Consider the following 57,671-nt stretch of genomic DNA (forward strand, 5'->3'; position numbering starts at 1 on the left):
GAATACAACGATGAACGTCCCCACGATTCATTGGAAGACCTGACGCCATGGGAATATCTGGCGAAATACCAACAGGCGGAAAGCTCTAATCAGCGGTGCAACTAAAACAGGGATGTTTACAATGGGAGCGGCGTTCCTCATATTGAGGTGGCCAAATCGCCCGATTTGTGGTGGGTCTTTAGGGCTGATTATTGGCTCATGTCCAAAGGTAATGCCGTGGGGTCAAAATGAACTTTAAACGCTTAGAAACATTTATTTGGGTCGCAACCCTTGGCAGCTTTCGGAAAACCGCCGAGCGTCAACATACCACTCAGCCCGCCATTTCAAATCGTATAGCGGCTTTAGAGGAAGAGTTAGGCGTGCGCCTGTTCGAGCGAGAGTCAGGGCATGTCTATCTCACCCGAAAGGGATACGAGCTCATCCCATACGCAGAAAAAATAGTTGGCATTGCTCAACAACTGAAGGAAAGGGCCGATCACTCGGCCTCGCTTTCGGGCCTGCTCCGTTTAGGAGTCTCCGAAACAATCGTCCATTCCTGGATCCCGAGTTTCTTCTGTGAGCTCCACGACAAGGCGCCTAACCTGGATGTGGAAATCACCGTCGATGCATCGGGAAGCTTGCGTGAAGGCTTGTTAAACCGCTCTCTGGACGTCGCATTTTTGATGGGGCCGGTCCCGGAACCTCATATTGAAAACACTAACCTTTGCAGCTTCCCGCTCATTTGGGTCGCCAGTCCATCATTGGGGCTGCCTGATCGAGCTCTTACTCTGGAAGAGTTGGCTGTTTGGCCGATCATCACTTATGCCAGAAATACCAAGCCTTTTTCAGAAATTAGTCGAAAGTTCAGAGAATTGGATGATTCGCCGGTCCGCTTCTATTCATCCAGTTCGCTTTCAGCATGTCGTCAGCTCACTCTTGACGGCATCGGCATTTCAACGCTTCCTGAAGGTGTCGTGGACCAGGAATTAAACTCTGGATGCCTCGTTCGACTGCAAACATCATGGACGCCCTCCGAATTAGCTTTCACTGCTTCGTTCCCCAAACATCCCCGAAATCCGGTCGCGAACATGGCTTCAAATCTTGCTGTCCAGGTTTCCAGCCTGTTTGAAGAGCGAAGACATCATGGAAAGTTATCGAAAGAGGTAAAAAACGATAATTCGACATTTTTTCTTAAAAACTTAACCTCGGACTGAATGATTTGTGATTGTCTAGTCAGGAATTCCCGTAATGAAACGTCAGGACTACTCTTCTGCTAAACGGCAGCTGCTCGAAGACAGTTTAGCGTTGCGCTCCCAGATTCGCGCAGGCGAATTCACTGGACCTACCAGTGGACTGGCCAGGAGTTTTGTTCAGGGCAACGTCGTTATCTTGCCCGTCGAGTGGTCACACCAATTTCTCGAGTACTGCCAGCGCAATCCAGTTGCCTGCCCCCTTATCAGCGTATCTGCACCTGAAGATCCAACGCTTCCGAACTTGGGTAGTGCCCTCGACGTTCGTACCGACGGCCCTGAGTATCAAGTCTTTCGCAACGGGCAGCGAGCCGAAAAAACGCATCACTTAAAAGACCTGTGGCGAGACGACCTTGTTACTTTCGTGCTCGGCTGTTTCTTCTCTTCTAAGGATGCGCTCGCTAGAGCTGGGCTTTCAATTCGCTATCTCGCGTGTTCCAGGAAAGATGCTGCTTACGGAGCGGCTAAACGAAGAACTGTCGGTGCAGTGAGTATCGGGGTTCAAAATACCAAGCAAAAACGCACAAATGGGAGTTACATCATGCTCAAAAAACTAGCTTGCGCTCTGGCGATTGGAGCCTTCACAACCCCTGCAGTTATGGCCGAACAATGGCACATGCCAACGCCCTACGGCGATGCAAATCTACCGACCCAGATTGCCTATGATTTTGCCGAAGATATAAAACAGGGAACAGATGGTGACATTGATATCACAGTTCATTCCGGCGCCTCGCTCGTTAAACATCCGGAAATTCCGAGGGCAGTTAGGACTGGCCAGGTCCAACTTGGAGAAATTTTTATCGGTATCATGGGCAACACTCATCCGGTTTTTAAGCACGACAACATCCCCTTCTTGGCAACAAGTTACGAGCAAGCTCGCGAACTTTGGGAGGCAGCAAAGCCCGAAGTTGAAAAACAACTTAAGAAAGAGGGAATGGCGCTTCTTTATACCGTTCCATGGCCTGCTCAAAGTCTTTACACAAAAACCCCGGTGAACTCGCTTAAGGATCTCGAAGGGCTAAAAATGAGAGCCTACAGCCCGTCCACTTCTCGCCTCGCCGACCTCATGAACACCACTCCGACAACAGTCCAGGTTCCGGAGATCCCACAAGCCTTCAGCACGGGGATTATCGATGCAATGATCACGTCCCCCTCCACTGGCGCAAATGGTCAAGCGTGGGACTACCTGTCTCATTACACGGATATCAAAGCCTGGATTCCCAAAAACGTCGTTGTCATTAACGACCGGGCTTTACGTCGCCTGACGGACGACCAGAGACAGGTCATTTTCGATGCCGCCGCTAAGGCTGAGGCTAAAGGCTGGAAAGGCGTTCGAGCGACTGCGGAGAAAGATACTGCAAAGCTTGCCCAAAATGGCATCGAAGTCAGTCAACCCTCAGAAGAGCTCATGAATGACTTACAGAAGATCGGCGACATCATGATCAAAGAATGGGAGCAAGAAGCGCCCAACGAGGTCGGCAAGATTCTATCTAACTACCGTTAATACACCACTGCGACGAAGCCCTCCGTGTAAACGGAGGGTGATTTTGCACGAGACTTCCTATGAACACTCTCCGCGAGAAGTTTTATCAACTGTCTGGCTACTCGGCCGGCGTTTGTGTCGTAATGATCATGATAATCATCCTGGCCCAGGTAATTGGTCGCCTCCTCGGGTTTATCATTCCTTCGGCTGAAGATGTTTCGGGTTATGCGCTGGCCGCATCTACCTTCTTTGGCCTCGCCTACACCTTGCACAACGGGGGGCACGTAAGAGTGACCCTCGTTATTCAGAAATTGTCGGGCAGAGCACGACAGATTCAAGAATTGATCGTTCTGATTTTCAGTTTTGGCCTCGCGTGCTTTATGACTTTTTACTGTTTCCAAATGGTATGGGAATCCTACGTTTTCGAGGAGGTTTCCCACGGATACATCCCTATCCCAATCTGGATTCCGCAGAGCTCCGTGGCGATCGGTTTGCTGGCACTGAACATTGCCCTCCTGGACAGCCTAATTGCCGTTATTCGTAAGCAAAAGCCGGCCTATCAGCATCAGGAAGACGAATCCAGTCTGGAGGAACTCTAATGGAATTAACTGTTCTCTCATTAGTATTGGCAGCGTCCATGATACTGATGCTGTCACTGGGCGTCTGGGTGGCATTAACTCTGGTGGGCGTAGGCGCACTGGGACTTTTAATATCCGGAAACGATCAGATCGGCTTGCTATTTGGTACCTCTAGCTGGGGGGCAAGCACCAGTTGGTCGCTTACCGCGCTGCCCATGTTCATCTGGATGGGTGAGATTCTTTTTAAGACCAGGCTCTCTGAGGACTTGTTTAAAGGTTTGGCTCCATGGATGGAAGGAATGCCTGGCAAGCTACTTCATGTAAATATTCTAAGCTGCGGGATCTTTGCAGCTGTCTCCGGCTCGTCTGCTGCAACCGCAGCCACAATAGGCCGCATGACGCTACCGGAACTCAAGGCACAGGGCTACAGCGAGCGCATGTCAGTGGGCACACTTGCCGGGTCCGGCACACTTGGCCTTCTCATACCACCATCAATCATTCTGATCGTCTATGGCGTGGCAGCCGAGGTTTCCATTGCAAGGTTGTTCATTGCGGGTGCTCTGCCGGGCTTGTTGTTGGTTGCCATGTTCATGGGCTACACCATGGTGTGGGCGACAATATTCAAAGACGAACTCCCCAAGACGCGAGAGCAGAATCTAGGCTTGCTGGTAAAATTGAAAGCGCTGAAACTATTGCTCCCGATTGTTGGTCTTATCATTTTCGTTCTCGGGTCCATTTACACCGGTTTCGCGACGCCAACTGAAGCAGCCGCGCTTGGCGTTTTTGGCGCTCTTGTCCTGGCGGCTGCTACCGGGTCTCTCAGCCTGAGTAGCTTTAAAGAAAGCTTGTTGGGCGCTGTAAAAAGCTCATGCATGATCGGCTTAATCCTGGTGGGAGCCCATTTTTTGACCCTGTCCATGGGATTCCTGGGTATACCGAGGGAACTGGCCGCATGGATCGGTGGGATGTCTTTATCACCCTTCGAACTATTAATTGGGCTTACCGCCCTGTTCGTCATTCTGGGCTGCTTCCTTGACGGGATTTCGGTCGTGGTGCTGACGGTTGCGGTTGTAATGCCCGTGGTCCAACAGGCGGGAATAGACCTGCTTTGGTTTGGAATCTTTATTGTGCTTGTGGTTGAAATGGCACAGATCACCCCACCGGTTGGCTTTAACTTATTCGTTATTCAAGCATTGACTGGTAAAAATATCCTATACGTAGCTAAAGCTGCACTGCCTTTCTTCCTTCTGATAACAGCGGCTTTGATCACAATTAGCTGGTTCCCCCAGATTGTCACCTTCCTACCAAGAACGATGAGCCAGTGAGCACCTGAAGTAATTTATCACGAGGAGATTTTGATGATGGATCGGACTGTCCGGCAAGCAACTGCCCGTATGATTTCAGTTGGCGCTCATCCAGCTTACCCCGATCTCCTTGGTTTCGGACGAAGACAAATGGAATTACGAAGGCCTTCGGCTTTGAATACCATCTATGTTCAGGATTTCTGCACGGCTATTCATAATATACAGATGGACGCTGCAGCAGACGCGCTTTAACTTAGCTAAACCAAATCATTGTTCGGTTTTAACAAATGATACCCGTCTACAAACGCTTGAGGCACCCGTCTGAAATCGCAATCCAGGAGTCGGGGTATGTTCCCCCCGTCTCTGAGAACGCTGACAGAAATCAGGCTCTGTTTTGCTGAATCATAGGGACACCGCGCTGGCACTGGTCGTGGTGAGCGTTTGGGGGGCCAATTTTACGGTCATTAAGCTTGGCCTGGATGGCGTGCCACCAATGTTATTGGTTGCGATGCGTTACGCTCTTGCCGCGCTTCCCGCAGTATTCTTTCTTCGCCTACCCATAGTCAGAGTGCGTTATTTATTTTGGTATGGAATTGCGGTCGGTGTTGGGCAGTTTGGTTGCCTTTTTTACGCGATGCACATTGGGATGCCGGCAGGATTGGCTTCCGTGTTACTCCAATCTCAAGTGTTTTTCACGCTTATCTTTGCCGCGATCACATTGCGAGAGCGAGTGTCGGGAGCACAGCTAGCAGGACTATGGCTTGCGGTTAGCGGTTTGCTTCTCATCGGCTATCGGTCCGTCGGAACAGGTCTGGTACCCATTCCATTGCCTGCTTTCCTATTCACACTTGCCGGTGCCGCTTCATGGGGTCTATCGAATATCATTGTTCGCAAAGCATCCGCAGAGGCTGCTCAAAAGGGAGACCGATTAGATATGTTCAGTTTCGTCGTCTGGTCGAGCCTGGTTCCTCCAATTCCTCTCTTTTTGTTTGCTTCGGTACTGAACCCACAAGAATCCATGGTAGAAGTTGTCACGAACTTGGACGGAATATCAGTATTCGCCATTGCCTATCTCGCATTTGCGGCAACACTCTTTGGCTTCGGCGTATGGAGTAGTTTGCTTTCAAGATATCCGGCGAGTCAGGTCGCGCCGCTCTCTCTACTGGTTCCTGTAACAGGCCTCCTAACAGCGAGCGTGGCTCTCAGTGAAGAGCTTTCGATGTCACAGTGGATTGGTTCGTTTTTGATATTGTGCGGACTAGCAGTTTCCACTTTCGGTTTCCCAAAAGTGCTTAGTTATGGGCCCACAAAGTAAATGGGGTCACCGTGTGCTTTTGAACCTTCCTAGACTAAAGCAGAGGACAACTCGATTGCCTCCAAGGTATCCCTCTTAAAAATATCGCATCGACTTCGCTTGTAAAATTAGCTTCTACACAGCCGGACGCTTTGCTAGCAATGCCCACACACCGGCCGTTAAAAGTAGGGCTCCACCAGTAAAGTTAAACCTTCGCTGCGCCTTGGCTGACTTGAGCATACGACGAGCAGACGATGCGAAAATTGTGTAAAGCGTGGCATTAACAGCGGCCAAGGCAACAAAGGTGACTGATAGCAACCACATTTGGAAAACGACATTCTCACCCGGTGTAATGAATTGGGGTAGAAATGCCACAAAGAAAACGATGCCCTTGGGATTGAGCGCTGTCACCAAATAGGTGTTGGTGAATAATCTCAACTTTGAAGCTTCTGGCATGGTTTCCGACGTTCCAGAAGGCACGATGCCTGCTCGAAACAGCTTAATGCCGAGATAAAGCAAGTACACTCCGCCGACTACCTTGACGGCTGTGAACCAAAAAGTAGATACCGCAAGTAACGCTCCCAAGCCGACCAGTGAAGCAACCAGAGCGCTGCAGTCGCCGAGCGTAACGGCAACCACTAAAGGAACATTAGCTTGACGACCGTGAGTAACTGAATAGCTAATGACGGCGAAAATCGTGGGACCGGGTATTACGAGTAGAACCGTCGATGCGACGACGAATGCCAACCAGGATTCTAATGACATAGGGCAGTCTCTAAAAAGCTAGCCTTGCGCGCGGCAGGGCAACGGTTAGATCCAAACATCATTTTCGGCTGTTTGACCGCTGGTCACATCACCAGTATTCACGACCCCTTTCGGCTCGATAATCAGAATTTTTGCTTCCTTTTTCGCATAGGGTTTGTGCTCTACGCCTTTGGGCACAACGAACATTTCTCCCTCAGAGAGCTTCACGTGCCCGTCTCTGAAATCAATTGTTAAGCTGCCCTCTAGCACAATGAACGTTTCATCTGTGTCTTTGTGGTCGTGCCACACAAACTGCCCCTGGATTTTCACGACTTTGAACTGGTAGTCATTCATTTCAGCAATCACCTTAGGGGACCACTGTTCATCGAAAAGGCCCAGTTTGTTTTTAAAGTTAACTGCCTGGTAATTCATTAGATTTCCTTACCCTATACAGGTCGCTATTGAAACACCGTTTGATTCGGATGAAGAGGTCAGTTACGTCCGCAAAGGTCGGTTGCTCCGTCGAGAAGCGCAGTTTTTTTGACGCAATCCCACTGGCCAGGCTCGTGGCCATAAATGATTTGTATAGACTCAGCCTGATCGTCAAGCGACGCGATTTTTTTAAGGCTCATGATCGCTGCTTCCTCGGAGCTCACTGCCCCTGATGGAATCCCGAGATGAAGGTTAGCCGCCAAATGCGATGCATCGAAGGTAAAAAGGATATCCCCCTCGGTACCTCTAGCGAGCGCCGAAATGTGCCCTTCGGTGTGCCCGGGAGTGGGGAACAGTCTTAAAGATCCGTCGCCGAATACATCGTAGACGTCGATACCAAGCCGACTTCTCCTGAAGCCTTCATCAATGATTCGGACACGAAGGTTCGAAGACAGCATTGAAGTCGGTATACCTTTGGCGACTCGTCCAGGCGACTTTAAACTCCGGAGGGTTGCATGTGTCATGAGGACGGGAGCATTTGTGTAGTCGAGCAAGCTGTCCATTCCACTGATGTGGTCTCCATGCAAATGAGAGGGCACAACAAAGCGGATTTCTTCCGGCTCCACTCCGTCCGACTTCAGCTGCGACACAAGATCTGCTCCCCGCTCATTACGACATGGCACCCAGTAAAAAGGCTGAAATCCATAATCACATTGACCGGCGCGTAATCCAGTATCGAGAACAGCGACTCCTGACTTGGGGTGTTTAACGACATAAGCGAGGGAGGGCACCCAAATCGGTCGGGTTATCTCCTCAGGTGTTCTAGGATCTCTTTGATCAATCAGGATATTGGCCGGCGCTTTGACCCACCCTGTCAGATAGGCTCTAACTTCAACCGGAATATCAGCCGCGATATCGCCTTCTTCTGAGGACAAAACACCGCCATGGCCCTCGAGAACGATAACCCCAATCGGGCGCCAGATTGGATAAGAGATAACTGCCACCACAGCCAAGACAAGGGCGGGAGCGATAAGCCAAATGCTGGATTTTTTTAACAATGCCGCCTCTTATCAGCAATTGCCTCGCCGGGAGGCGGATAGGCTTTTTTGAAAGTAAATGCGTTTGGAGATGGGCCTTGCTGTCGAAACGCGTTCAGTTTTTCTGCGGCCTCATACAGCGAAGGCATGTGACCGGCGGGCACCCACCACAGCACCATGTGGGCTTCGTTCATTGAATGAAACCACTCCTTCTTACGGCTCATAATCTCAACGTGAGCAGTCCGATACACAAACCTGTGCAAAGCCTCAACGGAGTCCCAGACAGACAGATTCATGATCGTATCTGAACCAAAGTAATCAATATCGGTCGCGTTACCCTCTTCGGTCTGTAATCGCCAGACAAAACCAGGTGAATCGTCTGCCAACGCGTTGATCCTGTCTAGATTGTTGACGAAATCTGAGAGCTGCGGCGAGTCTATCGGCGCTTTCAGCTGTGCGATGTTGAGTTGGGCGATGTAGTAGCGACTCATAGATTCCTCCCAGAGGTCATTTTTCGCTCCAAATTCTTCCATCAATCGCTGAAAGGCCTGCAGCAATCACCGCCACCTCCAAGATAACGAAAAGCTTAAATTCTAAAGAGTTTATCAGCGCTATCCATGACGCTCGATCTGCGATATATCTTCGCGATCCACTGCTCGGTCGAGGATTTCTTTGTATTGGATCAAATCCTCCGCTCTCATGACCGGGACTGTCACTCCCAGAACATTGATCTTCCTGACCCGCGAGAAATCGATGACTAGCTCTTTCCACTCATTGGAGCCGGAGTCGAGGACCTCCGCTCGGTTTGCGTTGCCCACTTCCACCTTGGTTCCGTCATAGATGAACTGGACATATTCCAGGTGCCAACCTTCTTCACGACCGCGTTTGGCCGGTTTTGAAATATGCTCTTTTCCAGCATCAATGACCGACTGAAAATGCTGGGAAGGAACCAGCAGGTCAATGTCGTTGAGCGCGCGAGTCGAACCATAAGCGATCGCTGCAAGACCGCCGCAAATGACGAAGGGGATGTCTCTCTCATTAAGAAGGTCTGAAATCCACTTAAGCGCGGTATTAGCCACTTTAGCTCCATCTTTACATTGTGAATGTATGCAGTGTTGTGCCTTTGATTTAAGGGGTCGGTCAAGCTGGGACTCGCTCTCAACCCCGGGGCTTGCTAATGATTTTCCTTCAAAACGGACCTAATCAAGCTATCGACTCTCGGCTTTGTTTGATGTGGATTCACAGAGGAATCAACATTGCTCCAGCTGACTTTTTCGTCCACAAAAAGATTGGCCACTGTAACCATCGTCGAATCATCAAGTAATCCAACGGGTATCCAGTACAAGCCGCTATCTCTGAATTGATTCGGTACAGAAGACCCACACCGCTTGCAGAAATGAGAGCTGAAGCCAGATTCTTTTTCCCATTTACCGATGCGTGATTCGCCGCTTAGCCAGTGAAAGTCACATGTCTCGACAATCGCGCCGCAACTGGACGCTGTTCCAGCTTGTTTCCGGCACAGTTGACAGTGGCATTGAAACATCCCGAGTCTTTCAAGGCTCACCTCAAAACGTACATCACCACACAAACATGACCCTTTCATTCTGATTCAACTCCTGACGCTCTCCGGGACCGGCAAAGACTGGGCTAATCAGAGCCGGCGGGTTAATTCGGCACAACGCCACCATCAGTGACAGACCAGTTGTAAGTATCGGTCAATACATCACGGGCATCTTGAGCACTGCTCGAATATTGGCTATCACCTGCATCAAACGTCACACCGGTCGTTAGTGTTTGAGAACTCCAGCCATTCAATAAGCCATCGTAGTTGCCGACTGAGAGCGCGACGCCGTCGAACATTGCTTGCATTCCACTCACGGAAGATACATCCCAGTCGCCAAGGTTCTGATCAAAAGCCATGGTTCCACCGGATCTATAGAACATATATTCCATATTCCTCACGGACGACACATCCCAAGCACTTATATCTCGATTAAAATTATTAGCACCCGAAAACATGTACCCCATATCGGCAACTGAAGACACATCCCAGGTGCCGATATTCTGATTAAATGATTCAGCTCCACGGAACATGCTATTCATTCCCCTTACGGAAGAAACGTTCCAGCCACCAATATTTTGGTTAAACGATCTCGCATAAGAGAACATTCGGGCGGTGCCAATTACCGAACCAAGATCCCATGTAGTGATATCGCTGTTAAACGCAGATGCGGATGAGAACATCGCACTCATTAGAGTTACACTAGACACATCCCATCGATTCAACGACCTATCAAACGCCTCAGCGTTTTGAAACATTCCTGACATCGAAGTAACAGAAGAAACATTCCAATTATTAAGCGGTTGGTTGAATAGCCTTGCACCGGAAAACATAAAGGACATATCAATAACAGAACTGACATCCCAAGCATCTATATTATGATTAAACGAACGAGCTCCCGCAAACATAAAAGACATATTGGTAACAGACCTGACATCCCAAGAATTTATATTCTGATTAAACGAACGTGCACCCGAAAACATAGAATTCATCATCTCGACTGCAGACACATCCCAAGAACTTATGTCTTGATCAAAACTTAAAGCATTCGAAAATGTGGCATTCATACTTCGGACAGAAGAAACGTCCCATGCACTGATATCCTGATTAAACGAAACTGCGTTAGTGAATGTTGAATTCATCGTTTCAACAGAAGAAACATTCCAGGAACTAATATCGCCGTTAAATATTCTCGCATCAAGAAATGTCTCATCCATATTTTTCAGTTGTGACAGGTTCGGAGAATCGGTGGCGTTCAACGTAAAGTTCCGTGAACCGTAAAACATGCGATACATCGACCGCCATTGTGTATCGCCCCATTGTTCGACAGAAATCAACTTGAGAGAGTCTGTCTCTGACCCAACCGTGGCCGTGGCGATGGAAGTTGCGTCAAACAACATTTGTGGAAATTTTCCGGTGATCTCAACGGTATAGGTACCAGGCGTTGCGTAGGTATGAGTGACGTCGCCTGTAATTCCCGCTTGGACCTCGCCATCGCCCCAATCAACCGAGTACTCGTAACCCGGCCCCTTAGTATGAATGGTGATCTGATTATCCTCACTAATTCCTGTGTTATCAGTTTTCCAGATGGTAATAAAAGGAACTGTTGCGTCCGGAGTAGGAACAAACTGGCCTTGATCCCGAATTGTCCAGCCAAAGGCATCAGTCAGCACATCTCTTTGAGATTGGGCGCTGGCTAAGTAATAACTTTCACCGCCATCAAATACGACGTTGTTTTGGACGCTCTGCGCCGCCCATCCCTGGAGCGTGCTGGAATAGTTCTCCAACGAAAGAAACGCGTTTTCAAACATCCCACCCATACTGGTGACTTGAGCAATGTTCCAGAGACCAAGATCTTGATCAAACGCCTGGGATGAGGCGAACATTTGATCCATATTCGTCACCGAGGACACATCCCAGGCGCTGAGATCCTGGTTGAAACGATCTGCTCCCGCAAACATCAAATTCATTATTGAAACATCAGAAACGTCCCATGGACCGATATCTCGATTAAAGCCATCCGCGTTCAAAAACATGCTTCTCATTATTAAAACAGAGGACACGTCCCAATTTGAAATATTCCCATTAAAAGAACCTGCCTGGGCAAACATGCCCCCCATGTTAGTTACAGACGAAACATCCCATGCGTTTAGATTTTGATTAAAAGAATCTGCACCGGAGAACATACGCTCCATGTTCACGACAGATGAAACATTCCAGCCTCCTATGTCTTGATTAAACGAAGAAGCGCTTGAAAACATATACTCCATATTGGTGACAGAGGACGTATTCCAGTTTCCAATATCAGAATTAAACACCTCACAACTGTCGAATAGTGCATACATATTAGTGACAGACGACACATCCCAAGCGCCGAGGTCGCTATTGAACCGTGTTGCGTCGGTGAACATCAGGCCCATGTCGGTTACATTACTTACGTCCCACCTACTGAGATCTCCGGTGAGATTAGTTGCGCCAAAAAACATCCGGCTTGTCGAGGTTACCTCGCTCAAATCAGGTGCATCGGTAGCATTTATGACCAAGTTGTTGCTGTCTTGGAATGCCCCTTCCATTGACCGCCAGCGGATATTTCCCCACTGCTCTATGGACAGTAGCTTACTATTTTCCTCATCACCTGAACCGGCGATGTCATACGTAGTGATTTGCGGAAAATCCCCTGTTATCGCGACAGTGTACGTTCCGGCAACTGCATAGGTATGAGTAATGCCTCCGGTTACATTTGCATCAACATTTCCATCACCCCAATCCACGGTATAGTCATACCCATTTCCAACCGTTTGAATGACAATTTGATTGTTGTCACCAAGACCCGGGTTGTCTGTTTTCCAGACGGTGATAAAGGGCACTGTACCCACTGGCGCTGAATTGCGAGCGCTAGATGAATCACCACCACCCCCGCCACCACAAGCCTGGAGAAATAATAGGATTACAAGACAGATAAACGGTTTAAAGCGAGATAAATACGTGGGATGCATATAATACCTAATACGACTGAGAGTAAGTTGGGTCTAATCTGATGAATAGGTGGTGTTAATGATTTTCCGTGCCGCTCTCATTTATCGATCCCTCCCCATTGGGTTCCCAGGTTTTGAAAACACTTTCACCAACCAAGTGCTTTTGCTTTTGGCCAGGAGGATTTTAAAAATCCGAACGGTTATTCTATAGAAAGGACGTTATAGACCGTCTAACCCGGCGTCTATCTGAAATTCCTGAACAGGTATTCGGAAAAAATGAACATTAAGCTTGATCAATTGAAGTCGTTCTTACTCGTGGCTGAGGAATCAAACCTCACTCGTGCCGCTGCCCGACGTCATTCGACGCCTTCCGCTGTGAGTGAACACATTCGGAATCTGGAAGCAGAATTAGGACTCGCACTTTTCGAGAGAAGCAAACAGGGCATGGCACTTACAGGGGCTGGCGAACGGCTACTAATTCCGGTCAGCCGCGTCTTCTCTTCCGTTGAGGGTGTTCGAAATACGGCGCTTTCAATTCTCGAAACGCCTAAAGCTGATTTGAGCATAGGCCTGAATTCACCACCGGAATATCTGCGGATGGACCGCATCTTGAAACAAAAAGCCGCTGACCTTCCCTACGTTAATCTGGAAATGCGGACTCGCTCATCACCGCTAGTCGTTGAGGAGGTGCTATCCGGTAAGCTTGATTTGGGCTATGTATTCGGCGAGTGGGATGACCCAAGGCTTCACATTGTGCCCCTATCACCGATAAAAGTTTCTGTGATTGGCCCCAATGACTACTCACTAGACTCTTTGCCTGAGTCATTTGAAGACAGGCAACAGCTGCCCTGGGTCTGGCCTAACCCCCAATGCCCCTTCGCCAGTTTTATGAAGGAAATTCTTGGCCCAGAGTCACAGGCATCGGATGCCGTCATTACCTCCGATGACGAATACTCCACAGTGGTCATGGTGAAGACCGGGCTAGGTTTTGGGCTCGTCGAACACAATTATGGCGTTGACTTGAGGGGGAACGATGCGTTCCGCATGTTCGATGAGCCTCACTTGAGCACTAACGTCAGCCTTATCTGCGGCTCTGAAGCCTATAGAAACGGCAGTGTTACCGCCCTGTTCGATCTGATTGTCCAGCAGTGGCAGTGCCCTTCTGATTGAACCTTACGCCGCGAATCACTTCAATTGGATCGTTTCGGACAGTTCTTTCATTAACTGTTTGATGCGACTCACTCGCTTTGAGTCCATGTGGGTGAGCAGCCAGAGTCCGGTTTCCAATTCTACGATCGGCGGTGTCAGCCGTCGGAGGCGTTCATCATTGTCCCCGATATAGCACGGTAAGATCGCAAGGCCATTGCCTCGACTAACCGCCGTCTGCATTGCCAGAACCGAATCGATTCGGTATCGGCAGCTGCTTTCCGGCACATTCCTGGCCAGCCAGTTTTCCATCGGCGTGTCACCCATCTGAGCATCAGGCGTTATCCATTGGTCATTGATTATGTCTGAAATTGCCACCTCCCCTTTTATGTGGCCCCACTGCGTTTGCTCACCATAGACAGCCTGTTTAATCGTGCCAATGCAGCGCCCAACCAATGTCTCGGGGGGAGAATTGGTTGGGCGCACTGCTATATCCGCCTCGCGCTTTGACAGGCTCTGCTGCTGATTTGAAATGACAACTTCGAGCTGTATTGCAGGATGTCGTTGGCGAAAACTCGCCAGAATGTCGGCTAGAAGGCCTGAAAATAGGGTATCAGTGGTCGTCAATCGGATAGTGCCGGCCAATTGTAGGTCGTTTCCGGCAACGCGCCGTTCAGCACCTAGAATTTCACCTTCCACTTTCTCAGCGGACCCCGCCAGGTCCTCTCCGAGGGGCGTCGCTTCATATCCATTCCGTCCTCGGTGAAACAACGTCACCCCCAGGTCTCGCTCCATGTCGTTGAGACGCCTGAACACAGTGGCGTGGCTGACGCCCAACGTGCGGCTGGCTCCCGACAGCGAGCCGGTTCTCGCGATTGCCAGCACGATTTGAAGGTCGTCCCAACGGATCTTCTGTTTGTTCATGCAAATGCCGTTTTCAAATTTTAGGGATGTTTTATCAAATACGCACAGGCTAGGCTAGAAAACAATCTCTCTTTAAGAGGACGACATGAATATTCTTATCGTTTTGGCCCACCCAGAAAGGAAGTCATTTAATGGCGCCTTGGTCGATACAGCCAAAGGGACTCTGGAACGAGCAGGCCACGAGGTTCAGATCGACGATCTCTATGCTGAAAATTTCGACCCAGTCGAACGTGCTGAGTGGTACGCGAACCACAACAACAATGAATATTTCGCTGCTTTGACGGAACAGTCGAATCACTTCAAGGCCAAACAGCTTCCCGAAGACGTGAACCGGGAGATTTCCCGGCTGGACTGGGCGGATCTTGTGATTTTTCAATTTCCGCTGTGGTGGCATGCGCAGCCCGCCATTTTAAAAGGCTGGTTTGATCGCGTATTGGTTTACGGAGGGCTCTATAGCGGCCGCATGCGTTATGACCATGGCTACTTCAGAGGCAAGAAGGCCATGTGCTCTGTCACCACCGGTTCGCCGGCACAGACGTTCATGCCCTTTGGACGCGCGGGCAACATGGTTGAGTGGCTCTGGCCTTTTCACTCCTCCCTGAATTACATCGGCTTTAACGTTTTACCACCTAACGTCAGTTACGGCGTTCAGGCGGGCGGTATTCAATACCAAGAGAAAGCCGCATTCGAGGCACATCTGGAAACACAGAAAACAGACTGGGCATCTCGACTTCGAGACATTGAACAAGAGACACCGATTCCATTCACCGGCTGGTCTGATTGGAATGAGGATGGCGTGTTAAGGCACGACCATCCGATGCGCTGGAGACCATAATTGACTCTGGCTCGTCATTTCCCAGGGTGCCATCAGGAAGCGATTTGATGTTTTACACCTCATTGCCAGAACTGAGAAAACTCGAGCGACAGAACCTCAACCATCGCAGAAAGGCTTTTCGCGGGCTGGTTTCATTGTTCCGCGGAAAGGGCAGGAACCAAAATTCAAAAGCATCTGAAACATCTTCAACAGCGACCAGGGGTTTAGCAATGCACGAGTCCGCTGAAGAAGAAACTCTGATTCTGGACAAGCATTTCGAATTCGATGACCGGCGCGTGGCCTGGGGTTGCATGGGGGAAGGCCCCCCGATTGTTCTGGTTCACGGGTTTCCCTGGTCGTCTCAAGCCTGGCGGCGAATTGCTCCGTGGCTCTCACGCACTTACACCGTTTACTACTTTGACATGCTGGGGTGCGGCGAATCCGAAAAACGCAAAACCTCATCGGTGCAGCCGGACATTCAGAACAAGTTGCTCGCCGCCTTGATTGATCATTGGCAACTAAATTGCCCTCATGTTGTTGGCCACGATTTCGGCGGGCTGGCCTCGTTGCGCGCCCATTTAATCGACGGATGCGACTACTCCCAGCTGACGCTTGTCGACAGCGTCGCCATGCTTCCGTCGGGTTCTCCATTTTTCGCCCACGCTCAGAAGCATGCAGAGGCCATGCGCGGTCTTCCTGAGTTCGTACACGAAGCCGTTTTCCACGCTTTTATCAATTATGGATCTCTCAGAGGGCTGCCGACCTCGGTCTGCAACCTGTATTTTGACCCTTGGTCTGGTCAGGAGGGTAAGAACGCGTTTTACGACCAAATCGAGCAGTCAACCGTTGCAGAGCTCGAAGAAATTCAAGATTTGTTGCAACCACTGCCGTTTCCCGTCGATATCATTTGGGGCGAGCATGACCGCAATATTCCCATGGCAAAAGGGAAAGAGCTTGCCGAGAAGCTCAAAGCTCGAAGTTTCACCCCGGTCCCTAATGCCGCCCACGCCGTTCATGAGGATGCGCCCGAGGCAATTCTTAGCGTTTTGTCCAGTGGTTAAACCAAGCATAGACTTAAAAGTTGGATGTCCAGTTTGGCCACATATTTCAAGGCTAGGGCGTGGCACGCTCGTCAGGTAGGAACATGCTCGCGACAACTACAGTGAATATCGGAGTCGCCGCGTTAAGGATCGATGCCAGTCCAGACGCAATTTGAGTTTGCCCCCAAACAATGAAGACAAAGGGGATAACATTATTCAACAACCCCATTCCCAGAAATGCCGTCCAAACCCCCAAGCTCTTTGGCGGGCCCCACCCCGCGACCAACGCGAAGCTCCATAACGCTATGGCAGCGACTCCTACCCTGAGCGTAACAATTGTGAGTGGCGGCAGGTCTGCAACAGCTACACCGACGAAGAAAAATGATCCTCCCCACAGGACGGACAGAACGATTAACATGACCCATTCACGAGGGCCCATAGCGGTATTTATTGAAGATGTCATAGTGAGGCCGGTCCAAGTTAATACATGTTGTAACCAGCTTAGGGTGTGATCAAAACTCAAAACATCCGATTATTGCGTTCTAATTCACTTGCGCTGCTCTGTCTTGCTCAGTGAGACCTAACGCAATAAATCGCTCGATTTGAAATTACTCAGCAATAATCGGATAGATACGCCTCGCAAAGTCAGTTCTACTGCATATTGTCAAATTCGAGCAAAAGGTTACGTCATGTCGATGCCATCCGAACAGCTAATGCGAGTAGCAATACAGGTAAGGGATAAATCCTTCGATGGACAGTTTTTCTATGGCGTTATCACGACGGGCGTATTCTGCCAACCATCCTGCTCCGCTCGCCCAGCAAAGCCCGAAAACCTGAGATTTTTCCCATCTATTGCAAGCGCCGTGCTGGCTGGTTTCAGGCCTTGCAAGCGTTGCCAAGCGACGGAAGGCACTCCACGAGTAGCTCGATTGGTGGCGGTAGCCCGTCACATTGAGGAATATGCCGACGAGCGGCTAACACTGGTTAACTTGGCTGAGATAGCAGGGCTGTCTCCTTCAAGGCTACAAAGAATATTCAAAGAAGCCTTTGGCGTCTCACCTAAAGCCTATCAAGATGCGGTTCGCATGCGGCATTTCAAGCAATCCTTGAAAGAAGCCGACAGCATAACCGATGCAATTTTTTCTTCGGGATTTGGCTCCATTAGCCGCGTCTACGGTGAAGCGACACGCAATATCGGGATGACGCCCAAAGCCTACCGAGCAGGCGGTGCTGGTGAAGTCATCACCTTCGCTTGCCGAAACACCGCTCTTGGCCTGATGGCCATGGCAGCGACGGATAAGGGAGTTTGTTTTGTCCAATTCGGTGACAATGAAGCGTCACTGGTCGCCAACCTGAAAGGGGAATTCCCTAGTGCTGAACTGAGCATTTCACCTGCGCAAGACGCGCCCGAACTTGATGCCTGGATGGAAGCCTTGGATCAGCACATCAGCAAAGGTGCCCCAAGGCCTGACTTACCGCTTGATATGCGGGGAACCGCGTTTCAAATGACGGTATGGCAATTCCTGTTGAGCATCCGAGAAGGTGACGTTCTCAGCTATAGCGAGGTGGCTCAGCAAATCGACAAGCCAAAAGCGGTCAGGGCAGTTGCTTCGGCGTGTGCAAAAAACCGTATAGGCGTGCTCATTCCTTGCCACCGGGTCTTAAGGGGTGACGGCAGTCTTGGCGGATACCGCTGGGGATTGGAGCGAAAACGGGCATTACTAGGCGCGGAAAGAGAACAACGGCCTGAATAATACTTAAGGTCTATGTAAGGGGCCCGTTACTGGCAACCACCATGTTTCTTAGCTTGTTAAACGTCTGGTCCCTCTCAGGTAACCCTTCAAGCTGAAAACGGTTACGCTGGATAGGAGCACTATCAGGCTCTCGTAGGCCAAATATCCATTGTCTCTCAAGATAACACGTCACCTATTGATACGAGAGGCCACCAACTATGAGCGCACCAAGACCATAGACTGGAAACTGATTCCATCTTTGCTAGTAGCCTCTTCCGATTCTTTAAATCCGAACCGCCTGTACACAGGCACAGCGAAAATGGATGAGCGAACCGTATAGATATCAATGCCTGAGTCAGAGGTGGCGTAATTCCATAGTTCTTTTGCTATTCCTTTGCCCTGGTAATTCTCAGCGACAAACAAGTGATATAAATGACTACTTTCCTTGATCGAAATATATCCGACGATTACGTCGTTTATGGAATAGACAAAACTAGAAAAATCTTCACTCGACAACCGCAACTCAAATTCGGATAGCTCCAGTGTTTTTGAAAACCATTCCGGCAACAAAGAATTCTCATCTTTTAAATAAAAGTGAGAAAGAGAGGATACTAGCTCTTTAATTTCACTCGCATCCTCCACTGAAGCCTTCCGAATATTCACAAAAGTCTCACTCCTCTGGTACCGACCGTTTTAAAACTGCGGACAGCTTTCTCTGCTGATTTGCAGATCAACTCCGAAGAAAAAATGAGTTGGATACACGGAAATGCCGCCCAATCGAAGATCAAACAATAGCAGCTTTTGCGGCTGTCATAGCATTCATCGAGGCCGGAATGCCTGCGTACACCGAGACCTGTAACACTATCTCAACCAGTTCCTCTGGAGAGACTCCTGTATTCAGAGCCGCTCGCATGTGAAATTCGAGCTGAGATTGGGCCGTTCCCATTGCGGCCAGCATGGCCACTGTAAGCATCTCGCGTGTTCGCAGGTCGATTCCATCTCTGGATACCACATCGTGGAATGCAAAACCGAGCAGTATCTCCAACGCTTCAGGGTGGAACTCATCAATGTTCTGGGAAACACGGGCTGACGCGCCGGATTCCAATGATTCCAAAAGCTGAAGAGCTTTCTTCCGACGATCCAGATTTTGGCTTTTCATGCGTTGACCCCTTTCATTCCCTCAGCCGTGTATCTTTCACCAATGACTGATAGCCGAGCAGTCGATGCTTCAAGCTCTTGCTGTTCTCCCGAAGTAAGTTTGATGGCTACAGCAGCCGCGTTCTCTTCAAGATATCGAAGTTGCTTTGTGCCAGGTATCGGTACGATGTCCGGCCCTTTTGACAAGAGCCACGCCAGGCAGAGCTGAGCAGAGGTACAGCCTTTTCTATCGGCCATTTCTGCAATGACCTCCGCGATGCGACCATTCGTTCTAATGGCCTCTGACTCGAACCTGGGTAAGTTGCTTCTCATATCTTCAGCACCGAAGTCTTGCGCACTTTGGAAACGCCCCGTCAGGAATCCACGGCCAAGCGGTGCATACGGTACAAAACCAATACCCAGCTCGCGGCAGGTCGGAAGCACATCTCTCTCTACATCGCGGGTCCAAAGGGAGTACTCGGTCTGAACCGCTGTGATTGGGTGCACTGCATGAGCCCGTCGCAGTGTCTCGGCGCTGACTTCACACAATCCGATGCGGGCAACTTTTCCATCCTTAACAAGCCTGGACATGCCTTCGATGGTTTCCTCTATCGGCTGATCAGGATTGATCCGATGGGCGTAATATAGATCGATCTGTTCAACACCAAGCCGGCGCAAAGACGCCTCGCAAGCCTCTCGGGCATAAGCGGCGGAGTTGTTTAGGCTGCGAGAGTATTCGCCAGGGTTGCGAACAATGCCGAACTTTGTAGCTATCTTTAGGTCTGGCTTTTGGTCCGCGAGAAAACGGCCGATCAGCTCCTCATTATGATGCGGTCCATACATATCCGCAGTGTCGAGAAAGTTGATGCCAAGCTCGACAGCACGCGATAGAACCCGCAATGACTCAGAATCTTCTCTAGGGCCATAGAACTCGCTCATCCCCATGCACCCCAGTCCGATAGCTGAAGTAAGAAAGTCTGCGCCTAGTGTTCTCTGTTGCATCCGATGTCTCCTTGCTTTCAAAGAAGACACAGTGTCACTATCCATTTATGGAAAATAGAGCCGATATTGATAACCGGGTTTCCGAAAACGGATATTCGGCCGAACACCAACAATGGGTTTGGGATGATACTCGCGCCTTTCTGGCCATTGCGCGTCGAGGAACGCTGAGCGGCGCTGCTTCAGACCTTAAAGTCGGCATTGCAACACTTTCACGCAGAATTGAGCGGCTTGAGAAAGCGCTGGGCTTACCTCTGTTTATCCGGCAGCAATCGGGCTATCTTTTGACCGAAGAAGGCTCTGCTATGGTGGATAGAGCCGAGGCGATGGAAGCAGCGGCAACTGCATTCTCATCCGGAATTTCAGGCCAGGCGCAACCCACTGGCAAAGTAAGACTAGCCACGGCGGAAAACCTGGCGAACGAACTTATTGTGCCAGCGCTGCCAGCTTTTCGTGAGCAATATCCCGGTATCACGATTGAATTGATCACCGATATACATACCGTTAACTTGCACCGGCGTGATGCGGATCTTGCATTAAGGATGGTCAGGCCAGAACGCGGCAACGTAACGCTTCGCCGTCTCGGAAATTTAGGATATGGCCTTTACCGCAGCTCAACCTACTCGCCCGAGACGAGCGCTAGTCCTGACTCCAGCCTCTTTGATTGGGCTGATTTCATCACCTGGAATGAAAGGCAGGCTGACCTTCCTGCGGCACAATGGATTGAAAGAGTTCTGAGAGGCCGCGAACCTGCACTAACTACGACCTCTCTTGCTTCACAGGTAGCAGCCACCAAAGCAGGTTTAGGATTAGCGGTTCTGCCCCATTTTGTGGCTGCCAATGCTGGCTTGATCTGCGAGCAAGCAGACCTTGGAATCGACCAGCCAATTTATCTCGTTATACAGTCAGATCTAGCCAAGTCGCGAAGAATACGGGCAGTCGCAGACTTTCTTGTCGAGTTGGTAGAACAGAGTGCCCAGCCTTTGAGCCATGGTCAGATCTCATAGCCGGCAACAGGCAACTCCCTATGACACGCGTTAAGCGCCTTGAGATAAACAGCAAACATTTTCAACCCGCCCGACTTGCTTGGTTAGACGGATGACAAACAATGACCAGCGATTCCGCCATCAGGAACCGAGTTTCGGGACCCGAATACTCGCTTCTGCCGTACCTGATGGCCAAATCCACTCCGCCCCCCCCCTTGGAAATCGACCAGATGAAATCCCGGCATCACTTATCTTCAGATTCGGATACTGGCTCTGAAACTGGCCGATTTTTGGGCATCACCCAGCGGTTCGCAAAGCACGGCAAGGCTGCCACTTTCAGGTTTGTCGGATCTGAATTCGATGCAAACACCGCCATACCGCGGTAAAGCTCCTGAAAAGCCTGCAGACCTCTGAGCGGCCGTAGTGCTTGCATCCTGACTATCCATGGTTAAGTTTTACTAAATTATTGCACGCTTTAACCCGTTTGTTGATAGAGCTACCAGACAAGAGAATTAGCTTGAACTTAACAGAAACGGAGAAAAGCGATGTCGGCACTATCGATCTTCAGGACCCGGGCTAATGTTTCAGCCCTGGCAAACACTCCAAAGGAAAGTTGGATTCAGCGACTCAACCGTTGGTACGCCAACTATCGGACAAGACAGCAACTTGCCCGTTTGCCGGATTTCATGCTGAAAGATATCGGTGTGTCGCGCATTGACGCGGAACACGAAGCGAGCAAAGCCTTTTGGAAGGACTAGCGCTTAAGAGAGCGTTTGCGGATGAAATCGACCGGAAGCGGGCTTAGCGGATGCATCATTTACGAGGTCAAAGGCCCACGGCCCTCTTAAGACGGCCTCAGAATCATACAAGTGCAAGTCGCATGTGCGTATAACTTCCCAGAATCATCCACGATACGTCCTTGTGAAATTGCGACCGACCTCGATAAGTTCATCAGTTTGCCCTCTCCCCTTAATCTCACGCCGGTGGGTATTGGTCGAACCAACTTAACTGACAGATCGACCGTTCCATAGCTCTCCCCGGGCATGAGCGCGATGGAAGGTGGCGGAACCTTCCCTGCAGCAAGAAGTGACATCTGTTCAAGGCCGCTCATTGAGGATCTCTTCATGTGACTCGCTCCATTTAAACCTGCTGTGCGATAACGCAATTGGTTCCATAATAGAACCAAAAGTGGTAAGGTTCCACAATGGAACTCATTAATTTACGGGCGAACCCTTCTTTGCACAGCGGAGCTCACGCGATATGAAGTGGGAAGAGATCAATACACAGATTTGCTCGATTGCTCGAACTCTATCCATCGTTGGCGATCGTTGGACCTTACTGATCATTCGGGACATTTTTATGGGCTTACGGCGATTTTCAGAGATCCAATCTTCTCTGGAAATTACCAAACACCGACTCTCTGACCGTCTGCACAAATTGCAGCAGGGCGGGATTATTGAAAAACGAACCGTTGACCCATCAGGTAAACGATTTGAGTATTTTTTGACTGAGAAAGGTCTGGATCTCTACCCCGTGCTGATTGGCCTTGTCCAATGGGGCGATCGCTGGGAAAGCGGCCAATATGGAGAGCCCGTGCGCTACCGACACAAAGTTTGCGGTGAGCTGATGCGCCCGCATTACTGTTGTGACCAGTGTGGAGTTCCGTTGCATCCGTCGGAAATTGAGAACTGCCCAGGACCCGCAGTTAAAAAACTGGCTGATGAAACCCAGTTCGCGAATCTGCCCCTGAGGGTGAAGAAGTTGCTTGGATCCACAGATTCGCGCTGATTTGCCCCCCCCCAAAGCTTTAATCCGCGATAAAACTGAAACAGGGAAGCTTCCAAAACATTAAGCCATAGCATGCGAAATCGTTGCTTACTGAATTTTATTTCGCCCTATCAGGAGAACCAAATGGAACTGAAAATCGTTTTTGTGGACGCTTTTACGGACACTATTTTCGGCGGAAACCCTGCAGCCGTGGTCATCACCGACGAATGGCTTTCCGAAGATTTAATGCAATCAATAGCGACAGAAAACAACCTGTCGGAAACGGCATTTTTAGTGAAAGTTGATGCGGCAACTTACCATATTCGTTGGTTCTCGCCGCTAACAGAGATTGCATTTTGTGGGCACGCAACGCTGGCGTCCGCTTTCGTCTTGTTTGATAGAGATCCGGGCGAGACCACCATTAAGTTCTGGGCAAAAGCAGTTGGTCTACTATCAGTGGAAAAGACCGAATCCGGTAGGATCCAAATGGATTTCCCGAATACCAAGCCAGATAAAGTCGAAAAAATACCGGACGAGTTGGTATCGGGCCTGTCGATACCGCCAGTAGACGTTTATCGCAATTCTCAGGCCTATTTCGTGATTTACCAATCCGAATCTGAGGTGTTAAGCGTGCAGCGTAACAACGAACTTTTGAAACAGCTCAAACCCCTTGACGTTGTTGTTACATGCCGATCAGAAACTGAGAAATACGACTTCATCTCAAGGTATTTTTGGCCTGCGAACGGCGGCGATGAGGACCCCGTGACTGGCTCCATTCACACCGGTCTCGCTCCTCTTTGGGCCGAGTGGCTTGGCAAAACGAGCCTTGTTGCTCATCAAGCGTCAAAGCGAGGCGGTGTGCTTTATTGCTCAGTATCGGATACCAGGGTAACGATTTCTGGTGATGCGGTTAGATATTTAAGCGGAACGATCAGAGTGCAGTAGAACTGCCTGGATGGTGTGACTTTCCTCCCAGGCTATCCCAAAGCCTTGAGCAGCGGCGTGACGGGGAAATGAAACAGCAAGCTCTCGATGCGATACGCGACGTGCGGTTCTGAGTCTTTGATATGCCCCCTCGTCTTCACCAAGCGTCAGAATAACGGAGAAACGTTCAGTACCTTCGAGCCACGGGTAGCTGATTCCGCATGGGTTGTTGCTCCACTTTTGGGCCCGCTTTGCGGGCCCCTTTTTATGTCAGACAGTCGTTAACCCTGCCGGTTGATCAACACCCGGCCATCACGAACCGAGGCCATGACCGGCAACTGCCCCAATAACACTTCGTAGGGGGACTGGCCCTGAAGAACCACACAGCGGGCCGGCAACCCTTCCTCAATGCCATACGCTTTCAGATCAAGTGCCGCAGCGCCGTTATCGGTAATCAATTCCAGTGACCGTTCTATCCAGCCCATGCCCAGCATATGGCAGGCATGCAAGCCCACGTCCAGGGTGCGTAGCAGGTTGCCATTACCCAGGGGATACCAGGGATCACGAATGGAGTCCTGGCCAAACGCCACCTTCAAACCAGCGTCGAGAAGTTCAGGCACCCGGGTCAGGCCACGGCGTTTAGGAAAACCGTCGAACCGGCCCTGTAAATGAAGGCTCTCCGTAGGCATGGAGAGAAACCGCAGACCTGATTTCTTCAACAGCCGGAATAGCCGGCTGCAATAATGGTCGTTGTATGACCCCATGGCGCAGGTATGACTGGCGGTTACCCGCGAACCATAATCGAGCTTCAGTGCTTCGGCGGCCAGAACTTCCAGAAAGCGGGACTCGGGATCATCAATCTCGTCACAATGCACATCAACCAGAAGGTCGTGCTTGTGGGCCAGAGCCAAGGCGCACGGACTCCTCCATCAGTTCCTTGCCCTGCGGGAATGACCATAAACCCTCCTGCGGGAAGGCCACAATCTGCAGGTCCACGGTGGCCGCAACGCGCTCACGTACTTCCAGCATGGCTTTAAGCCCGGTCAGTGTCGGGTCGGTCACGTCGACATGGGTCCTTACGTGCTGGATGCCGTTGTCTGCAAAGAGACTCAGTGTCTGCTCGGCCCTCTTGATCACGTCGTCCCGGGTAAGGCTCGCTTTGCGCTCAGACCAACACTCAATCCCCTCAAACAGCGTTCCGCTCTGGTTCCAGCGCGGTTCACCCGCGGTCATGGCGGCGTCCAGGTGAATGTGTGGCTCCACAAAAGGCGGCACAACAAGGTTGCCCGCTGCATCGAGATCACCGGCGCCAGATTCTACTTGACCATGCTGGAGCGAAATCCTGTTGAACCGTCCATCCACAATGGCGATGCTCTGGAGCCCCTCGACTCCGTGGAGCCTGGCGTTAACAATGGTATTGATCGTTTGAGTCATACACACTCCGCTGTTCGATTTGATGGCCAGTAGAAAAGGCCGGAAGCCTTTCCAAGTATGCGCGCAGACAGGTAAGTTTCACTCGGCTTTTCAGCCAGCCCATAACACACGTGCAACGGCAACAGGTGCTCTTCCCGCGGGTGACAGAACCTCGCGTGCGGAGCCTGCGCCCAATGGACCAGGCGATCAGCGCGCTGAGGTTCCGATAGCTGCGGGTCGGTGCAGGTCTGGAAAAGCCATTCTTGAAAAGCCTGATTACGGGCGTCCGCCGCCTGCGGCGAACCTGCTCTGAAAAATTCCGGCATGTTATGAAAGGAAAATCCGGAGCCAATCACCAGCAAGCCGTCATAATCCAACGCTTGTAACGCCCGGCCTATCGCTATGTGCTCATGGGCATCCAGACTCCTTTTCAGTGATAACTGCACGCAGGGAATACCGGCATCCGGATACATCAGTTTCAATGGGACGAACAGGCCGTGATCAAATCCACGTTGATCGTCAAGTTGTGCCGGGATCCCGGCCTGCTCCAGAGCCCGAACCATCTGGCCGGCGAGCACTGGTTCCCCGGGACAGGAATAGTCGATCCGGTACGCCTCTGCCGGAAATCCCGAATAGTCGTAGATCAGCGATGGGGTGGGATGGGCCGTCACCATCGGAACCGATGTTTCCCAGTGCGCGCTGATCACCAGAATCGCAGACGGTCTGCTGATTCTGGCCGCTATTGCGGTGAGTTGGTCAACCATGTCGCGGTGACCCGGATCGCCAAGTAGAGGTAAAGGTCCACCACCGTGGGACAGAAACAGAGCATCAATATCCTTATTCATAATCGCGCCTCGTTTCATGCCTTCTCCGATGGAGAAGGCATGTTTCCGTTTCACGTTGGAACAAATGTGAAGTTCAGGCAACCACCCGCTGGCCAGCAGCACCGCCGCTGAGGTAACGGAGCAGCGCATTATCCAGGGCAAAACGCCCGCCACCCTGAATCACAAACGCCACGTTGATGACAAACAGAGTCAGTGCGTATTCGTAGCCGTTGTTGGCCATAAAAAGACCGTTCCCGATATGAACTGCGAAAATGGCCACCAGCATGGCAATGGCGTTGACGAAGGCTGCCGGTCGGGTCATGAGACCCAGTGCCAGCGCCAGCCCGCCAAAAAACTCGGCGCCGCCAGCAAGCAATGCCATCAGATAACCCGGCTCAAGCCCGATACTGGCCATCCACTGGCCGGTGCCGTCCAACCCATAACCGCCAAACCAGCCAAACAGTTTCTGGGCGCCGTGCGCTGCCAGGATCAGGCCGACCGGAACCCGAAGGATCAGGGCAGCAACCCCAGCGCTTGAAGAAAGCAGTGTGTTCGCAATGTTCGTGTTCATGATAGTCACCTTAAATGATTGGTCTGTGGATGACCGAGGCGGGTGCCCGGCGTATGAACCCACTGTACTATCACCAAATCGTTGGATTAAGATGGAAATTATTGTTTTACTATCAACATATTTTTGATAATTGCCAGGAACGAAAAGAGGTCAACAAACCGTGGATCGAATCAGTGCAATGCGCGCATTTGTTCACGTGGTGCAGGATGGATCCTTTACCAGGGCCGCCGAGCGTCTGGACACTTCCCCGCAACTCGTCAGTAAGCACGTCTCCCAGCTGGAACAGCATCTCGGGGTTCGTTTGATGAACCGCACCACTCGACGGGTCAACCTGACCGAGGCCGGCTCTCGCTACTTCGAGAGCGCCCGGCAAGTGCTGGCCGACATTGAGGACCTTGAAAATCAGATTGGGGATCTACAGCCGGAGGCCTCGGGCCTGCTTCGAATCAGCGCGCCTGTGTCCTTTGCCATCCATCACATGGAGCCGTTGCTCAGAGGCTTCCGGCAAGCCCATCCGGGCGTAGAGGTCGATTTACAGCTGAACGACCGTAAGGTGGATATTATTGAAGAGGGGTTTGACATTGCCCTGCGGATTGGTCGGCTGAGAAGTTCGTCGCTAATCGCCAGACGAATTGCGCCGGTTCGGCTGGCGTTCTGCGCCTCGCCCGATTACCTGGACCGACACGGAGAACCACATCGCCCCGAAGACCTCCAACACCATCACTACCTGCACTACAGCTATCTGGATTCGAACGCGATCCCGGAACTGCAGAAATGGTTTACCGGCGCCAACGGCGCCAGGCGTGTAATGATGAGCAATAATGGCGACGTGCTTGTATCGGCAGCCCTATCCGGCGCCGGCATTGCACTGCAGCCGACCTTCCTGACAGGCCCGGCGATTCGGCAAGGCAGACTGAAAGTCATTCTGCAGGATTACGAACCAGAGCCCATGGCGCTTTACGCCGTGTACGCCCATCGCCAGCTGGTGGCAAGCAAAGTGCGCGCGTTCATCGAGTTCATGGACAGCTTCTTTGATCAGTTACCCGATTGGGACCCCGATCATTAGCGTTTCATCCATGTCAGGGTATGCCCTCCGGAGGCAGAGGTCGGAGGTTCAAGCGACGCCCGTCAGACAGCCCTCAGCTCCCCCGAAATCCCTTGGCCACCAGATACACTTCCCGGGACCTTGCTCTCGATGAATCCGGCTTCCGGACCGCCACCTTGTCGAAAGACTCTCGCACAGCTTTGACAAACTCGTCATGGCCCTCCCCCTGGAAAACCTTGGCCACAAAACTGCCTTTTGGCTTGAGAACCTGGCACGCCATGTCCAGTGCCAGTTCAACCAGATACATAGAGGCCGCCTGGTCAGCCACATTCACACCACTGATGTTGGGGGACATGTCGGAGATGACAACGTCTGCGAGGGCGCCATCCAGAGTGGCCATGATCTGGTCAAACACCTCCTGCTCGGTGAAATCCCCCTGAATGAACTCAACGCCCGCGATGGCATCCATCGCGAGGATATCTGAGGCCACAACACGCCCCCTGTGACCCACCAGTTTCGAGGCCACCTGGGACCAGCCCCCGGGTGCAGAGCCCAGATCCACCACCAGCGCATTGGGTTGGATCAGGCGATCCTTGTTGTTGATCTCCAGCAATTTGTAACTGGCGCGGGAGCGGTAGCCGTCCTGCTGTGCCTGTTTCACGAAGGGATCATTGACGTGCTCTTCGAGCCAGCGGTTACTGCTTTTAGAACGGGCCATGGGGTGTCTTCTGTTTACTGCGGGAAAGGCCATAGTCTACGCCGCTGCAGGTTCTACCGCAAAAGCCGCTCCGCTCCTCCGCTGACAAGGCCGCCGCCCGGCAGTACAATGGCGTCACTTTTCCAGAATCAACCCGCCGGGACATTGTCTGGCAGTCAGGAAATATCATGATTCGCATTACCGAGTTGGCACTACCCCTTGATCACCCAGAGGACGCTCTGCGAGCCGCAATCTTGCAGCGCCTGCAACTCCGGGATGCTGACCTGCTGCACTTCACTGTTTTCAAACGCAGCTACGACGCCCGAAAAAAGAACAGCGAGATCAAATTCGTCTATATCGTCGACCTGACCGCACAGGACGAAGCTGCGGTGCTCGGCCGGTTTGTCAACGATACCCATGTTCGCCCGGCGCCGGATACCGCCTACTACCCGGTGGCACAAGCGCCTGCACACCTGCGTGAGCGCCCGATTGTGGTCGGACTCGGACCCTGCGGGTTGTTCGCCACTTTACTGCTGGCCCAGATGGGGTTCCGGCCTATTGTGCTGGAACGGGGCAAGGACGTGCGACGCCGTACCAAGGACACCTGGGCGCTGTGGCGTAACAAACGGCTGTCGCCGGAGTCCAATGTGCAGTTCGGTGAGGGCGGTGCGGGGCTGTTCTCAGACGGCAAACTCTGGAGTCAGATCAAGGACCCAAAGTTCTATGGCCGCAAGGTCATGGCCGAGTTTGTCAAAGCCGGTGCCCCGGAAGAGATCCTGTTTGTCAGCAAACCCCACATCGGCACCTTTCGGCTGACCGGCATAGTGTCCAGCATGCGGGAAGAAATTATCAGGCTGGGCGGCGAAATCCGTTTTGAACAGAAGGTCACCGACCTGCTGCGGGAAGACGGTCAGGTCCGGGGCGTGGAACTGGCCAGTGGCGAACAGCTGATGAGCCGCCACGTGGTGATGGCACTTGGTCACAGCGCCCGGGACAGCTTCCGCATGCTGCACCGGCGCGGCGTGTTCCTGGAAGCCAAGCCCTTTGCCATCGGCTTTCGGATCGAGCACCCGCAAGGCCTGATCGACCACGCCCGACTGGGCAAATACGCCGGCCACCCGGCCCTGGGCGCCGCTGATTACAAACTGGTGCATCACGCCAGCAACGGCCGGGCGGTGTACAGTTTCTGCATGTGCCCGGGCGGCACCGTGGTGGCCGCGACGTCTGAACCCGAGCGGGTCGTGACCAATGGCATGAGCCAGTACTCCCGCAACGAGCGCAATGCCAACTCCGGTATTGTGGTGAATATTGAGCCGGAGCAAGACTTCCCCGGCGACCCATTGGCCGGCATGGAGCTTCAGGAAAAACTGGAATCCCATGCCTACGTTCTGGGGGGCAGCGACTACTGCGCACCGGCGCAACTGGTGGGGGACTTTATTGCGGGTAAACCGTCAGACAAACTGGGCGAGGTGGAGCCGTCTTACCAGCCCGGCATCCGCCTGGGCGACCTGGCCTCCACCCTGCCCGCTTACGCCATCGACGCTATCCGCGAGGCCCTGCCCGCTTTCGGCCGACAGATCCGGGGATTTGACCGGCCAGATGCTCTACTTACGGGCGTGGAAACCCGCACCTCGGCCCCGGTCCGGCTAACCCGCGATCGTGAAAGTTTGCAAAGCCTGAACACCCGCGGCCTGTATCCGGCGGGTGAAGGCGCGGGCTATGCCGGCGGCATTCTGTCGGCCGGTGTGGACGGCATCAAAGTGGCAGAGGCCGTTGCCAAAGCCATGCTGGCGGACCTTGAATCCGCCCGGGAAATCCATTCAGGAACCACGGTGTGAAGCTGGACGACATCAAAAAGCTTCATCAGAAGAAGTACCGCCAATCCTTCGGCCACTTCCTGGTGGAGGGCGAGCATCTGGTGGTGGAACTGGAAAAGGCAGCAGCCGCCAATCCTCACTGGCAACAGGCCCAACTGTTTGTCACCAGCGCTTATCAGGACTGGTCAAGCCCCTGGCCCATGCAGGTGATCAGCGAGCGGCAGCTAGCACAGCTGACAGACACCAAAAGCCCGCAAGGCATACTCGCAGTCGCGCCCTTGCCAACGGCCGCCGCAATCGCCCCAGTTTTGGGGGAAAAAGCCATCTACCTCCATGAAGTGCAGGACCCGGGCAACCTGGGTACCATTCTGCGCACCCTTGCGTGGTTCGGAAACTATCGCTGCCTGCTCAGCCCTGGCAGCGTCGACCCCTACAATCCGAAAGTCGTGCGATCGAGCATGGGGGCGCTGTTCCACGTAACGGTGGAAACCGAGGTCACTCTGGCCACTCTGGCCAGCCGTTACCCTGACATTGCCTGCCTGGATATAAACGGTGATGCCATCACCAGCCCTGATTTCCAGAACCATGACTGCTACCTGTTCGGCAACGAAGCCCGCGGTGTACCCACCGAGGCCGTGACCAGACTCGACAGCCGAAGGTTCACCATCCCAGGCTCCGACACCATTGAATCCCTGAACCTGGCCTCTGCTGTAAATATGGCGGTATATGAGCTGAATCGGGGATAGGGTCGTGTCCTCCGGAGGCAGAGGTCAGAGGTCAGAGATCAGAGGTTCGAATCCTCTCATCCCGGGGTGATGGTCTCAGTCGCTACGGAATTTTCTGACCAACTGATTGAGATCGTCAGCCATTTCTGAAAGCGAACGACTGGATCGATTCACCTGGTTTACATCACCCGCCAAGTCATCGATGGCATTGCTGCTTACCTCGATGTTTTGCGTCATTTCAGCCGCAGTCGCCCGCTGTTGCTCGGTCGCGCTCGCGACCTGGGTTGTCATTTCCGCTATGACATTTACGGCGGCCAGAATTTCGGACAGGGCAGAGCCGGACTGACCAGCTTCTTCGCTCGCCTCGCCCGCCATCTGCTTTGCTTTGCTCATGTCCACCACGGCTCCAGCTGCCCCGCTTTGCAGGTTGGAGACAATGCGCTCGATGTTGACCGTCGACTCCTGAACGCGTTTGGCCAGGCCACGGACCTCATCTGCGACAACGGCAAAGCCACGGCCTGCCTCGCCTGCCCGGGCGGCCTCAATGGCCGCGTTCAGTGCGAGCAAATTGGTTTGCTCGGCGATGTTATGAATGACTTCCAGAACGCTGCCAATTTCACCGGACTCTGCCTCAAGCTTTTGAATCCGCAGCGATCCAGCCCCTATCTGTTCGGCCAGTTCATTCACTGATTTGATGGCTCTGCTGACAGTCTCTTGCGCGCTGTCCGCCAGAGAAGAGGCTTTGCGCGCCGACTCATCCGTATCGTTGGTGTTGGACGCGATCTCTTCGCAGGTTGACACCATCTCCTGCATGGCTGCAGAAACCTGGGTTATCTGATCCCGCTGCTGTTCAGAATTCGCCCGGGTTCTCTCGGTGATTCCGGAGAGAGCTTCGGACTCGGTATTGAGCTGACGCGCCGAGGAAACGATTTTGGAAATCGTGTCTTCCAGGGTCCCCAGAAACTGATTAACTGCCTCAATAAAGTCGCCGATTTCATCGGCTCTTCCGGTTGTCAGACGGGTCGAAAGATCTCCATTGTCCTGGCTGATGTCATCAAGATAAGACAGGATCTCGCCTTTTGCCCTTTTAACGCTGGCGCCCATCATTCTGCTCATCAACGTTGCGACCATTAGCCCGAGGACCAGAGAGATACCAAACGCAATTAAGGTAAATTTGAGCGCAAGATCCGATTCTGCATCTGCCTTATCAGCCGCGACCTCCAGAGAGCGGTGAATGCTTTCTTCCAGACTCCTCGCCTTGTCGGCAATCTGAGGCCCAATAACGTCGAGCTTGTCTGTCTTCGTCTGTTCAAGTTCGCGCATGACCTCAACAAGAGTTTGAACAGAAACTTTGTAGCTATTGAGCTCGCTCACTGCCGTGTCCAGATAAGTTTTGATGAACTGTGGACCTCGGTCCGTGTCCAAACCCTGCACTGCTTCGGTTAGATCCTGAATGGCGTACTCAAGATCCTTCCTGACGTCTTCATTACCTGTCGCCAAGAAGCGCTGCGCTTTCATTCGCATCATGACCGCACCGGTTAGAAGCTCCTCAATATCAACGCGGAGGGAGCTCATCGGTGTTCGATCAGCAACACCATTAAGGGATAGCTGGAAGGCTTTCGTCGCCGCCGGACCTGATACATCCAGTTCATTCTGTGTGATGTCAGCAACACGCCTTTTTAATGGCACCAGCTCATTTTTGAATACATCGACATAGTTGCCCGTCATTTCTTCAATTTCGTCAACCAGCACAGCGCGGTCTGGCGCCTCAATGACATTTTGAGCTTTCCCGATCGTTTCTGCGAATTCGGAATTCAGGTCTTCAAATTCAGCAATGACGGCTTCGTTCCCACTGGAGTAGAAATCAAACACTCTCAAACGCATTCGGTATATATCGGTGAGCACCCCAGTTGCCACGGCCGTATCAGGCGCCAAATCTCTTGCGACGGTATACATCCGGTCATCGAGGCTCTGAAAACCGCGGACGCTGATGAACGTAACGAGGGCAAACAAAAGCAGTATGAAAACGGGTGCAATCAAGAGCTTTCCAGTCACACCTAATCTGCGTTCCACCGATTTAAAGCCTGAGATGCTCATGACTTACCTTCCTTAAAGCATTGAGACGACCAGTCCCTATAACGGCCATAGGCTTTGTCACTTGAGAAAAAACAAAAGATTTACGGCGAAAGCCCTAACCGTCGGAAAACTCTAATCAGCGGCGGTCTCTCGTTGAAGCTGAGGAAAACCTAAAATTCTGGCCGGGATTAGTTGACCACTGCCTATTAAAAAGCTTGACCACGTCACTTTTTGTTTTAAGCTCAACGTTTGATGCTATCAAGTTTTTGATTATGCAATCACTCAACCCCCGCGCCGCCCTGTTGCTCACCTTGAGCGTCCTTCTGGTTATTTATTTCTATTTTTTCCTGAACGTTGCGAGATCCATCGAAGCAGAGGCCTTTGAGGCTTTCGAGACCGAAGCCAGCGCTACCAGTTCAGAGATTGCCCGTGTTCTGAATAAAGCGAAAGACAGCCTTCTCAATGTCATCGCGCTGTTTGCCAGCAGTAATCACGTAAATGAACTGGAATTTCAGCAATTCATTCAGGAAAGCCAGTTTTTTCAACTGAATCCGAATATCAGAGCGATTGCCATCGGGCCGATATTAGAGAGCGATCAGGTAGAAACCTTTAACATCGCCCTCAGCGGCAACTCGGCGACAAGACAAGCGCTCGGATACCCTGAATTCAGTCCCGTGTCACTGCAATCCCGTGATGTTGCTATTCCACTGGCTTTGGTTGAATCACCGGGTGGAAGAGAGGGAATTGTCGGGTTCGACATGGCCTCAAACGAGGCCAGACTCAAAACCGCCAGGCAAAGTATCAACAGCGGCAGCATCGTTATGACTCCGCCTGTGAACTTGTCCCAAGATCCATCCGACGCCTATCCATCCGTGTTGCTGATTGGCAGTTCTGAAGATGCCAAGATTGAATATCTGACAAAGCCGTCGATCGATTTCGAACCAATCCTGATTTTCGCCGTCAGCTTTACCCCCAGTGCTGCCATCGACCAGATAATTTCAAGCCAGGGCAGCCGGCTGTTTGAGGCCAATATTGTCGACGTATCCGATGAAAAGACGATCATCTTTCACGGTTATGCGCCCAACGGGAATGACCCTCGCAGAACAGATAACTTTCAGTTTGCGGGTCGCGAGTGGTCAATCCAATACTACCCCTCCGATCAAATAGCCAGCGGAACACCGCCCTGGTTAATCGCCCTGTTCACGTCAGGATTGTTGTTAATCATTGGTCTGGCATGGTCAATAAACGCGTTGATCAGGATCCGCGAGTCATTGAAAGAGCAAGTGGCAGAACAGACGCAGGACCTCACAATTTCCAACCGTGCCGCCGAGGAAGCCAGAGAACGGTTAGAAGAAGCCCAGAGAATTGCAAAAGTGGGTGGTTGGTACCTGGATGTGAATACAAATCAAATGACCTGGACTGAAGAACTCTATCGCATGTATGAGTTCGATCCAGCACTGCCCGTGCCATCCTACAGCGAGCACAAAAAGCTATTTACGCCCAAAAGCGCGGACTTATTAATGTCTTCCCTGGCAAAAATGAGGGAAACCGGCGTCCCTTACGAGCTGGAGTTGCAGACTGTGCGCAAGGATGGAAGCAATGGATGGATGTGGGTGCGAGGTGAACGGCTGGAGGATGAAAGCGGCGTAACTGTTGGGCTTCAAGGTGTGTCTATGGACATCACCGAGCGCAAGCGGGCGGACGAAAAACTCAAGTTATCTGCTCGCATCTTTGAGAGCTCGCTCGAAAGCATCATGATTACCAACGCCGAAAAAGAGATCATAGACGTTAACCCCGCGTTTAGTGCCATTACTGGCTATAGCCGTGAAGATATCATCGGTAAGAAGCCTGAGATCTTAAGTTCTGGCAGACAAACTCCTGAGTTTTACGAAGCGATGTGGCAGGAAGTTGATAAACAGGGTTACTGGCGTGGTGAATTGTGGAACCGTACCAAATCGGGGGAACTGTATGCCGAGTCACTCACTGTCTCTGTGCTAAAAAACGAGCAGAATGAAGTCACCAACTACGTGGGGATCTCGACCGACATCACCAGCAGCAAACAGCAACAAGAAAAACTGAACCTGATGGCGTATTACGATGCCCTGACAGGACTGCCCAATCGCACGTTATTTGCGGATCGCTTTTCTCAGGCGATCGCTCACAACAAGCGTACGGACCATAAACTGGCCATTTGTTTTCTTGATCTGGATAACTTCAAGCCAGTAAATGATAACTACGGCCATGATGTTGGTGATCAATTACTGATTGAAGTGGCGAAACGCATTACAGCCTCTATCCGGGAAGAAGATACAGTTTCCCGTCAAGGCGGCGATGAATTCACTCTGTTACTCAATGACATTCACTCCTATGGCCAATGTCAGAACAGCTTGAATCGCATTCTTCATGCTTTTTCACAACCCTATTTAATTGATGGCACACTTCATAACATCACAACATCTATCGGCGTCACCTTGTACCCCGATGACGATGAAGATATCGATACCCTCATTCGCCATGCCGATAACGCGATGTATCAAGCCAAGCTATCCGGCAGGAATCGTTATCACTTCTTTGATAGCAAACAGGATGAGCGGCTAATACAAAAGCATCACAAGCTCGGTGAAATCCAACAAGCTCTGAACAACAATGAATTGAGTCTGTATTACCAGCCGAAGGTCAATATGGTGACAGGTGGTGTCCAGGGCGCTGAGGCCTTGATTCGCTGGATTCATCCTGAAAAAGGAATTATTGCCCCCTTAGACTTTTTACCCCTGCTTGATGGTACTGATTTAGAGCTTCAAATTGGTGATTGGGTGATCAATGAAGCCTTGCGGCAGTTGGATAGGTGGCGGGCTCAAGGTCTGAAACTGGAAGTCAGTGTCAATATCGCTTCTCATCATCTACAGTCACAGACTTTCCTTGGAAATCTGGAAGCCGCTTTAGCTCGATATCCGATGGTTGACCCCAGTTGCTTGCAGCTGGAGATATTGGAAAGCAGTGCGCTCGGCGATCTCAATGTAATCAGTACGATCATTAAAACCTGTCAGGATGCTCTGGGCGTTAATATCGCGCTGGATGATTTTGGCACCGGCTACTCCTCGCTCACTCATTTACGTAATTTATCCGCAAACATTATTAAAATTGACCAGAGCTTCGTCAGGGACATGCTCGACGATCCAGGTGATTACAACATTATTGATGGTGTCATCGGCCTGGCCGAGTCCTTTGACCGTGAAGTAATTGCTGAAGGCGTTGAAACGACAGCACACGGGATAATGTTACTTATTATGGGTTGTAAAGAAGCGCAGGGTTATAGCATTGCCAAACCCATGCCTGCCAATGAACTTCCTCAATGGATCAGGGATTACACTCCCAATCAAGAGTGGCAGGAATACGGCAGTAAACCTCACTCAGTGAAAGAAGAAAGATTAATGCTATTCAGGCTGGTTAGCGAACATTGGTTAGCCGCCTTTACGACGAACATATATGCTGCACCGCAAGATATGAAACACTGGCCTATCATGAAAAGTAAACAGGACCCCTGTGGCCATTGGATAAGGCGGGAAAGAAAAGGGACATTGTTTACAAGCGATAGATTAGATCGTCTGGCAGAGGCACATGAAAACGTTCACATTGTTGCGGAATCTGTAAGACATCAATACCAACAAGGTCATGTTGATGCCGCCCGAGAAGCCTTGTCGGAGGTACAGTCTGCTTTTGATAAGGTGAGCGGAGCGCTTGAGTTGTGTAAGTAGCTCTGAAACATCAACCAGTTATCCGGGAACACGTGCAGTCAGGCACATGTCAGACGTTCGAATCCTCTCTGTCCCGCCACATTTCCTATCAAAAGCCCACCTTGCAGTTCTCCTCTTTCAGCGCCTCCAGGCCGTCTGCCCCGGGTATTTCCTTTCTGGCTCTGTCGAGGTCAATATCATGCTGTTTTCTCAATTTCTTTCTGAGTCGGCCCTCAAGAAATCGCTTGATCTCCTGAGCGTCTTCAAGCAGCAAACCAGGCACCGGTTCAGGTTTTTTGGTGTCGGGATTTAGCGCAACCATGGTGAAATAGGACGTATTGGTGTGCCTGACAGACCCGGTGGTGAAGTTCTCCGACACCACTCGTATCCCCACCTCCATCGACGACCGGCCGGTATAGTTCACGGAGGAGGAAAGCGTGAGTATCTCGCCCACTTCCACCGGGTTCAGAAAATCCACCTTGTCCACCGATGCGGTAACGCAATACGCCTTTGAATGCGAGGCCGCACAGGCATAGGCAATTTTATCCATCAGGGATAGCACGATGCCACCGTGCACTTTCCCACCAAAATTCTCATAGGATGGAATCATTAATTCTTTCAGAACGATCTGCGACGACTTTACCGACCGATAACCTTTTATTGTTTTCAAGACATACCTCTTTCCAACGCATCAGAAGCCCTGCACTCATTACAGAACTACTGATAGCACAAAGACGTCGCTCAGTCTTTCAACAGTTTCCGTTTGATCAGCAGCCAGTAGGTATCCTTGGCGGCAGATCTGATCATGATAATCCTGACCTTGGTCGGCTCCATCTCGTGATCGAACAGATACTCGAAGGCGGCGTTGAATTCCCCGGTTTTCACACCTTCGAAAAACCGTCCTGAGAATTCGTTACTACGGGTGCAGGGCGCGACATCGTTGAAGAAGTTCCGGCCTATCACATCCTCCGCCTTGCGCCCGGTCAGCTCGGTTTCGGCCTGGTTGTATCTCAGGATGGTTCCCTCGGCGTCCAGTTCAATGGCCCCGTACATGAGGTTATTGACCTCTTCATCGCTGATGTTGGCCATCTCGTTCTGCAGATCATCTGGCTCGAAGCGTACCCTTTTCATGTGTCATACCTCTGGAAATAGCAGTCAAATTGAAACCACACAATCAGACCTTCCTTGGCCGTTTCTCTCAATCAAAGCCGGCAAGTCCATCAACCAATGTTCCGGGCAACGCCACTGCTCTGGCTACCCGGGCAATTTCCTCGCTCAGGGGTCGGTCGTTGGTCAGTCTTGGCGCCCTCTTGCGCACCCAGGCCAGCAGTTCGTTGACCGCGTTGCCAGCTGATACGCCGGCGTTTTCCTCAATCCTTAAATCCAATGCCTGAGCGACCATCAGGGCATCAATGGCAAGCAGGGAACTGAGCAGGTCCAGGAGCTCGCCAGTGCGGCGGGCGCCAATCGTGCCCATGGTGACCACATCCTGATTGTCGCCATTGGTGGGTATCGACTGGATCGATGCGGGTGTTGCTTTTATACGCATCTCCGCCAGCAAGGCACTGGCGGTGACCTGGGCCCCCATAAAGCCGCTCTGAAGCCCGGGCTGCTCCGGCTGAAGGAACGCTGGCAGCCCCTTGTTCAGCCGTGGATTGCACAAGCGCGCAATGCGTCGTTCAGCGTGTACGCCCATGGTAATAACCGCATTTGCCAGGGCGTCCGACGCAAAGGCGACGTGTTGGCCATAGAAATTACCGCCGTGGAGCACCCTGTCCTGGTTATCCGGGAGAATCGGGTTGTCGGTGGCACTGTTCAGCTCGATACCGACGGTCTGATCGTGCCAGTCGATCTGATCACTGACGGCGCCCAGCAACTGCGGCGCACAACGAAGACTGTAGGGATCCTGAAAAGACTCACCCAGGTACACCAGTTGACCCGGTTCGACCCCGTGTGAATCGTCCAGCGCCGTCTCTGTTTTCTGGACCAGTCGGTTCAACCAGCGATGCAGCCGCTGCTGTCCCGGATGCGGACGAACCTCGCCAAAAGCAAAATCCCAGGCTTCCCGGCGACCATTGAGCACTTCGGCGTGACCTGCACACAGCAGGGCGCTCCAACGCAGAGCTCGCCCCGCTGCTGCGCCGTTAATCCCGGCGATACCCGTCATCGCTGAGGTGCCATTGACCAGTGCCAGCGCATCCTTGCCGCCGGGCCTGAACAGTGATAGGCCGAGTGCCGCAAGAACCTCCTTCGCAGGCCCCGGTTCGAAGCCACCCAGGCCGATCTCGCCCTCGCCCATCATCGCGCCAACAATGTGGGCCATTGGCGTCAGGTCACCGCTCGCACCAACCGTGCCCATAGATGGAACCACCGGAATGGCGTCAAGATTGAGGCACTTTGTAAGCATGTCCAGGGCATCGAGCGATATCCCCGAATAGCCCCGGGCCAGTGCGCTGATGCGGGCTGCCATGGTCGCGCGGGTGTGAATGCGGCTTAATGGCGCGCCGACGCCGGTGCTCAGGTGCGCGATCAGGTTCTTTTGCAGGTCGAGGGAAAAGTCGCTGCCAACGAGGGTATCCGCCAGCGGCCCATAACCGGTGGTCACGCCATAAATACGCCGGTTCTCCTTCAGATAACGAGCCAGGCGTTCATGGCTTTGCTCAACCCTTTGGCACACCTCCGCCGACAGGATCAGCGGCAAACCGTGGGCAACCGCTTCCAGGTCGGCAAGAGACAACCCCTCTGATCTGAGCTCGACGCGGTTACCAGTCACAGAGTTTCCCCATCTCATTGCGGGGCAGCCTGTCGCCCAGAGACAGGTGGGTTGGGCGCTCCGGCGCGGGCAGGCTGGCGCTCAACCAATCCCTGAGTTCCGCTTCCAGATGTCCGTCAACCGTTGCTGTGGCCGAAACTCCTGAAACCGGCACTATGAAGGCTTTGAGTCGAAGGCCCTGGCCTGTCTCGAACGGGCGAACAGCGCATTCCTGAACCTGGGGGTGACGCCCGATAAAATCCCTCACCCGCTCAGGCCAGACATTCACGCCACCCACCTGAACAGCGCCGTCTCGTCGTTTACGCGGAATCAGCGAACGGTCTGTCTGCCATTCAACGATGTCAGGCAGGAAATGAACGGCGCCCGTAGTCGAGATCAACTGATCATCGTCAAATTTCGTCCAGTACCCGAACAGGTGGAATGCACGCTGTGGATCAGTACGCCAGCCAATGCCTGCAGTTTCGCTGGAACCGTAGACTTCGATCATGGAAGCGAGCCCTTTTTCAATGGCTGACTTGATCACTTCAGGCGAACAGGGCGCAGTGGAGGTCACCCCCACAACCCCGACTGGAAAGCGACGGTGGCTGCCGTGGAAATACTGCCACCACTCTGGCACACCCAGAACCAGGTCCCCGGGGCGAAGGCCTCTGTGCGCGACAGCGACCGCCTCTTCCCCGTGAATAAGCGGCACCCGTAACCGGTCGCTTAGAAGCGGGCCCCAGATAAAGCCATAAATATGGTGCAGGGGAACCAGGGAAACAACGCGGGTGGTACCTTCAACAAGCGTGCTTATCTCACTCACTTCCGACTGCAATCGGGCTAGGGTCTGGGGAACCAGCGTCGGCTCGCCCGTCGTACCCCCTGAACGGAACCATAGCTGGGTCAGCAAACCCTCATCCAGGCTTTCAACAATGGCCTCGCTCCACTGACTCAAACGAACGCGCCGCAACAGCACTTCTTCAATCCCGGCTTTGTCCAGCTCAAAGAATTCAGCGACATTCCGGGCCACGGTGAGTTGATCCAGCGAACCCAGCGCAGCCGGTCCGGCCCTAAGATCGTCGTTACTTTCCAGGTCTGTGAGCAGTTCACGGGTAGACACCGCCCGGGACGGTGCCAGAGCGGCGGCAATCAGATGCTGCAGCAAAGCAGTGCAGTTATGAACCGACAGCATCAGCGGAAGATGCCTCGGGAATCCGGGCCACGTCTCATTATTTTTACTCACCAGTTATTGGGGTAAAAATACGAGGCTGTGGACGTAAGGATTTGCTGAAGAAGAGTTTAATTGTAATTAATTGTACGGATTCATCTTGCGGGCTGATGCGCGATCCAGGGCCGGCCATCGCCGCCCTGAACCCGCGCATCAAGAAGAACCTCGGAAACCGGCCCGGATTGGCCGGGCCTGTCACCAGGATGTAGCAATATACTGGGTTTCCAGAAACTCTTTTATGCCGTCCTGTGCGCCTTCCCGTCCGATTCCGCTCTCTTTCATGCCGCCGAAAGGAGCCGCCGGGTCGGAAACAAAGCCCCGGTTCACGCCCACGATACCGGCGTTGATCCTCTGCGCGATTCGCATGGCCTTGCCTACGTCCTGGCTGAACACATAGGCGGCCAGGCCATAGGGTGTGTCGTTGGCCTGCTGTATTACAGATTCCAGATCCTGGAAGCGCACCAGCGGTGCAATCGGCCCGAACACCTCCTGGCCGAGAATGCGGGCATCCGGTTTTACATTGCTCAGTACGGTTGGCGCGAAGAAAAAACCTTCGGCGTGAAGCGTGGTTCCGCCGGTTTCAATCTTGGCGCCGTCGCTGACCGCCTCGGCAATGATCGCCTGCAGTTTTTCCAGTTCCTTGCGGGAAATGATCGGGCCTACGTCCACATCAGGCTCCAGGCCATTGCCTACCTTCAGCCCTGCAAATCGCTCCACCAGACGGCTGCAGAACTCATCATAGATCGAGTCGTGAACATACAGTCGGTTGGCGGCAATGCAGGATTCACCGGCATTACGCATCTTGGCGAGAAAGGCGCCTTCGATGGCGGTGTCGATATTGGCGTCATCGCAGACGATCAATGGGGCGTTTCCGCCAAGTTCCATTGAGGTATTAAGGATCCGCTCGGAGGCAGCGCTCAACAGCACCCTTCCAACCCCGGTGCTGCCGGTGAAAGAAATCTTGCGGAGCCGCTCATCCTTGACCAGGCTGTCGGTAAGCGTCGCCGCATCATCCGTTGTCAGGATGTTCACAAGGCCGTCGGGAACACCACACCGCTGCATCAGATCTGCCAGATACATGGAGGTAAACGGTGTCTCCTTTGGCGGCTTGACGATCACCCCGCAGCCCGCGGCAATCGCCGGTGCAATTTTGCGGGTGATCATCGCCGCAGGAAAATTCCAGGGCGTGATCAGCAACGCAGTGCCCACCGGCTGATGGGTCACTACGATCGTGTGTTTACCACTGGGGGATGGCCGCATTTCGCCGCCCAGGCGAAGGGATTCCTCGCCATACCAGCGAAAGAATTCCGACGCATAATCAACTTCGCCAGTGGATTCCTTGAGGGTTTTTCCCTCCTCAAGGGTGATCAGCCTTGCAATGGTATCCTTCTCCTTCTGCATGGTATCGAACACGGCTCGCAATACCTCTGACCGCTCTCGCGGGGTCAGCGCCATCCACTCCTTCGCGGCTCCCTCGCAGGCATCCAGCGCCCGCTTTGCATGCTCGGGCGTGCAGCTGGGAACCGTAGCAATAAGGTTCTCGGTGGCCGGGTTAACCACATCAAACTTGCCACTGGTTTCGGTAATCCACTCACCGTTGATGAACAACCCGTTGGGTATGCTTTGTCCGATTGCTTCAATGTATTCTTTCAAACCACAGACTCCCTGATTCTGGAACTGCCAATGGATTGGCCGTCAGCTGGTGCCGGTTACCAAAAACTAGTACTTGTTGGCGATGAACAGTTCCTTGGACGGGAACAGCGTGATCACCTGGCAGCCATCGGGCGTGACAACGACTTCCTCCTCGATACGGGCGGCACCGTTGCCATCAGCGGCAGGGCAATAAGTTTCCAGCGCGAACACCATGCCTTCCTGCAGTTCGAAGGGGCTGTCGAACGACACCAGTCGGCTGATAATTGGCCGCTCGTGCAGTGCCATACCAAGGCCGTGGCCAAACTGCAGGCCAAAGGCTTCCATTTCGTTGGCGAAGCCAAAGTCAGTCGCCTTGGGCCAGACCGCTGCAATCTTGTCGGTTGTCATACCCGGCCTGACCAGCTCGATGGCTGAATCGATCCATTCCCGCGCCTGCTTGTAGGCATCTTCCTGAGATTTTGTGGAACTGCCGATGTTCAGGGTGCGGTAATAACAGGTGCGGTACCCCATGAACGCCTGGATCACGTCGAAGAATGCCTGATCCCCGGGCCGGTACATGCGGTCAGTAAAGTTGTGCGGGTGGGGACAGCAGCGCTCGCCGGATACGGCGTTGATCGCCTCTACATCGTCAGAGCCGTTGTCGTAGAGGAACTTGTTCACCAGGGCGACCATCTCGTTTTCACGGGCGCCCGGGCGAAGCTTTTCCGCCAGGTGGTCATAGGCGCCATCCACCATGGTAGCGGCCATATTCAGCAGGGTGATTTCATCCTGGCTCTTGATCTGACGGGCATCAAGCATGACCTGCTGCACATCTCTGATTTCCAGACCCGCTTCCTGAAGCGCGAATAACATGGGTGGTTCGCAAACATCCACACCAACCGGCATGTCGGCAACGCCCTCGGCTTTCAGGATATCCCGGATCTCTTCGGCAGCGCGCTTGAAAAGCCCAGCCTCCTTACCAATGGACCCTCTCAGACCCAGCATGCCTGCACGACACCGTTCCTGCTTCAGCCAGGGCGCATAAATCCGGTGATGGGCAGCGGCTGAACCGAAATCCCAGAGGTAAGGATCAGAGTTGCCGGTAAACAGGGCATAGCGACAGAATTTGTCTCGAGTCCACTCGCCGATGACAGAGCTGGTGAGATAACGGATGTTGTTGTTATCAAAACAGAGAATGGCACCAAGGTCAGAGCCGGCAAGCGCTTCCCGTGCCCTGCCTGTGCGGTAACGATGCAGGCGGTCGTAATTGACCCGCTCCTCAAAATCCACGTGCATCCGCCCCGGAGCGGGAATGGGACGCCCCCACACCCAGTGCGGATCAACATCCTCGGAACGGACAATGGTTGGCTCGCTCGGTTTTACGGTCTTGGCCATGACTCCTCCTAGATACGGCGGCAAAAGATAAGCCTGTTCTTGTTTTGAAGCTTCTCACTAACGATGAACACACTTTAGTGCAAACGTTTGCGTTAATCAATTAAAAAGGCCGCAGGCAACTCCAGGTCGAACAAGTTGGTGTATAATTCACGCTATCAATTTCTATCGGATACTGGACTCTGGTTTTGGTGCAAAGGAAACGGGTAACACTTCGCGATCTGGCAGAACACCTGAACATCAACACTTCCACGGTTTCCCGCGCTCTGAGCGAGAAATCCAGCGAGATGATTTCGCCTGATGTTGTGAAACGCGTGAAAAAAGCGGCCCTGGAGATGGGCTACAAGCAGAATGCCGCCGCCTACGCCCTCAAGATGGGAAGCACCAAGACCATTGGCATGATTATTCCGGACCTGATGAACCCGGTGTTCCCGCCCATCATCCGCGGCATTCAAAGCGTGCTTGACCGTTATGGCTACACCGCATTTCTGGCCTACAGTGAAAACAACGAAATAACCGCACACACCGAAGTGGAACGGCTGATCAGCCGGGGGGTTGATGGCATCATCTACGCGGCCGCTTTTCGAACAGACAGCGTCGTTGATCTGTGCAAAAGCCAGGGTGTACCGCTGGTACTGGTCAACCGGGTGGTCGATCAGGGCGATGTCGACACGGTAAAAGTAGACGACTCGCTGGGCATAAAAATGGCGGTGGACCATCTGCTAGAGCTGGGTCATCGCAAAATCGGCTTTATTGCCGGCCCCAAGAACATTTCAGTTTCCTACATAAGACTTCGCGCCTTTACCCAGACCATGGCAGAGCATGACCTTGAGGTAGAGCCCCACCGCATCGTTGAAGCCCATGCCCTGTCAGAAGACGCTGGCGAAAAAGCGATGTCGGTCTTCCTCGGGCAGAACTCAGACGCCACAGCAATCATTGCATCCAACGACCTGATCGCGCTCGGTTGTTATACCGCACTGAGGCAATTCGGTTACACCTGCCCGAAGAGGTTGTCGATTGTCGGGTTCAACAACATGCCCTACCTCGACTGGTTCGCGACCCCTCTGACCACGGTGTCCATTCCCCACTTCCAGATGGGGGAGCGATCTGCGGAATTGCTGCTCAAGCGGATTAAATCCGGCAATCTCGACTTCAATGAGGAAGTCCTGCTCAAGCCCAAACTGGTGATCCGTGGCTCGACCGCCCCGGTTGTCCGCCGCAAGAAAAAAAGCGACGCCAGCTAGCGTCGCTCAACAGTCATATCCCGTGAAAGCCTCAGGTATTCTGGCCAGTGATGGCCCTGATCAGCGAATCCTCGGTGACCTCACTGCGGTCAAAGCACTGGGTGATGCGGCCGTCGTACATCGCAACGATGCGGTCGCTGACGGTCAGCACCTCGGGCATTTCAGAGCTGACAACAATAACCGCAAGTCCGGTCTTGGCCAGCTCCCTGATCAGATGATGAATCTCTGATTTGGAGCCAACATCAATGCCTCTGGTCGGCTCGTCGAGAATCAGTATTTTCGGCGAGGTGCTCAACCACTTGCCGATGACCACTTTCTGCTGATTACCCCCACTCAGGTTAAGCGTTTCATACTCCCAGCCCGGACATTTGATCCGAAGCTTTTCCATATACTCTTCAAAAATGGTTCTTTCAGCGGCGGTGTCGATCCACCCGTACTTGGTGAATTTGCTGATGTTTGCCAGGGTCGTGTTGTCCTTACAGCTCATGCCGAGTACCAGACCCTGTTCCTTGCGGCTTTCCGGCACCAGGCCAAGACCCTGGTCAATGGCATCGGACGGTGAACTGATCGGCAGGTCTTCACCCTGAACCTGAACACTGCCGGCGTCCGCTTTACGCAGGCCGAAGATGGTTTCCATGACTTCAGTCCGGCCGGCTCCCACCAGGCCATAGAAACCAACCACTTCGCCGGCCCGGACATCAAAGGAAATATCCGAGTACAAGCCTTCGATAGCCAGCCCCTGCACCGCCAGAGCGGTCGGCCCCAGCTCCGGCGGCTGATGTTGGATATCGGCGTCCAGATCGCGGCCGATCATGCGCTGGGTCACTTCGTCTTCATTGGTCTGGGCAGTTTCAAAGGTGCCCTGGTAGGTACCGTCACGCAGCACAGAGATGCGGTCAGAAAGCTCGAAAATCTCATCCATCCTGTGGGAGATATACACGATACCGGTGCCACTTTCCCGCAACTCCCGGATGACACCGAACAGCACCACTTTTTCATAGTCTGTGAGCGAAGCTGTGGGTTCATCAAACACCACCACCTTGGGCTGGAACACCAGGGCGCGGGCGATTTCGACCATCTGCTGGTTGGCAATCGACAGGTTGCCAAGGCGCTCCGTCGGTTCGAATTTGCAATTCAGTCGAGTGAGTATTTCGCCACACCGGTCGTTCAGGTGCCGGTTATTAACGAACATATTGGCAAAGCGGGGCATGTTTCCGAGAAACACGTTTTCCGCCACCGTCATATCGGGCACCAACGACAGCTCCTGATGGATCAGCAACACACCATGATCACGGGCTTCGATCGGGCTGGTCATCTGCACCCGCTGACCTTCGAGAATCACCTCACCGCCATCCGGCTGGTAGATACCGGCCAGGATCTTCATCAGGGTGGATTTGCCGGCGCCATTCTCGCCGAGCAGAGCGTGTACCTCCCCGGCGCGGACATCCAGATCGACACCGTCCAGAGCCTTTACACCCGGAAACGTTTTGCTCACGTTCTGAAGTTTCAGTAGCGTTTCCTGCGCTGGCTGCAGGTTCACGGACTCGTTCGCTGCTGTTTCAACCTGACTCGTCATGCCCCGACTCCTTGCCCCTGCTGCTCCGCAAAGCGCTTATCAATAAACAGAACGATGATCAGAATGGAGCCCAGAATGATCAGCACGTAGAACGAAGGCACCTGAAGCAGGTTCATACCGTTTCGGAGAATCGCAATCGCCAGAACGCCACCCAGTGTGCCGATTATGCTGCCAAACCCCCCGGTCAGGCGGGTGCCCCCAAGCACCACAGCGGTAATCGTCCAGAGTTCGTAATTGCGGCCGAGATTGGGCGTTGATGCACCCATCTGGGTGGACAACAGGATACCGGACAGCGCCGCCAGGAAACCCACCAGAATGAAGTTGATCAGCATATGCGGGCCAACCCGGATCCCTGCTTCTTTGGCCGCCACTCTATTGCCGCCCACCGCAAACACATTTCGTCCGTGAATGGTGTATTTCAGAATCAGATGGGCGACGATCGTCAGGAGTATAAAAATCAGCGCCAGTACGGGAATCGAGAATATTTCACTGGCACCGAAATCGGAGTACGCCAGATCATAGGCGTAGAAAGACTGTTCGTCGGTATAGATAAAGACCAGCCCCCTGACCCCGATCATTGCACCCAGCGTCACGATGAATGCGTCAACACCGGTTTTCCAGGCGATAATGCCGTTGAGCGCGCCAATCATGATTCCGGACATCAGGCCAACCGCCACGGCGCCAATGATGCCTAACTCGGACTGCAGACCGACGGCAAGACTGGCCGCCAGAGCGACGGTAGCGCCAACCGACAGGTCGATGTTGCCGTTGATCATCACAAACGTCATGCCAAGAGCAATCAGGCCGATGGTCGAGGCCTGAACCAGAATATTACTGAAGTTGTTGAGATCGAAAAAATAAGGTGAAGACACGCTGAAAAAGACAATGCAGACAAGAACAAATATCCAGATCGGCTGCTTTTTTATCAGATCAACTATACGATTCATTGTCGTTATCCCCGTCATATTTCGGGTTTTAATAGGTGCTGAGCAACTTGCCGCGCTTGGCTGCGATATCGAGCCAGACGGCCACGATAATCACCACCCAGGTCACCAGCCACTGGGTGTAATAGGGGTAGCCCAGCAGTAACAGGCCATTCTGGATCATCGCCAGAATAAGCACCCCGATCACGGTTCTGATGATACTCCCCGAGCCACCAAGCAGGCTGGTTCCGCCCAGGATGACGCCGGCCAGAACCAGCAACTCGTAACCTTCGCCAACGTTGTTCTGTGACCCCATCACACGGGAGCCCAGAATGAGAGCCGCGCAGCCAGTGGTAAAGGCGGACAGTAAATAGGTACTGAAGACCAGGCGATTTCGACGCAGCCCGGAGAACAGCGCAGCGGTTCCATTACCGCCAATGGCGAAGATCTTTCGCCCGAAGCCGCTTTTCAGCAGCACAATCTGCAATGCAATGCCCAGTACAATGAAGATGAGTGCCGGTATGGGGATACCAAGGAATTCTTCTCTTCCGAAAAACGCAAACCAGGTGTTTTCCTGATCGGATATATCGACGTTCTTGCCGCCGCTGTAGACCAGCGTAATGCCCTGAATGGCTGAGAGCATGCCGAGGGTGACGATCAGGGAGTTGAGCCGCAGATAACCAATCAGATATCCGTTTACCGCGCCTATCAGCAGGGTGAATACAAACATCAGGATGATGGCGGTTCCCGGCCCCACCTTGTCGTGAAGGTCGACCACCAAAACGGTCGCAAACGACAGCAGGGAACCGACAGACAGATCCAGATTCCCGCCAATGACCACGAACGTTACGCCCAGAGCAATGGTCCCGATGATGGATGCCTGCATCACCACCGTGAAAAAGTTGTCAGCGCTCAGGAAGCGGTCCGTCGCCAGGGAAAAGATAACCACGCAAAGGACAAACGCGACCGAAATACCGTGCTTGCCAAAGAACTGAAGCGGCGATAGCTCGCTGTTTTTTGAACCCGGCCTGAAAGAACCCAGTAAAGCTTTCATTATTTGACTCCACCAACAGGGGCCCTTTCGCAAGGGCCCCTTTTGAACGTCAGATCAACCAACTCAGAAAACAGGCTTTTCAAATTCATCCATGTTTTCGCGGGTGATCTTTGGTGTGTCGAAATAGCTCATCTTCTCCACTTCTTCACCCTTGGCAACAGCAATCGCAATGTTCAAAGCGTTGCGCGCGTCCTCTGCCGGTGACTGATAGACCGATCCATGATATTCACCCCGCTCCATGGCCTCATAGCCCACCGCGAAGTTGGTTGCGCCAATGAAGATAATCTCGTCAGCGCGGTCCTCGGATTTCGCAGCGTTCAGGGCGCCAACGCCCATGTTATCGTCTGCGGCGTATACGCCATCGATATTGTCGTAGCGGGTGAGGAAGCCTTCCATGGTGCGCTGGGCTTTTTCACGGTTCCAGTCACCAGGCTGTGAATCCAGAATGGTCACATCCGGGCAGACTTCCGGCAGCCGATCTTCAAAGCCTTTTTGCCGTTCGATCGCTGTGGTGTAACCTGGTTGGCCGGTAATCTGGACAATATCGCCCTTGCCACCCAGCTGGTCGCACATCATTTCCGCCGCGTAAGCGCCCTGCTGTATATTGTTGGGGCCAGAGAAAGAGGCAATCAGCGGCTGGCCCGCTTCAGCAATATTGGAATTGGTGACAACAACCGGAATACCTGCGTCTTTGGCGCGCTTGACAGCGGGCACTACCGCCTGACCGTCAGTCGGCCAGATGATGATGACGTCAACCTGCTGCTGGATCAGGTCGCGGACCTGTGAAATCTGGCGGGCCACATCACCACCGGCATCAAGCACCACGGCATCCACGTTATCCGCCGCTTCAGCGGCCTCTTCAAATGCCTGCTCATAAGTCGTCTGATAGCTGTCGACGCCGACGTTGTTCTGGGTAATACCGATCCTGAAGGTTTCTGCCTGCGCCATGGATGACAGACCCAGGGCAAGCGACCCGGCAATCAGTGATGTTTTGCCAAAAGAGCGGATGGTACGAATTGAACTGATCTGAACTTTCATTGTTTTGACTCCGTTGCTTGTTTTTTTACGGACATGAAGGTTAATGAGAACCTCATGAACAATCGTTGCAGAGTACAGATAATAATGCAAACGTTTGCATTCATTTTTTCCTACTTTTTAATGGGCATGCTGGTGGCCTTCTTCCACCTGCCCATGTTCAACCAGCAAAACCTCAGTTGTTATCAGAAGAGTTGCCAGCGAAGAAGCGGTCTGTAACGCCAACCTTGTAACCTTTGTCGGATCAATGATCCCGGCGTCAAACAGGGATTCGATGTTCCCCGTCGCAGCATTCAGGCCATAATCAAGCTCCCCGCCGCGGATATTCTCGATGATGACCCCGGGAACCAGGCCCGCATTTTCAGCAATGGTCGACAGCGGAGCTTCCAGGGCCCTGATGGTCAGCGCATATCCGGCAGCCTCATCGGGCGTCAGCTGAGTCGGTGGTCGCATTTTTTCGATCACCCTGATCAACGCCACGCCGCCCCCGGGTACATAGCCCTCTTCCACCGCTGCCCGCGTGGCCTGAATCGCATCACCAATCCGGTCTTTGCGCTCCTCAAGCTCTACCTCGGTTGCAGCCCCTACTTTAATGACGCCTATACCACCGGAAAGCCGTGCTTTTCGCTGCATTAATTTTTCCCGATCATAGTCGGAAAAGGCGTCCGGTATCTGCTGCCTGATCTGATCGATCCGGTCTGAGATGGCCTCGCTATCACCGGCGCCATCAATAATGGTGCAGGTATCCTGGCTTATCACTACCCGCCTGGCGCTGCCCAGGTCCGGCTCCTGAAGATCGGCGATGGCGACCCCAAGCTCCGCAGACACCAGCTCCGCACCCGTCAATACCGCAATATCGGCAATCATGTTTTTACGCCGTTCGCCGAAACCCGGTGACTTCACTGCGGCAACTTTTACCCGGCCCTTCATATGGTTCACGATCAGGGTCGGCAGAGTGTCGTGCTCGAACTCCTCGGCAATAACCAGCAACGGGCGACGCCCCTTGCCTACCGCCTCCAGCAGAGGCACCAGATCGTTGAATGAATCAAATTTACCATCGATTGGCAAAATCAATGGATCCTCGAGATCCACCGTCATGCTTTTGTGATCGTTGATAAAGTGAGGGGAGGCGTAGCCACGATCAAACTGCATGCCTTTGACCAGCTTCAGTTCGAGATCCAGGCTGGTTCCATCCTCAACGGTAATGACCCCCTCCGAGCCAATTTCGTTCATGGCTTCAGCAATCATTTCACCAACGGCGGTATCACCATTGGCCGAAATTGTCGCGATACGGCGGATTGATTCAGGCTCATCACAGGGCCTCGACATTCCGTTCAGGGCGCTGACGGCATCTTTCGTTGCCCACTCTATACCCCGCTTGATCGCGACCGGGCTCATATTGGCCGCAACCGCTCTCATTCCCTCGTTCATCAGTGCCTGGGCAAGAACCGTAGCCGTCGTGGTGCCATCACCGACCTCTTCATTGACCCTTGATGCGACATTGCGTGCAAGGCGCGCTCCCGTATCTTCGATTTCATCGGGCAGCTCCGTCTCCTTGGCAACCGACACGCCATCCTTGGTCACATAAGGCAGGCGATCCTTCTTACTGATCACCACGTGTCGTCCACACGGACCGAGTGTTGCTTTAACCGCATCCCCCAGCGTGTTGATTCCTCGCAGTAAAGAATTCCGGGCTTCCTGATTGAACTGAATATGCTTGGCTGACATAAGAAAAAGGTTCCTGAAATTGGCAATGAACGTTTTTACTGGCTGTTTGCCCACGCAAGGACATCGCCGACATGAACGATGATCCGGCTGCTGCCGGCGTCTGCAATGATTTCACCGCGGCCTGCTGCAAAGAAGAGAGTGTCGCCTTGCTGAAGGCCTTCAAGGCGGGACCGGGCGTCGTAGCCAATCTCGACCACTCGTCCTTTCGGAGATTCTCCAGAGCTTCTGTTCGACATAACAATGCCCTGGGCAGATTCCTGGCGTTGCTCGATCAGTTCCAAAATAATGCGGTCGGGTGCGGGATGCAGCGTCATAAAAATTTCTCCGGCTGGTATTTTCTTTGTTATTACTTATATTTATTGCACACAACAATAATTCCTCAAATCAATGTAGCGCAATCGTTTGCATTTGTAAAACCACTTGGCTAGACTCAGTTCATCACCCGAAACCTAAACAAAGACAAAATATGAGGGGAACGATGGATAAGACGCGATTGAAAGACAAAAACTGCCTGATCACCGGCGCGGCAAGAGGTATGGGTGCCGCTGTTGCAGAGCACTACGCCGAGCAGGGTGCGAAGGTCTGCGTGGCAGATATCAATCTCGAGGGCTGCCAGGAAGTCGTCGCCCGCATTAAAGAAAAAGGCGGAGAGGCGATTGCAGTCAGCCTGGATGTAACCAACCGGGACCAGATGAAAGCGGCGGTCAAAGCCACTGTCGACGCATTCGGCAGCCTCAACGTCATGCTCAACAACGCCGGCATCAACAAACCTCTGATGTTTCTTGACATCACCGAGGAGAACTGGCGCCAGATCATGGATGTGAACGCCTGGGGCTGCCTGGTTGGCATGCAGGAAGCAGCGAAGCAGATGATTGCCCAGGGTAAGGAGAATGGCCCCTACAAGATTATCAACGTCGGCTCTATTCTCAGTCGCCAGGCCTTCGATGACGTCGTTCCCTATTCATGCAGCAAACACGCTGTTCAGGCCATGATCAATGGTGGTGCAAAAGCCCTGGTCGATCACAACATCACCGTAAACGGCTATGGCCCAGGTGTTGTTCGAACAGAGCTTTGGGAACAGCTTGATAAAGACCTGGTCGCCATCGGCAAATTCGATAAGGCCGGGCAGTCCATGGATCAACTGGCGGAGAGCATGATACTCATGAAGCGCTACTCCTACCCGGAAGACGTCGTCGGAACGGCCGCGTTCCTGGCGAGCAGCGACTCTGACTACATGACAGGTCAGCTGCTGATGATTGACGGCGGTATGATAATGCAGTAACCCGCACCCTCTGCTGAGGCCGTCTGGAGCGAAGCAGTCGTCGATAATGCCCTGACGCTAAACCGGCATTGCATTGTTGTTTTCCTACCCCATTTGTCGTGGGAGTTTGCGCCAGCGTCTTGCTGGCGCTTTTTTGTTTAAGCGCCAGCAGCTTCGAATCAAGAGGTCGATCCCCCTATTTCAAAGTGAAGCCAAACGCAGCCAAAGCGTACAGATTACGATGCAAACGTTTGCATTATATTTAAGGTTTTGCTAAACAGTGAGTGTGCCACTGCACAATTCACCTAAACAACAAGAACGCGGAGATTACTATGAATAGTGTAATACCGAAGGTTAGATCCAATTTTCAGTGCCTGGTTGCAGCTGCCGGCGCAGCTGCAATGCTTTGCACTCCAACGGCTATCGCACAGGGTTCAACTGATAGCGCCATGGAAGATATACAGCGGCGGATCACAGACCTTGAGAATAATGTACCTCTCAGAGTCGGGATCGGCGTTGAGACGCTCTACATCCTTGCAGACAGCAGCGAGTCCAGCCGTGAAAAGACCGGCAACTATTTTCTCGACAAGTTCGAGTTGGCCATCAATGGCGATTTCGACGGCGGACTCTATTACCGGTCCAGATGGGATTACCAGGTAACCCAGCAGGCCTTTTTCCCGGCCTGGACTTACGCCGGCCTCAAGCACAATGACAACTGGGCGACAGAAGTCGGCGTCATTATTCAACCACTGGGAGCGGGCGTGGACGGCTCCTACTATGACAACAGCTTTTTGAGTGACGTGCCTCTGTGGCTTGGCCTGGCAAACAATTCCGAGCCGGGCATCAAAACCAAATTCAAGCAGGGCAACATGGACTGGGTGTTCGCCTTCACCAAAAACGCTGAACTGAGCAGTAAGCCCACTGCGCGATTCCGCCCTGATCTGATTTCCCAGGTCGGTCTTTCGGACGTGGAAGTAACCAACACCTTTCACGGTGGCGGCGCTTACACCATTGATCTGGATGGGGCGAGCCTGCAACTGGGTTCCAACGGTCAATACGGCGACCTGTACAACACCTTGACAAATGAGAGCGGGGGCGAGCATTGGGCGGCGACTGCATTTGCCAACTACAACGTCGGCGGCTTTGCCTTGACACTCCAGGGCATGACCTACGACTACAACCTGGAAAAAGCGCCCGTCGGCGGCCCGGCCACCACCGACACCGTTTATCTGTCACAAGGCAAACCGATTCCGGCGAGCGGCAATGTCTACTCAACCCGGATCTCCTACACAATGCCGACGTCTGTTGGCGTCTTTGACACCGTCAAGTTCTATCACGACTACGATTTTCTCGACAGTGGCAGCGACGACACCATTTCCGCTGACGACACGCAGTTCAGCATTGCCGGCGTTCACCTCTCAAGGGGTGCCTTTAACACCTGGGTCAGTGTGTACACGTCCAAGAACGCTGATTTTGCGAACGGCGGGCCTGATGACGACACATGGAACACCCAGTTCACGGTCACCGGCGCGCTTTATTTCTGATCAATCTCTCGGAACCTGTCCAGGGCAAAGGACTGCCACTACTTATCAAATACGGTGTTTCCCGAGATTGCAGAATTCCCAACCGATGAACTCTGGATAACTGTCATGACCTCAAAAACCAAAACCAGGACCCGAGCGAAAACCGCATCAGGTCCCAGTAAAGAAGAAGCCCTTCGGATGTACACCCAGATGGTCCGAATCCGTACCTTCGAAGACAACGCAAACCAGCTTTACCTCTCCGGCAAGATGCAGGGCCTGACCCACATGTATTCCGGTGAGGAAGCGGTAGCAGTGGGCATCTGTGAAGCGCTGACCGACAGCGACCGAATCACCTCAACCCACCGGGGCCACGGGCACTGCGTAGCCAAGGGTGCCAACTACAAAGAGATGTTCTGCGAATTGCTGGGCAAGCAGGAAGGCTACTGCCGCGGCAAGGGCGGATCCATGCATATTGCCGATCAGAACCACGGCAATCTGGGGGCCAATGCCATTGTTGGCGGCTCCATGGGCATCGCCACCGGTTCTGCACTGCGGGCAAAGCTGCTGGGGCAGGACGACGTCACCGTCTGCTTCTTCGGCGACGGCGCCACCGCTCAGGGTCTGCTTTACGAAGTCATGAATATGGCCGCGCTGTGGAAGCTTCCGGTTATCTTCGCCTGTGAGAACAATGGTTATTCCGAGTACACCAAAACCGAGGAAATCGCTGCGGGCTCTATAACCGCACGAGCTGAGGCCTTCGGCATCGAAGCATTCCAGGTTGATGGCCAGGACGTTCTTGGCGTTAACGAACTCAGCAAGAAACTGGTCGCGCGCTGCCGTGACGGTGACGGACCTTTTTTCCTGGAACTGCTGACCTATCGCTACCACGGCCATCATGTTGGCGACATTAATCGCGAGTACTACCGCTCCAAAAAAGAAGAAGCCGACTGGAAGGAAAACCGCGACCCGATCATCCGCTTCCGTGCCTGGCTTGTGGAACAGGGCATTGCCGAAGAAAGCGAAATCGACGCCCTGAATGCCCAGATCAAACAGGACGCCAAAGAAGCTGTCGCCTATGCCGAAGCCGCCGCCTATCCGGGCGTCGAAGAGGTGGACATGCACGTTTACGCTGAAACCGACCCCGCCACGCTGCGGGCCGGGAAGTGAAGGAGATCGCCCTAATGAGAGAAATCACACTGTCCCAGGCCGTCAACGAAGCGCTGGTTGAGGAAATGCGCCGCGATCCCACCACATTCATCATCGGTGAGGACGTGGCCGAAGCTGGTACACCTTTCAAGGTACTGTCCGGGCTGGTTGAAGAATTCGGCACCAGCCGGGTGATCGATACGCCTATCTCGGAACCGGGATTCGTCGGCATCGGCGTGGGTGCTGCCCTGACCGGCGCGCGCCCGATTGTGGACCTGATGTTCGGCGATTTTATCTACCTGGTAATGGATCAGCTTTGTAACCAGGCCGCGAAACAGCATTACATGTCCGGCGGAAAACTGAGCGTGCCCATGGTTCTGCGCACCAACCTGGGCGCTACCCGTCGATCTGGCGCCCAGCACAGTCAGTCATTGCAGGCACTGGTTGCCCACATTCCGGGAATCAAGGTGGCTTTACCCTCCTCGGCCTATGAAGCCAAGGGCCTGATGAAAACGGCCATTCGGGACAACAACCCGGTCGTCATCATCGAAGACAAGCTGATGTACCAGGACAAGGCTCCGGTGCCGGAAGAGGAATACCTGATTCCTTTCGGTGAGGCCAATATAAAGCGCGAGGGCAGCGACATTACCCTGGTCGCCACCTCCTCCATGGTACAGGTCGCCGAAGCTGCTGCCAGCATCCTGGAAAAGGAAGGCATCAGTGCCGAGGTAATTGACCCCCGCACCATCGTGCCGCTGGACGAGAAGACCTTAATTGAAAGCGTCAAGAAGACCAGCCGCGCTATCGTGATTGATGAAGGCCACCAGAACTACGGCATCACCGGCGAAATTGCCAGCCGCCTCAACGAAAAAGCCTTCTATTACCTGGACGCCCCCGTGTTGCGCATGGGCGCCATGGACGTACCGGTGCCCTTCAGCCCGGTGCTTGAGGACCTGACGGTACCCACACCGGAAGGCGTCGCCGAAAACGCTCGCAGACTCTGCGCGGGGGAGATGATTCATGCCGCTTGACGTCATCATGCCAGCATTGGGGATGGCTCAGGACAAGGGCGTCCTTCTTGCCTGGCACAAATCACCGGGCGACCCGGTCGCCGAAGGGGATCCCCTGTTTGAGGTGGAAACCGACAAAGCCACCATGGAAGTGGAAGCACAGGGCTCCGGTTTCCTAACCGATGTAACTGCCTCTGCCGGCGATGAAATACCGGTCGGCCAGACCGTTGCACGTATTTCAGAAACGGCGGAAGACACTGGAACCACCTCAGGAACCGCCCAGGACAGCCCATCAGACGAAGAAACGCCAACGTCCGATGATCATCAGGCCAGCCCGGCCATGCCTGAAGGCGAGCAGGTCATCATGCCTGCACTGGGCATGGCCCAGGACGCGGGGCAGATCGTGGCCTGGCGCAAAGCGCCCGGTGATGCCGTCACCGCCAGCGACATTCTGTTTGAGGTGGAAACGGATAAATCCGTTGTGGAAGTCGAGGCCGGGCACGATGGCTTCGTTGCCGCCCTGCTGGCAGAAAAAGGCGAAGACGCGCCGGTGGGCCATGTCATTGCCATCATTACCCGCGAAAAACCGGAATCTCCCTTCCAGCAGAGCCTGAGTGCCGCCGGGAAATCGCCGCAGCCGGCAGAAGCCACAAAGTCAGCCGAGCCTGCGCCCGCTAACAAACCAGCCCCTGCGTCCCGGAAACCGGCAGCTACACCAAAAGCGCCCGGTGCGGCGCGGGAAGGACGCATCCTGGCATCACCGAAAGCCCGACGCCTGGCCCTCGAGCGAGGTCTGGACCTGGCAAGGCTGGCCGAAAACGGTTACCCGCAGCCCTATCACGTCAAGGATCTGGACACTCTCGCGCAACTGCCGGACGCGAAGACGCCTGCACTGTCCGGTGCAGCGCCCAGCCGTTACCTGTCCGCCGACGTGGCTGCTCATGGCTTTGACCAGTTTGCAGCCTGGGCCGCCGAAGAGGCCGGCCTGACCAATCCCGGCGCTCTGTTGGCAGGGTTTGCAGGGGTAAGCCTGAGTCACACGGGTATCACCGTGGCACTGGAAACTTTCGGTAAAACCAGGCTCTTTGAAGTTCGCGGTCGACGCCTGGGCAGCCTGGTTGAAGTCGATCCTGAATCCGGCCCGGCGCCCGATCTCAA

52 protein-coding genes and 1 pseudogene (1 of these 53 running past the window's edge) are annotated in these 57,671 nt (G+C 53.1%); 24 read left to right on the plus strand and 29 right to left on the minus strand.

What is annotated here, in order from left to right:
• Positions 1 to 227: 227 nt before the first annotated feature.
• The 6 genes from E5Q11_RS10610 (at position 228) to E5Q11_RS10635 (ending at position 5,909) form a co-directional block, all read left to right on the plus strand.
• Positions 228 to 1,193 carry a LysR family transcriptional regulator gene (locus tag E5Q11_RS10610; RefSeq protein ID WP_135803414.1) on the plus strand — a complete coding sequence of 322 codons (966 nt, stop codon included), beginning with the start codon at positions 228 to 230 and terminating at the stop codon, positions 1,191 to 1,193.
• 34 nt (positions 1,194 to 1,227) lie between these two features.
• Entirely contained in the window at positions 1,228 to 2,733 is a 1,506-nt protein-coding gene (gene dctP / locus E5Q11_RS18005; RefSeq protein WP_225315009.1) for a TRAP transporter substrate-binding protein DctP, read from the plus strand.
• Between the two features lie 59 nt (positions 2,734 to 2,792).
• Positions 2,793 to 3,311, plus strand: coding sequence for a TRAP transporter small permease (locus E5Q11_RS10620; RefSeq protein ID WP_135803415.1), 519 nt, complete (start codon positions 2,793 to 2,795; stop codon positions 3,309 to 3,311).
• Complete coding sequence (locus E5Q11_RS10625) at positions 3,311 to 4,615, plus strand: TRAP transporter large permease (protein ID WP_135803416.1); 1,305 nt, start codon at positions 3,311 to 3,313, stop codon at positions 4,613 to 4,615. The genes E5Q11_RS10620 and E5Q11_RS10625 overlap by 1 nt, the downstream gene beginning before the upstream one ends.
• A 36-nt stretch (positions 4,616 to 4,651) precedes the next feature.
• The gene (locus tag E5Q11_RS18085) at positions 4,652 to 4,846 is read left to right on the plus strand and encodes a LamB/YcsF family protein (RefSeq protein WP_225315038.1); all 195 of its coding nucleotides are present in this window, start codon (positions 4,652 to 4,654) and stop codon (positions 4,844 to 4,846) included.
• 142 nt (positions 4,847 to 4,988) lie between these two features.
• Complete coding sequence (locus E5Q11_RS10635) at positions 4,989 to 5,909, plus strand: EamA family transporter (RefSeq protein ID WP_210426320.1); 921 nt, start codon at positions 4,989 to 4,991, stop codon at positions 5,907 to 5,909.
• Between the two features lie 114 nt (positions 5,910 to 6,023).
• Here the strand turns inward: E5Q11_RS10635 and E5Q11_RS10640 are convergent, their stop codons facing one another.
• The 7 genes from E5Q11_RS10640 to E5Q11_RS10670 form a co-directional block, all read right to left on the minus strand.
• Positions 6,024 to 6,653, minus strand: a complete 630-nt coding sequence (locus E5Q11_RS10640; RefSeq protein ID WP_135803418.1) for a LysE family translocator — start codon at positions 6,651 to 6,653, stop codon at positions 6,024 to 6,026.
• A gap of 45 nt (positions 6,654 to 6,698) precedes the next feature.
• Positions 6,699 to 7,064 carry a cupin domain-containing protein gene (locus E5Q11_RS10645; protein ID WP_135803419.1) on the minus strand — a complete coding sequence of 122 codons (366 nt, stop codon included), beginning with the start codon at positions 7,062 to 7,064 and terminating at the stop codon, positions 6,699 to 6,701.
• A 59-nt stretch (positions 7,065 to 7,123) separates the two neighbouring features.
• Complete coding sequence (locus E5Q11_RS10650) at positions 7,124 to 8,122, minus strand: MBL fold metallo-hydrolase (RefSeq protein WP_135803420.1); 999 nt, start codon at positions 8,120 to 8,122, stop codon at positions 7,124 to 7,126.
• A complete protein-coding gene (locus E5Q11_RS10655) occupies positions 8,116 to 8,592 on the minus strand; it encodes a DUF3291 domain-containing protein (protein ID WP_135803851.1) in 477 nt (158 codons plus the stop codon). The genes E5Q11_RS10650 and E5Q11_RS10655 overlap by 7 nt, the downstream gene beginning before the upstream one ends.
• A gap of 120 nt (positions 8,593 to 8,712) precedes the next feature.
• Complete coding sequence (locus E5Q11_RS10660; RefSeq protein WP_135803421.1) at positions 8,713 to 9,180, minus strand: nucleotidyltransferase; 468 nt, start codon at positions 9,178 to 9,180, stop codon at positions 8,713 to 8,715.
• Positions 9,181 to 9,275: 95 nt separating this feature from the next.
• Positions 9,276 to 9,704, minus strand: a complete 429-nt coding sequence (locus E5Q11_RS18200; RefSeq protein WP_135803422.1) for a GFA family protein — start codon at positions 9,702 to 9,704, stop codon at positions 9,276 to 9,278.
• Positions 9,705 to 9,766: 62 nt separating this feature from the next.
• Positions 9,767 to 12,529 (minus strand): BspA family leucine-rich repeat surface protein, encoded by a 2,763-nt coding sequence (locus E5Q11_RS10670; RefSeq protein WP_168215645.1) that lies wholly within the window; start codon positions 12,527 to 12,529, stop codon positions 9,767 to 9,769.
• 384 nt (positions 12,530 to 12,913) lie between these two features.
• On the opposite strand from E5Q11_RS10670, the gene E5Q11_RS10675 reads away from it, so the two are divergent.
• A complete protein-coding gene (locus E5Q11_RS10675; protein ID WP_135803424.1) occupies positions 12,914 to 13,807 on the plus strand; it encodes a LysR family transcriptional regulator in 894 nt (297 codons plus the stop codon).
• 15 nt (positions 13,808 to 13,822) lie between these two features.
• Here E5Q11_RS10675 and E5Q11_RS10680 read toward each other — a convergent pair whose 3' ends face one another.
• A complete protein-coding gene (locus tag E5Q11_RS10680; protein WP_135803425.1) occupies positions 13,823 to 14,707 on the minus strand; it encodes a LysR family transcriptional regulator in 885 nt (294 codons plus the stop codon).
• A gap of 85 nt (positions 14,708 to 14,792) precedes the next feature.
• Between E5Q11_RS10680 and E5Q11_RS10685 the strand changes: the two genes are divergently transcribed.
• Positions 14,793 to 15,542 carry an NAD(P)H-dependent oxidoreductase gene (locus E5Q11_RS10685; protein WP_135803426.1) on the plus strand — a complete coding sequence of 250 codons (750 nt, stop codon included), beginning with the start codon at positions 14,793 to 14,795 and terminating at the stop codon, positions 15,540 to 15,542.
• 47 nt (positions 15,543 to 15,589) lie between these two features.
• On the plus strand, positions 15,590 to 16,582 hold the full coding sequence (locus E5Q11_RS10690) for an alpha/beta fold hydrolase (protein ID WP_135803427.1): 993 nt from the start codon (positions 15,590 to 15,592) through the stop codon (positions 16,580 to 16,582).
• Between the two features lie 52 nt (positions 16,583 to 16,634).
• On the opposite strand, the gene E5Q11_RS10695 is transcribed toward E5Q11_RS10690, so the two are convergent.
• Positions 16,635 to 17,024 carry a DMT family transporter gene (locus E5Q11_RS10695; protein WP_135803428.1) on the minus strand — a complete coding sequence of 130 codons (390 nt, stop codon included), beginning with the start codon at positions 17,022 to 17,024 and terminating at the stop codon, positions 16,635 to 16,637.
• Between the two features lie 226 nt (positions 17,025 to 17,250).
• On the opposite strand from E5Q11_RS10695, the gene E5Q11_RS10700 reads away from it, so the two are divergent.
• Positions 17,251 to 18,315: a bifunctional transcriptional activator/DNA repair enzyme AdaA gene (locus tag E5Q11_RS10700; RefSeq protein WP_135803429.1), complete on the plus strand. Its 1,065-nt coding sequence runs from the start codon at positions 17,251 to 17,253 to the stop codon at positions 18,313 to 18,315.
• A gap of 195 nt (positions 18,316 to 18,510) precedes the next feature.
• On the opposite strand, the gene E5Q11_RS10705 is transcribed toward E5Q11_RS10700, so the two are convergent.
• From E5Q11_RS10705 to E5Q11_RS10715, 3 genes are all read right to left on the minus strand, one after another.
• Entirely contained in the window at positions 18,511 to 18,957 is a 447-nt protein-coding gene (locus E5Q11_RS10705) for a GNAT family N-acetyltransferase (RefSeq protein ID WP_135803430.1), read from the minus strand.
• A 121-nt stretch (positions 18,958 to 19,078) separates the two neighbouring features.
• Positions 19,079 to 19,453: a carboxymuconolactone decarboxylase family protein gene (locus tag E5Q11_RS10710; protein ID WP_135803431.1), complete on the minus strand. Its 375-nt coding sequence runs from the start codon at positions 19,451 to 19,453 to the stop codon at positions 19,079 to 19,081.
• Entirely contained in the window at positions 19,450 to 20,433 is a 984-nt protein-coding gene (locus E5Q11_RS10715; RefSeq protein ID WP_135803432.1) for an aldo/keto reductase, read from the minus strand. Before E5Q11_RS10715 ends, E5Q11_RS10710 begins: the two co-directional genes overlap by 4 nt.
• Positions 20,434 to 20,480: 47 nt before the next feature.
• Here E5Q11_RS10715 and E5Q11_RS10720 point away from each other — a divergent pair, with 47 nt between their 5' ends.
• The 4 genes from E5Q11_RS10720 (at position 20,481) to E5Q11_RS10740 (ending at position 24,128) form a co-directional block, all read left to right on the plus strand.
• Complete coding sequence (locus tag E5Q11_RS10720) at positions 20,481 to 21,437, plus strand: LysR family transcriptional regulator (protein WP_135803433.1); 957 nt, start codon at positions 20,481 to 20,483, stop codon at positions 21,435 to 21,437.
• Positions 21,438 to 21,961: 524 nt separating this feature from the next.
• Positions 21,962 to 22,174 (plus strand): DUF1127 domain-containing protein, encoded by a 213-nt coding sequence (locus E5Q11_RS10725; protein ID WP_135803434.1) that lies wholly within the window; start codon positions 21,962 to 21,964, stop codon positions 22,172 to 22,174.
• 502 nt (positions 22,175 to 22,676) lie between these two features.
• On the plus strand, positions 22,677 to 23,204 hold the full coding sequence (locus E5Q11_RS10735; protein WP_135803436.1) for a winged helix-turn-helix transcriptional regulator: 528 nt from the start codon (positions 22,677 to 22,679) through the stop codon (positions 23,202 to 23,204).
• 123 nt (positions 23,205 to 23,327) lie between these two features.
• Entirely contained in the window at positions 23,328 to 24,128 is an 801-nt protein-coding gene (locus E5Q11_RS10740) for a PhzF family phenazine biosynthesis protein (protein WP_135803437.1), read from the plus strand.
• Between the two features lie 260 nt (positions 24,129 to 24,388).
• Here E5Q11_RS10740 and E5Q11_RS10745 read toward each other — a convergent pair.
• The 3 genes and pseudogenes from E5Q11_RS10745 to E5Q11_RS10755 form a co-directional block, all read right to left on the minus strand.
• Positions 24,389 to 25,541: pseudogene (locus E5Q11_RS10745) on the minus strand (amidohydrolase family protein).
• Positions 25,538 to 26,467, minus strand: coding sequence for a DODA-type extradiol aromatic ring-opening family dioxygenase (locus tag E5Q11_RS10750; protein WP_228260639.1), 930 nt, complete (start codon positions 26,465 to 26,467; stop codon positions 25,538 to 25,540). The pseudogene E5Q11_RS10745 and the gene E5Q11_RS10750 overlap by 4 nt, the downstream one beginning before the upstream one ends.
• Entirely contained in the window at positions 26,439 to 26,915 is a 477-nt protein-coding gene (locus E5Q11_RS10755; protein WP_135803438.1) for a DoxX family protein, read from the minus strand. The genes E5Q11_RS10750 and E5Q11_RS10755 overlap by 29 nt, the downstream gene beginning before the upstream one ends.
• A gap of 160 nt (positions 26,916 to 27,075) precedes the next feature.
• Here E5Q11_RS10755 and E5Q11_RS10760 point away from each other — a divergent pair, with 160 nt between their 5' ends.
• The gene (locus tag E5Q11_RS10760) at positions 27,076 to 27,981 is read left to right on the plus strand and encodes a LysR family transcriptional regulator (RefSeq protein ID WP_135803439.1); all 906 of its coding nucleotides are present in this window, start codon (positions 27,076 to 27,078) and stop codon (positions 27,979 to 27,981) included.
• 73 nt (positions 27,982 to 28,054) lie between these two features.
• Here E5Q11_RS10760 and rlmE read toward each other — a convergent pair whose 3' ends face one another.
• Complete coding sequence (gene rlmE / locus E5Q11_RS10765) at positions 28,055 to 28,678, minus strand: 23S rRNA (uridine(2552)-2'-O)-methyltransferase RlmE (protein ID WP_135803440.1); 624 nt, start codon at positions 28,676 to 28,678, stop codon at positions 28,055 to 28,057.
• Between the two features lie 167 nt (positions 28,679 to 28,845).
• Here rlmE and E5Q11_RS10770 point away from each other — a divergent pair, with 167 nt between their 5' ends.
• Positions 28,846 to 30,495 (plus strand): NAD(P)/FAD-dependent oxidoreductase, encoded by a 1,650-nt coding sequence (locus tag E5Q11_RS10770; protein ID WP_135803441.1) that lies wholly within the window; start codon positions 28,846 to 28,848, stop codon positions 30,493 to 30,495.
• The gene (locus tag E5Q11_RS10775) at positions 30,492 to 31,220 is read left to right on the plus strand and encodes a TrmH family RNA methyltransferase (RefSeq protein ID WP_135803442.1); all 729 of its coding nucleotides are present in this window, start codon (positions 30,492 to 30,494) and stop codon (positions 31,218 to 31,220) included. Before E5Q11_RS10770 ends, E5Q11_RS10775 begins: the two co-directional genes overlap by 4 nt.
• A 75-nt stretch (positions 31,221 to 31,295) precedes the next feature.
• Here E5Q11_RS10775 and E5Q11_RS10780 read toward each other — a convergent pair whose 3' ends face one another.
• Complete coding sequence (locus E5Q11_RS10780; RefSeq protein WP_225315010.1) at positions 31,296 to 33,296, minus strand: methyl-accepting chemotaxis protein; 2,001 nt, start codon at positions 33,294 to 33,296, stop codon at positions 31,296 to 31,298.
• 251 nt (positions 33,297 to 33,547) lie between these two features.
• Here E5Q11_RS10780 and E5Q11_RS10785 point away from each other — a divergent pair, with 251 nt between their 5' ends.
• Positions 33,548 to 37,030, plus strand: a complete 3,483-nt coding sequence (locus E5Q11_RS10785) for a bifunctional diguanylate cyclase/phosphodiesterase (protein WP_135803443.1) — start codon at positions 33,548 to 33,550, stop codon at positions 37,028 to 37,030.
• An 88-nt stretch (positions 37,031 to 37,118) separates the two neighbouring features.
• On the opposite strand, the gene E5Q11_RS10790 is transcribed toward E5Q11_RS10785, so the two are convergent.
• The 6 genes from E5Q11_RS10790 to E5Q11_RS10815 all read right to left on the minus strand — a co-directional run bounded on the left by E5Q11_RS10790 (position 37,119) and on the right by E5Q11_RS10815 (position 44,016).
• Positions 37,119 to 37,679, minus strand: a complete 561-nt coding sequence (locus E5Q11_RS10790) for an acyl-CoA thioesterase (RefSeq protein ID WP_225315011.1) — start codon at positions 37,677 to 37,679, stop codon at positions 37,119 to 37,121.
• 71 nt (positions 37,680 to 37,750) lie between these two features.
• Positions 37,751 to 38,140, minus strand: coding sequence for a photoactive yellow protein (gene pyp, locus E5Q11_RS10795; protein WP_135803444.1), 390 nt, complete (start codon positions 38,138 to 38,140; stop codon positions 37,751 to 37,753).
• Positions 38,141 to 38,207: 67 nt separating this feature from the next.
• Positions 38,208 to 39,782 (minus strand): HAL/PAL/TAL family ammonia-lyase, encoded by a 1,575-nt coding sequence (locus tag E5Q11_RS10800; RefSeq protein ID WP_210426321.1) that lies wholly within the window; start codon positions 39,780 to 39,782, stop codon positions 38,208 to 38,210.
• Positions 39,772 to 40,953: an AMP-binding enzyme gene (locus E5Q11_RS10805; protein WP_135803446.1), complete on the minus strand. Its 1,182-nt coding sequence runs from the start codon at positions 40,951 to 40,953 to the stop codon at positions 39,772 to 39,774. The genes E5Q11_RS10800 and E5Q11_RS10805 overlap by 11 nt, the downstream gene beginning before the upstream one ends.
• Before the next feature lie 231 nt (positions 40,954 to 41,184).
• Positions 41,185 to 42,642, minus strand: coding sequence for an NAD-dependent succinate-semialdehyde dehydrogenase (locus tag E5Q11_RS10810; RefSeq protein ID WP_225315012.1), 1,458 nt, complete (start codon positions 42,640 to 42,642; stop codon positions 41,185 to 41,187).
• Between the two features lie 66 nt (positions 42,643 to 42,708).
• On the minus strand, positions 42,709 to 44,016 hold the full coding sequence (locus tag E5Q11_RS10815; RefSeq protein ID WP_135803447.1) for a M24 family metallopeptidase: 1,308 nt from the start codon (positions 44,014 to 44,016) through the stop codon (positions 42,709 to 42,711).
• A gap of 188 nt (positions 44,017 to 44,204) precedes the next feature.
• On the opposite strand from E5Q11_RS10815, the gene E5Q11_RS10820 reads away from it, so the two are divergent.
• A complete protein-coding gene (locus E5Q11_RS10820) occupies positions 44,205 to 45,257 on the plus strand; it encodes a LacI family DNA-binding transcriptional regulator (protein ID WP_225315042.1) in 1,053 nt (350 codons plus the stop codon).
• 31 nt (positions 45,258 to 45,288) lie between these two features.
• On the opposite strand, the gene E5Q11_RS10825 is transcribed toward E5Q11_RS10820, so the two are convergent.
• From E5Q11_RS10825 to E5Q11_RS10850, 6 genes are all read right to left on the minus strand, one after another.
• Positions 45,289 to 46,833, minus strand: coding sequence for a sugar ABC transporter ATP-binding protein (locus E5Q11_RS10825; RefSeq protein ID WP_135803449.1), 1,545 nt, complete (start codon positions 46,831 to 46,833; stop codon positions 45,289 to 45,291).
• Positions 46,830 to 47,780, minus strand: coding sequence for an ABC transporter permease (locus E5Q11_RS10830; RefSeq protein WP_135803450.1), 951 nt, complete (start codon positions 47,778 to 47,780; stop codon positions 46,830 to 46,832). Before E5Q11_RS10830 ends, E5Q11_RS10825 begins: the two co-directional genes overlap by 4 nt.
• Before the next feature lie 28 nt (positions 47,781 to 47,808).
• A complete protein-coding gene (locus E5Q11_RS10835; protein ID WP_135803451.1) occupies positions 47,809 to 48,810 on the minus strand; it encodes an ABC transporter permease in 1,002 nt (333 codons plus the stop codon).
• A gap of 63 nt (positions 48,811 to 48,873) precedes the next feature.
• Positions 48,874 to 49,848: a sugar ABC transporter substrate-binding protein gene (locus E5Q11_RS10840; protein ID WP_135803452.1), complete on the minus strand. Its 975-nt coding sequence runs from the start codon at positions 49,846 to 49,848 to the stop codon at positions 48,874 to 48,876.
• Between the two features lie 117 nt (positions 49,849 to 49,965).
• Positions 49,966 to 51,573, minus strand: a complete 1,608-nt coding sequence (gene groL, locus E5Q11_RS10845; protein WP_135803453.1) for a chaperonin GroEL — start codon at positions 51,571 to 51,573, stop codon at positions 49,966 to 49,968.
• 35 nt (positions 51,574 to 51,608) lie between these two features.
• Positions 51,609 to 51,887, minus strand: a complete 279-nt coding sequence (locus E5Q11_RS10850; RefSeq protein WP_135803454.1) for a co-chaperone GroES — start codon at positions 51,885 to 51,887, stop codon at positions 51,609 to 51,611.
• Between the two features lie 164 nt (positions 51,888 to 52,051).
• On the opposite strand from E5Q11_RS10850, the gene E5Q11_RS10855 reads away from it, so the two are divergent.
• From E5Q11_RS10855 to E5Q11_RS10875, 5 genes are all read left to right on the plus strand, one after another.
• On the plus strand, positions 52,052 to 52,855 hold the full coding sequence (locus E5Q11_RS10855) for an SDR family NAD(P)-dependent oxidoreductase (protein ID WP_135803455.1): 804 nt from the start codon (positions 52,052 to 52,054) through the stop codon (positions 52,853 to 52,855).
• A gap of 428 nt (positions 52,856 to 53,283) precedes the next feature.
• The gene (locus tag E5Q11_RS10860; RefSeq protein WP_135803456.1) at positions 53,284 to 54,378 is read left to right on the plus strand and encodes a hypothetical protein; all 1,095 of its coding nucleotides are present in this window, start codon (positions 53,284 to 53,286) and stop codon (positions 54,376 to 54,378) included.
• 105 nt (positions 54,379 to 54,483) lie between these two features.
• Positions 54,484 to 55,524, plus strand: coding sequence for a thiamine pyrophosphate-dependent dehydrogenase E1 component subunit alpha (locus tag E5Q11_RS10865; protein ID WP_135803457.1), 1,041 nt, complete (start codon positions 54,484 to 54,486; stop codon positions 55,522 to 55,524).
• A gap of 14 nt (positions 55,525 to 55,538) precedes the next feature.
• Complete coding sequence (locus tag E5Q11_RS10870) at positions 55,539 to 56,534, plus strand: alpha-ketoacid dehydrogenase subunit beta (protein WP_135803458.1); 996 nt, start codon at positions 55,539 to 55,541, stop codon at positions 56,532 to 56,534.
• Positions 56,524 to 57,671, plus strand: partial view of a biotin/lipoyl-containing protein gene (locus E5Q11_RS10875; RefSeq protein ID WP_135803459.1) — the 5' portion only. Its footprint extends 202 nt past the window's final position; only the first 1,148 of its 1,350 coding nucleotides appear in the window; it begins with the start codon at positions 56,524 to 56,526; the stop codon falls past the right edge of the window. Before E5Q11_RS10870 ends, E5Q11_RS10875 begins: the two co-directional genes overlap by 11 nt.

The sequence above is a fragment of the Marinobacter confluentis genome (assembly GCF_004785685.1).
GTDB lineage: Bacteria > Pseudomonadota > Gammaproteobacteria > Pseudomonadales > Oleiphilaceae > Marinobacter > Marinobacter confluentis.

Excerpts from the sequence above, each read along its gene's own strand:
- E5Q11_RS10755 (WP_135803438.1), bottom strand. The coding sequence starts at position 26,915 with ATGAACACGAACATTGCGAACACACTGCTTTCTTCAAGCGCTGGGGTT.
- E5Q11_RS10855 (WP_135803455.1), top strand. The coding sequence starts at position 52,052 with ATGGATAAGACGCGATTGAAAGACAAAAACTGCCTGATCACCGGCGCG.
- E5Q11_RS10715 (WP_135803432.1), bottom strand. The coding sequence starts at position 20,433 with ATGCAACAGAGAACACTAGGCGCAGACTTTCTTACTTCAGCTATCGGA.
- E5Q11_RS10870 (WP_135803458.1), top strand. The coding sequence starts at position 55,539 with ATGAGAGAAATCACACTGTCCCAGGCCGTCAACGAAGCGCTGGTTGAG.
- E5Q11_RS10830 (WP_135803450.1), bottom strand. The coding sequence starts at position 47,780 with ATGAATCGTATAGTTGATCTGATAAAAAAGCAGCCGATCTGGATATTT.
- dctP (WP_225315009.1), top strand. The coding sequence starts at position 1,228 with ATGAAACGTCAGGACTACTCTTCTGCTAAACGGCAGCTGCTCGAAGAC.
- E5Q11_RS10625 (WP_135803416.1), top strand. The coding sequence starts at position 3,311 with ATGGAATTAACTGTTCTCTCATTAGTATTGGCAGCGTCCATGATACTG.
- E5Q11_RS10685 (WP_135803426.1), top strand. The coding sequence starts at position 14,793 with ATGAATATTCTTATCGTTTTGGCCCACCCAGAAAGGAAGTCATTTAAT.
- pyp (WP_135803444.1), bottom strand. The coding sequence starts at position 38,140 with ATGAAAAGGGTACGCTTCGAGCCAGATGATCTGCAGAACGAGATGGCC.
- E5Q11_RS10825 (WP_135803449.1), bottom strand. The coding sequence starts at position 46,833 with ATGACGAGTCAGGTTGAAACAGCAGCGAACGAGTCCGTGAACCTGCAG.
- E5Q11_RS18200 (WP_135803422.1), bottom strand. The coding sequence starts at position 9,704 with ATGAAAGGGTCATGTTTGTGTGGTGATGTACGTTTTGAGGTGAGCCTT.
- E5Q11_RS10640 (WP_135803418.1), bottom strand. The coding sequence starts at position 6,653 with ATGTCATTAGAATCCTGGTTGGCATTCGTCGTCGCATCGACGGTTCTA.
- E5Q11_RS10645 (WP_135803419.1), bottom strand. The coding sequence starts at position 7,064 with ATGAATTACCAGGCAGTTAACTTTAAAAACAAACTGGGCCTTTTCGAT.
- E5Q11_RS10735 (WP_135803436.1), top strand. The coding sequence starts at position 22,677 with ATGAAGTGGGAAGAGATCAATACACAGATTTGCTCGATTGCTCGAACT.
- E5Q11_RS10690 (WP_135803427.1), top strand. The coding sequence starts at position 15,590 with ATGTTTTACACCTCATTGCCAGAACTGAGAAAACTCGAGCGACAGAAC.
- E5Q11_RS10680 (WP_135803425.1), bottom strand. The coding sequence starts at position 14,707 with ATGAACAAACAGAAGATCCGTTGGGACGACCTTCAAATCGTGCTGGCA.
- E5Q11_RS10860 (WP_135803456.1), top strand. The coding sequence starts at position 53,284 with ATGGAAGATATACAGCGGCGGATCACAGACCTTGAGAATAATGTACCT.
- E5Q11_RS10835 (WP_135803451.1), bottom strand. The coding sequence starts at position 48,810 with ATGAAAGCTTTACTGGGTTCTTTCAGGCCGGGTTCAAAAAACAGCGAG.
- E5Q11_RS10805 (WP_135803446.1), bottom strand. The coding sequence starts at position 40,953 with ATGCTGTCGGTTCATAACTGCACTGCTTTGCTGCAGCATCTGATTGCC.
- E5Q11_RS10720 (WP_135803433.1), top strand. The coding sequence starts at position 20,481 with ATGGAAAATAGAGCCGATATTGATAACCGGGTTTCCGAAAACGGATAT.
- E5Q11_RS10840 (WP_135803452.1), bottom strand. The coding sequence starts at position 49,848 with ATGAAAGTTCAGATCAGTTCAATTCGTACCATCCGCTCTTTTGGCAAA.
- E5Q11_RS10780 (WP_225315010.1), bottom strand. The coding sequence starts at position 33,296 with ATGAGCATCTCAGGCTTTAAATCGGTGGAACGCAGATTAGGTGTGACT.
- groL (WP_135803453.1), bottom strand. The coding sequence starts at position 51,573 with ATGTCAGCCAAGCATATTCAGTTCAATCAGGAAGCCCGGAATTCTTTA.
- E5Q11_RS10865 (WP_135803457.1), top strand. The coding sequence starts at position 54,484 with ATGACCTCAAAAACCAAAACCAGGACCCGAGCGAAAACCGCATCAGGT.
- rlmE (WP_135803440.1), bottom strand. The coding sequence starts at position 28,678 with ATGGCCCGTTCTAAAAGCAGTAACCGCTGGCTCGAAGAGCACGTCAAT.
- E5Q11_RS10850 (WP_135803454.1), bottom strand. The coding sequence starts at position 51,887 with ATGACGCTGCATCCCGCACCCGACCGCATTATTTTGGAACTGATCGAG.
- E5Q11_RS10655 (WP_135803851.1), bottom strand. The coding sequence starts at position 8,592 with ATGAGTCGCTACTACATCGCCCAACTCAACATCGCACAGCTGAAAGCG.
- E5Q11_RS10610 (WP_135803414.1), top strand. The coding sequence starts at position 228 with ATGAACTTTAAACGCTTAGAAACATTTATTTGGGTCGCAACCCTTGGC.
- E5Q11_RS10695 (WP_135803428.1), bottom strand. The coding sequence starts at position 17,024 with ATGACATCTTCAATAAATACCGCTATGGGCCCTCGTGAATGGGTCATG.
- E5Q11_RS10785 (WP_135803443.1), top strand. The coding sequence starts at position 33,548 with ATGCAATCACTCAACCCCCGCGCCGCCCTGTTGCTCACCTTGAGCGTC.
- E5Q11_RS10740 (WP_135803437.1), top strand. The coding sequence starts at position 23,328 with ATGGAACTGAAAATCGTTTTTGTGGACGCTTTTACGGACACTATTTTC.
- E5Q11_RS10700 (WP_135803429.1), top strand. The coding sequence starts at position 17,251 with ATGTCGATGCCATCCGAACAGCTAATGCGAGTAGCAATACAGGTAAGG.
- E5Q11_RS10815 (WP_135803447.1), bottom strand. The coding sequence starts at position 44,016 with ATGGCCAAGACCGTAAAACCGAGCGAGCCAACCATTGTCCGTTCCGAG.
- E5Q11_RS10770 (WP_135803441.1), top strand. The coding sequence starts at position 28,846 with ATGATTCGCATTACCGAGTTGGCACTACCCCTTGATCACCCAGAGGAC.
- E5Q11_RS10725 (WP_135803434.1), top strand. The coding sequence starts at position 21,962 with ATGTCGGCACTATCGATCTTCAGGACCCGGGCTAATGTTTCAGCCCTG.
- E5Q11_RS18085 (WP_225315038.1), top strand. The coding sequence starts at position 4,652 with ATGGATCGGACTGTCCGGCAAGCAACTGCCCGTATGATTTCAGTTGGC.
- E5Q11_RS10675 (WP_135803424.1), top strand. The coding sequence starts at position 12,914 with ATGAACATTAAGCTTGATCAATTGAAGTCGTTCTTACTCGTGGCTGAG.
- E5Q11_RS10710 (WP_135803431.1), bottom strand. The coding sequence starts at position 19,453 with ATGAAAAGCCAAAATCTGGATCGTCGGAAGAAAGCTCTTCAGCTTTTG.
- E5Q11_RS10620 (WP_135803415.1), top strand. The coding sequence starts at position 2,793 with ATGAACACTCTCCGCGAGAAGTTTTATCAACTGTCTGGCTACTCGGCC.